Genomic DNA, 49,332 nt, shown 5'->3' with positions numbered 1-49,332 from the left:
ACCTAATCCGAGATGATAATGTTTTGGTTTATGCGCATTGATGCAAACAATAAGATCCCTTAGACTTTCCCGATTGCTTAACTGTCCAAATATCATACACATGAACTGATGCCAACAAGTAAAATGTCTGACACCTTTGTTACCATTAAACATCTTGATACAACGATCAAAAACACGACTGGGTAAAAGCAACACTGCCTGCGCAAAGACATATTGTCCAGAATTCATAAGCCTCTGATTTTCATAAAACTAGAAAATCAGTAGTTTCAAATCGTCACCGCCCTAAAAATGCTTGAAACACACGACTACCAAGACTTTCAAAGAACTTCAATTAAATTATACCGGACACTAGTGATAAGTTATAGGCTATAAGTTTTGAGTAAAGATGCACGCTGATGCCATTGTTCGTGTGTACACGAACAATGGCATCAGCAAATAAGAATCCATCATTCACTATTCACCATTGACGATTGACGAAAAAACCCCGCCGGTTGGCGGGGTTTTGCTTTTTTATTAAAACATTCACTTATTACAGGTTGAAACCATAGCTCACATAGTACAGACCGCCTACGTATGGGCTTCCGAAGCCTGTGCGGTAGTAGCTGTTGAGGATGTTGGTACCACCGATGCGGATCGTGCTCTTGCTCTTAGGCACACGATAAGATACCTGTGCATCCACCCATGTGAAAGAAGGCAGTGTACCGGTAACGAAAGTACCTTCATAGTAGTTGTTGCCCTGATACTTCGCCACGATGTTAAAGCCTACTCCTTTGTACACATCCTCGCTGCGCAGACCGATGTTGAAGCGGTAGTCAGGAGCATTGAAGTAAGAAACGAATCCGGCAGGCACATCGTTCAGCTCGTCCTGGAACACGTTACCATAAATAAAGTAGTTCTTGGCAAATTTATACTCTGCACTGATGCCCCAGCCGATCGCTTTTACTACCGCTGTTGCATTTTGTACATAAGAAATATTGGTAGTAGTGAAAGGGCTGTAGAGTTCCTGCTGGTTGCCTGATTTGGTCTGGCCAACTGCTACGGTAGACAGGAAGTCCTGGTAACGGCTGTAATAAACATAAGCGTCGATCAGCAGGCGGCCGCCGAGCACACCGCGGTAACCGAGTTCGTAAGAGTTTACAGACTCAGGCTTCACATTTTTGTATTCAGCAGCTACGAGCAGGCTGGTGTTGTTGGGGTTACCGCTGTTACGGTAAGCCAGGATGCTGGCTGCCGTATAACCAGGCAGTGTAGAGTTCAATTTATAGAAGCTCTGGAATTCAGGCAGACAGCCGATCAGCGTGCCGGACCCTGTTACCAGGCTGATGTATTGGTTCTGGTTGGTTGGGAAACGGTAAGCAGTCTGGTAAGACAGGCGGATGTTGTTGTCCTTCGCTACGCGGAATACACCGGTAACGCGCGGAGTGAAACGGCCGTCGAAGTTGGTTTGCTTATCGTAACGTCCACTGGCAGTAATGGTCAGGAAGTTGTCGAAGAATGCTTTCTTCAGTTGCAGGTAACCACCGATTTCGTTGATCTTCAGCACACCGGCTGTGTCGGCGAAGATGGTACCCTGAGAGTTCATGACATATTGTTTCCACTGTGCACCGGCAATTACTTCGAGCTTGTCGCTGAAGTTGAGGGCGTCTGAAACGTTCAGCTGGCCTTCACCCGCATACAGATCGGAGCGGTCGAGGAACTTGGCACCGTTTCTCTTGATAGGTGTAGACTTCACTTTGCTGGCAGCGGCGTTGAACTCAGGTGTGCCTGGCAGCAGACGGCCCTGATCGGCAAAAGCGCGGGCATTCATGTGCGCCTGCATGTCGCTGATAGCGGCACCACCCTGGCGGCGGCTTTCAGAATAAGCAGCTACATACTGCTGGAACCATGTTGAGTTAGCTTTCCAGCTATCATTGATGAAAGCACCGAGGGCGCTGGCGTTATAAGAATCACCTGCATTTTCCTGGGTTGTGTAACCACGGACCATCCAGGATTTGCCTTTGATTTCCAGTTTATGCTGCGCGATCTTCAGGTTGCGCAGGGAATAACGGTCAGCACCTGTATAAACAGTAGTACCGGTACCGAAATAAGTGCTCAGTGAAGCTTCGATACCCGGAGTGATCTTATAATGCAGGCTTGCATTCAATTTCACATTAATTGCGTTGTAGTCAACCAGGTCACGTTCGTTGTAACCGGTACGTGATACGTTGTAGTTACCAAAATAACCGTTGCGGTTACCGTTGTAAAAAGGCATCAGGTTGTTGATGTTGCCCTGGATCGCCGGGTTGTTGATAGCAGCCAGTACCGGTGCGGGGAAACCTGCGAAAGTATAGAAGCCGGCTTGTTGTGCAGCGGTAGGATAAGCGGGGTTACCGATAGCACCGTAGTAGCTATTCAGCAGTGAAACCACGTCAATCTGGTTGCCGGTAGCACCCAGGATACCTGCGCGGATCTGGCTTTGTACCAGTTGTGCGAAGGAAGACATGTTAGCGCTTACTTCATCACCATATATATTAACGCCGTTGAAGTTGGGGTCGTTCTCGCGGCTGCCACCGGTTACTTTGCTGAGTACACCGATCTGTTGTTTGTTGCGATAGTCGTTCGCTTCCCAGTCTTGTGCGTTTACGAGTGATGCAGAGATCTTGAAGGCAAATTTATCGTTGAACGCTTTTGCCCAACGCAGTTGCCAGTCGTAGTACGGAGCGGCGGCGCGCTGACGTCCGTCAACGTGGTTGATACCTTGTTTGATATTGAAGCTGAGGCCCTGGTATTTAAAAGGGTTTTTGCTGTTGATGAGCAGGGTACCGTTGATACCGCCGGAACCATACAGGGCGGAAGACGCACCTGCCAGCAGTTCCACGTTGTCAACATCCAGGTCGTTGGGGCCGATCACGTTTCCTACGGAAAAGTTCAGACCGGGCGCCTGGTTGTCCATACCATCTATAAGCTGGTTGAGACGGTTGTTACCGCTGCTTACGAAACCGCGGGTGGTAACCGTACGGAAAGTAAGACTTGCCGTATGCATATCCACACCTTTAAGGTTGGTAATAGCTTCGTAGAAGTTGGGGGCTGCGGCATTGCGGATAGTAGCGGCGCTCATGCGCTCTACCGTAACCGGAGACTCCAAAATACGTTGGGGAGCACGGTTGGCGGAAACAACTACTTCCTGGCCGAGTTGACTGTTAGGTTTGAAACTGATATCCAGCGGGGTTGACGCGTTGCTCACGTCCACGGTCAGCGAATCGTAACCGATAGACGTAAATACGAGCGTAACGGGAAACTGGCCGATGCTCAGGCTGAACTCACCATTGGAATTGGTGTAAGTACCAACGCTGGTTCCTTTCACCACTACCGACACGGCCGGTACAACTTCCTGGTTGGCACTGTTCTTAACTTTACCGGAGATGATGGTTTGGGAAATAGCAGTAAGCGAGAGCAGACTCGCAACCGTTGCTAGCAAAAAGCGCAAGCTTTTTCTCATAAGTGGCAATTTTGGTTTGTAATCAGCCGGAAAAATAAGCATTGTCTTTTTGATCTAAAAATTTAATTTTTCTATAACAAGAACAAAATGTTGAAATTCTGAAAGCCCGGTCGTTGGGCGTTTTTCGGGATCGTCTTACTTTCGTTCATGGCTAATTTCAACTTCCCCCAACAGACAGGATTTTATCAGGGTAAAGTGCGTGACGTTTACAGCATCGGCGAGCAATGGCTGGTGATGGTGGCTTCCGACCGGATTTCCGCTTTTGACGTCATTCTCCCCCGCCCCATTCCCTTCAAAGGACAGGTATTAAACCAGATTGCGGCTTATATGCTGGAAGCCACGGCGGATATCTGCCCCAATTGGCTGACCACCGTTCCGGCTCCCAACGTGTCCATTGGCCGCCGCTGCGAGCCTATCCGCCTCGAAATGGTGGTACGCGGCAACCTCACCGGCCACGCCTGGCGCACTTATTCCGCCGGTCAACGCGTGCTTTGCGGCGCTGCCATGCCCGATGGATTGAAAGAAAATGATTATTTCCCCGAACCCATCATTACGCCTTCCACCAAAGCCGTGGAAGGACACGACGAAGACATTTCTCCGCAGGAGGCCATTTATACAGGCCTGGTAACGCAGGAAGAATGGGAAACCATCAGCCGTTACGCACTGGCATTATTCGAGCGCGGAAAACAACTCGCCGCCAAACAGGGACTGATCCTGGTCGATACCAAATACGAATTCGGAAAAATCGGCGATACCATTTATTTAATGGATGAAATCCATACGCCCGACAGCTCGCGGTATTTCTATGCCGACGGATTTGAAGAACGCCAGGAAAAAGGCGAACGCCAGAAACAACTCAGTAAGGAATTTGTCCGCGAATGGCTTATTGCCAATAATTTCATGGGCAAAGAAGGACAAACCGTTCCGGAAATGAGCGACGAATGGGTGAATACCATCTCGGGACGTTATATTGAATTATATGAAAAGCTGACCGGCCGCAGCTTTGAACCAACCAAACTTACGGATGAAGAAACGTTTGAGCGGACGGTGAAGGCGTTGGGTGCAATAGGTCAATAGGTGAATGGTGAATCGTCAATAAATTCCATGACTACTGAAACTTCGCCCGATACTTCGCCCGATCCTTCGGGCAAGTTCAGTACGACGCTTATTACGTATAACCTATGATCTCCTCATCATGAAAATACCGTATTTGATCATAGCAGTTCTCATTCTTCCTCTTTTATATAAAAGAATGCAGATGCTGTATATCGCCGTCAAAGAGAAAAATAAAGATCAGGTAAAAGTGAATCTTGTTTTTCTTTTTTTGATGCTGGTGGTGAGTGCGGGAATTGTGGTGATTTCTTATAGGCAGTGAACTGTCAATTGTCAATGGTGAATAGTCAATAAGCATCCCGCGGCTGCAGCCATGTATTCCCCCCTGAGATTCTCGAAGTGAGCAATCCATGGCTGTTACCTACACTTATTACTTACTACTTACTACTTACTACTTACTACTTACTACTTACTACTTACTACTTACTACTTACTACTTACTACTTACTACTTACTACCTACAACTTTACAAACGTCCTGTCGATCTTCCTGCCATCGGAAGTAATAATCCGCAAGAAATAAGTACCACTTCTCAGGCGGCGCAGATCAATCGTATGTTGCAGCATAGCCTGATTTTTATTCACTATGCGCTCATGGACCTTTCTCATTTCCGCATCATAAATAAGCACCCTGACATTTCCGTTTACCTGGTCGCCGTAGCGGAGAGTGAGATCGTTAGCGGCGGGGTTCGGATAAACGAGGAGGTTTAATATCGCTTCTACTACATTTATTTTCACAGTAGCCGAAGCGGTAGCCCCTTCATTATCGGTAACAGTTAACTCAAATATATATTCTCCAGGCAGCAGACCTTCCACGTTTGTACGCGCGGCGGCTGGCGCTGTAATGCGTGCGACCGTTGGCCCGGATACCTGGCGCCAGCGATGGATCACGATCTGTCCGTCAGGATCTGAAGAGGCACTTCCATCCAGGGAAGCAGCGCTTGACGGAAGGCTAAGCGTAAAGTCTGCACCGGCAATTGCGCGCGGCGGTTGATTGACACGCGGCGCCGGTAAGACTGTTACCATTACCTCGTCACTGGCATTAGCACCAGAGTTATCTGTTACAGTAAGACGGAAAATATAGGTTCCCTGCGTCAAACGATTAATGCGTGTAACAGCAGCCGACGGTGTTTCAATCGTGGCATCGGTTGGCCCGCTGACCCTGGTCCAGGTAAATGTGGTAATCGTTCCATCGGGATCATAGGAAGCAGCACCATCAAGCTGTACCTGGTTTACGGGAAGGCTGATCGTTATATCATTCCCGGCCCGGGCTATGGGTAATTGATTCGCCGGTCTGTTCACAATCACCTGCACCTCGTCGCTGGCGGTGGCTCCGGCATCATCGGTAACGGTAAGGCGGAACGAATAGGTTCCCTGGATAAGATTATTTACCGCAGTAACGGCTGCGTTGGGATTGACGATCACGGGAGCTGCCGGTCCGCTGATCAATGTCCACTGCCAGCGAATGATACTTCCATCCGGATCATAAGAAACACGGCCATCGAGCGTAGTGGCATTGGTCGGCAATGTCATTACAATGCTGTTACCCGCCTCGGCTACGGGCGGCTGATTGGGTGGCAACACTGTAATCCTTACATCGTCTGTATGTGCGGCACCATTATCATCTGTCACTGTAAGCCTGAATACATACACACCCTGCACAAGGCCGCTCAATGAAGTAAGCGCTGCTGCAGGATCATTCAATATAAAATTAGCTGGTCCGCTTATGTAAGCCCAGCGATAACTCACGATGCGTCCGTCCGCATCGGCCGAATTACGTCCGTCGAGTTGAGTATAGTTGACAGGCAAACGCAATACCTGTTGATCACCCGCATTTGCTACCGGTGGCTGATTCACCGCAGGATTTACCGTCACCTGTACGGTGGCATCCGCCGTGGCACCGCTGTTATCTGTTACTTGTAAACGGAAACGATAAATTCCCTGTGTGAGGCCTGTCACGTTAGTGGTAACAGCATTTGCCGTAGCAATCGTTCCTGCATTCGGGCCGCTGATCTTCGACCAGGCATACGTGGTGATGGTTCCGTCGGGATCATTGGCTGATCCGCTTAATACTACAGTATTTATCGGTAAGGTGATCGTCTGATCCGTACCGGCACTCACCACCGGCGGTTGATTAGGCGCGGCGTTCACCGTCACCTGCACTATGGCATCGGCCGTTGCGCCGCTGTTATCTGTTACTTGCAAACGGAAACGATACACACCTTGCGTGAGACCTGTCACGTTAGTGGTAACAGCATTCGCATTCGCGATCGTTCCGGCATTCGGGCCGCTGATCTTCGACCAGGCATATGTGGTGATGGTTCCGTCGGGATCATTAGCTGATCCGCTTAATACCACATTATTTATTGGTAAAGTGATCGTCTGATCCGGACCGGCACTCACCACCGGCGGTTGATTAGGCGCAGCATTCACCGTCACCTGCACTGTGGCATCGGCCGTTGCGCCGCTGTTATCTGTTACTTGCAAACGGAAACGATACACACCTTGCGTGAGACCTGTCACGTTAGTGGTAACTGCATTCGCATTCGCGATCGTTCCTGCATTCGGGCCGCTGATCTTCGACCAAGCATACGTGGTGATGGTTCCGTCGGGATCATTAGCTGATCCGCTTAATACCACAGTATTTATTGGCAAGGTGATCGTTTGATCCGAACCTGCACTTACTACCGGCGGTTGATTAGGCGCGGCGTTCACCGTTACCTGCACGGTATCGGCTGCCGTTGCGCCGCTGTTATCGGTTACCTGCAAACGGAAACGATACACACCTTGTGTGAGACCCGTTACGTTAGTGGTAACAGTATTTGCCGTAGCAATCGTTCCGGTATTCGGGCCGCTGATCTTTGACCAGGCATACGTGGTGATGGTTCCGTCGGGATCATTGGCTGACCCGCTTAATACCACATTATTTATTGGTAAGGTGATCGTTTGATCCGCACCGGCACTTACTACGGGCGGTTGATTAGGCGCGGCGTTCACCGTCACCTGTACAGTATCGGCTGCCGTTGCGCCACTGTTATCTGTTACCTGCAAACGGAAACCATACACACCTTGTGTGAGACCTGTTACGTTAGTGGTAACAGTATTTGCCGTAGCAATCGTTCCGGTATTCGGGCCGCTGATCTTTGACCAGGCATACGTGGTGATGGTTCCGTCGGGATCGTTTGAACCCGTTCCGTTTAAGGCAATGCTGTTTGTGGGTAATGTGATGGTTTGATCGGCACCGGCGTTGGCAACGGGCGGACGGTTAACCGGTGCTGTGCCGCTTCCGGGTGCTACGTCGTTATAGGTTGCATTTTCGTTACCGATCCTGACTTCATCAAAAAACAAAATGCGTTGTGTAGTGGTGGAAGTTTGTATTCCCCAACCGTATTTATTAATGCCAAGTTTGAATGAATTGGTGATGGCGGCTGTCTTTACGTTTTCTTTATTGACAACCAGCGTACCGTTGCGCCAGACCTGCAACAAACCGGTGGTAGCCGTTGACCAACGAATCCGTATCACAAAGTCTACCCATTGATTGGAAAGCACGGGACCGATATCATTGTATACGTTTCCGGAGGAAGTACCGGTATTGTTGGTAACGATTGTAAAACGTCCGCCGCTCGTCCACAAAGAAAGCGCGGATGAACCGGAGCTGTTGTCGGGATGCCATTGAAAAACGTGTTCACCCGCCGGATCGTTTGCCCAGTCTTTGAGATACATGGAAAAGCCATACCAACGGTCGACGTTAAGCGGATCGCTGCTGCGGGTAATTTCGGAGCGGATGGAACTGCTTGTTTGGGGATCACTGCTACGTACTTCCAGCCGTAAAGCGGAAGACCCGGCTTTGAGTTGTTCGGCTGACTGCTGCACGGAGTAATTGCAGCAATGTTGGTTGTTGGTCCAACCTGCGAGGTAATTGCTGCCTTCAAAACCCGACTCCAGCAGAAGGTTTTGTCGCTGTGCTGTTACCGATATGCCTGCCAGTAGCAGACATATAAGTATGAAGCCTCGCAATGGTCTTGCATCAGGAATTTGGATAAGCATTAGCTTAAGGTGTTTTTACATACTTTATTGGATAAATCTATCCAGTCAGCTAGCTGTCTGGACGATACGGATTAGGATAAAATTCTATTAAGATTTTTACAAATACTATACCAGCTACCGGTATTCTATCCACACTTAATTAACATTTTTTATTGAAAATCCGGGCAGCACCGGCGTATAACTCCGATGGCCTTTGCCGGAAGTATGGCTGAAAATTAATTTGTTAGCATGCGTTATTCCGTAGTTATACGCATGGCAGGGGTCTCAGAAAGGCGCAGCTTCTCCGTTGGAGAGGACGTATTTGTTCTTTTTCCCATAAAAAAAGCTACCCTTCCGGATAGCTTTAAAATACGATTGATTAAGTGTAATTACTGTTTCGACTCCTGAGCCAAACCGGCTTTGTTGATCTTCTTGGCTTCTTTTGTGCCTTTGCCATAGTAACCGCAATAGTAGTCAATGGCATCCTGGGCATCGTAATAGCTCAGCCAGTATTCCTGAACGCGTGCGGTCATCAGTGTGCGGTTGGAATAGTTGTAAAAGTCGCGGGTGCCGATGCCGCTGAAGTTACCATATACAACAGCACCTTCATAAGGCAGATAACCATCTGCGCTGCGCAGGACTGAATAACCGTTATAGGTTTCTACAACATAATAAGAACAATCGCCCGAACTATAAACAACGATACCCCGTTCTTGCGAAAGCCAATAGCCTTCATCGAAAACATAATCGTTGCGTTTATAACAACTGGTCAGGATCACTGTGGCAGCGATCAGCAGGGCCGAAAGGGTAAAAATCTTCTTCATTTTATAAGCTTTTGAGGTTTAGTAATTTTTCTGAAACCGGTTCTCTTTTCTTACATATAAGACTGTACCATAAATGAAAAAGTTACGTGGCACGTTGTTAAAATCCATTGGCGAAAAGGCTGTTTTTGGTGAACGAATTGTGAAGAGTGAATGGTTTGCGTGAATCGTCAATCGTGAATCGTGAATCGTCAATCGTCAATCGTCAATCGTGAATAAGTCAATAAGTGAATAGGTGAATCCTTCCCCCGATGCTTTTGTAGTTCGCTCGGACGCGAACCACGGTAATGGGTAAATTTGGCTATTAACCTTATGCCCTATACCTTACGCCTTACGCCTTACGCCTTACACCTTATACCTTACGCCCTATAGCTTAAACCTTTACTTTTGTCAAATGAAATACATCCTCCTCTTCCTTTTATTCCCTAGCATGATGCAGGCACAAAACAACTACATGCTTGTGGGCACCTACACCGACAATAGTCCCAGCAAAGGCATTTACGTTTACCGGTTCAATGCGGCAACAGGAATTGCGGAAGAAGTGAGTCATGTTGCTTCTCCTAATCCATCGTATCTGGCTGTATCTCCGGACGAGCGTTTTGTATATGCGATTTATGAAAATGCTGCCGGTGGAAATGGCGGAGAGATCGCTTCTTTTTCCTTTAATAAAAAGGACGGCACCCTGCAATTACTCAACAAGCTGCCGACAAAAGGTGATCATCCCTGCTATGTAGAAACCGATCGCACAGGTCGCTGGGTGTTTGCCGGCAACTATACCAGCGGAAGTCTTTCCATGTTTCCTGTTAAAACAGATGGAAGCCTCGACAGCGCAACCGTACATATTACCCATGAAGGAAGCGGACCCGATAAAAAACGCCAGGCATCTCCGCATGTGCATTGCACCAAAATTTCCCCGGACAATAAATTTTTATATGTTGCCGATCTCGGGGTAGACAAAATATATGCGTACGCTTTTGATGCTACGAAAGGTAGTTTGCAACCAGCCGCGCAACCTTATGTAAGTGTTATGCCCGGCGAGGGTCCACGGCATATCACCTTTGATAGCAAAGGGCGCTTTGCTTATCTCCTTACGGAAATGACCAGCAAGATCCATACATATAGTTATCAAAACGGGAAACTCACGGCGGTGCAAACCACACAAAGTTTACCTCAGGAAGGTAATGGCGGCAGCGCTGCTATTCATCTGTCACCCGATGGGAAATTTCTTTATGCTTCGCATCGCATTAAATATGTAGGGCTGGTGATCTGCCGGGTAGGCAAGGATGGAAAACTGACCAAGGCAGGTTATATGCCGAGTGGCGGCGAAGCTCCCCGCGATTTCACCATCGATCCGTCGGGCAACTTTCTGCTGGCCGGCAACCAGGGAAGCAACAATATTGCTGTCTTTCGCCGCAATGCCTCAACAGGATTACTCACCGATACCGGCAAGCGCATTGAGGTTGGCAAGCCTGTTTGCTTTAAATGGATCAGCGGGAAGTAGTAAGTAATAAGTTATAAGTATTAAGTCAACAGCCATTGACGATTGACTTATTCACTTATTGACCATTGACGATTCACCATTCACGATTGACGATTGACGATTCACCATTCACTATTCACCCCGAAGATCGGGTCGCCGGCGCCTTGATTTATTGAACACATTCCGGCCCTTCTCGATGCCCTTCCTCAATTCTTTCTGCTGTTCCTCCGGTAAATGGATCATATCCTGGCATTCCTTTGAGCAGCAATTTTCATAGTTGGCCTTGCACACTTCACATTGGATAAACAACAAATGGCAGGCATCATTTACACAATTGGTGTGCGTATCCGCCGGCTTACCGCATTGATGGCATTTTGCAATGATTTCGTCGGTGATGCGCTCTCCGAGCCGCTGATCGAAGACAAAGTTTTTTCCATGAAATTTATTCGGCAGGTTCTGCTCGCGGACCTGGTTACTGTAGTTGATGATACCTCCCTCCAGGTGAAAAACATTTTTAAATCCGCGGTGGAGCATATAGGCTGACGCTTTCTCGCACCGGATGCCACCCGTGCAATACATGATGATATTTTTGTCCTTATGTTCCTCCATCATTTCCACCGCCATCGGCAGTTGCTCGCGAAATGTATCACTCGGAATTTCTATCGCTTTTTCAAAATGTCCCACTTCAAATTCATAGTGATTCCGCATGTCGATCACGATGGTCCCGGGCTGTGAAGTCAGTTCGTTGAATTGATCAGCGTTTACGTAACGGCCCTTTTTCTCCATACTGAATTCCGGATCATCGATGCCATCCGCTACGATCTTTTCGCGGACTTTGATATCAAGTACGTAGAAGGATTTACCATCGTCATTAACGGCAATATTCAACCGCAATCCGTTCAAGGGTTCGAACGAATAAAGGTATTCGCGCAGTTTCTCCAGATTTTTCGTTGGAGCGCTGATCTGCGCATTGATGCCTTCGGCGGCCACATAGATACGCCCCATTACACCGATCTCACTCAACTCACGGTAGATCGTGTTGCGGAAATCTTCCGGGTCAGGAATAGGGAAATAACAATAAAATGAAATGGTGGTGCGCGGAGTCGGGTCCTGGAGCATACGCTCCTTCAACTCCTTGCGGGAGACGCGGTTGTGAAGTGCCATTGTTTGAAATTTGAATACACCGGAGTGTACAATTAATACAATTGGTCAGTTGCAGGCTGAACCAAATTTCAGCACAAAGATAGCATTTCTGTTATTTTTCAGCCGACTTGTCAGTTACGTGCAAAACGCCCACCGAGCAATCCACCGAACCCAACTCGTACACCAAACTTGGTTCCCAGCCCCGGCTGATAGGCATTCACGAAGTCGACACGGAAGAGTTTCAGGATATTTTCCAATCCTGCGAAGGCCTCCACATAGTAACTGTTGTTGTTTACATAAAACGCATTGCTGCCTACCACCAGGTTCCATTTCAGCCTGTTAATCAGCGGAATTTTATTCGTCAGCAAACCGTTGAAATGATGTTCAACATGTGCGAGCGCGTAAAACGGCTCGGCATTGCTGTAACGATAATAAGGAGCCAGTTGGAAACTGTTCAGGTATTTCAAGTTGTAGAATGTCTGGTTGCCGTTGAAGTGTTGCAGATCCGGTATATCAACGCGGCGGCTGTTAAAGAATCCGCCCACACTTACGCGGTACTGCAACTCCCCTTTCAGTTTAAAGTTCATCTTATCTGTCACCGACACTTTCCATTTATCGAAATCCGCATCACTGTTGAAGATGTTGGGAATGCCTTTGTTATACTCCAATTCAAATGTCGGCATTTTAGAACCGAGTGGCATTTTGTAGGTGGGGTATTGAATATAACGCTGGCCCGGTTGCCAGCTCACGGAAATGCCTGCCACAAATGCCTGGTTGCGATCGAAAGGTATACCTGCGAGATCTTTCGGATGATTGGGCAGGAATGTACCTTCACGGCGGAAGAATGAAAAATCAGTTGTGTTTTCCACGGGTAAACGGTCTTCATACAATACCTGCGCACGGAAACGAAGACCATTGTCCAGTTGCTTGTAGAAGCTTACCTGCCCAAACCAGTTTTCATACAACTTCATAAAGTTGCGTTTGAAAAACAGTGTATATACTTCATTGGTCAGTGCATCGATGGGATTGTCGCGGTTGAACTGGCTAACGCGTTTACCTCCGCTAAAGCTGAGCGACTGGCGGTTGAACTGTCCGCCTTTACGGTCCACGATGGTAAGACCACCCCACATATTCAGGTGGGTGTTGCTGAACCCGTAGCGTGTTTGCCAATCTACATTATAAGTGTAACGGCCCTTCTTAGGGATGATACCAAACTGTTGTTCCACATTCACCGAAACCCCTTCGACGGTATTGTATTCGAGTTCGCGAAGCAGCGCGTTCAGGTGATAACGGACCGAAACTTTTTTCCCGAATTTCGTCCGGCCAAATCCGCCTGAAGACCAGAGAAAATCTTTGATCTTGACTTTGCCCTGGTTGCGTTGCAGGGAATCCAGCACGCGGCGGGAGCTCATTGAATCTCTCGTGGCTTTGGCTACGCTGTCCTTGAACAAATAATCTTTTACTTCTTCGGGTTCCAGGGCCACGGGGCGTGCAGCATTCCAGTAATTGGTGTCACGCTTATTAGACGCCGTATCGTAGCGCATCAATATTTTACCAAAGTATTTTTTACCGAATGCAGGATTGATGTTGTAATCGGAATAAACGTTTACAAAGTTGCCGGCTACATCGATACCCAGCCGTTTAATGGCCACATAGGTGACCTGGTTCTTGGTTTTCCACACGTCATCTTCCACCAGCGCATGCAACTGGCTTACGCGGAGTGTATCGATCAACTCGAGCTGATAATCTTTGGTGGTCAGCAGGTCGAGGCTATGGATACGCCATTCATCTTCCACGATCTGGATGGTACCGGAGAACAGCGGCTCATTTTTGCGGCGGGGTGTAACGCGGATCGTGTTCACGGTTTTTCCATCTTCGATGAAAAAGCCTTCGTATTTGTAACGGTAGTAATTCAGGGCCCCGTCGGCAATCGGGGAAATGAAGCCGCGCGGATTGACATTGTTATCGAATACGTTAACGTTGTTCTGATAAAAGTTGATGAAAAACGGAAAGCTTAAACCGAATCCGTTACCTCCACTCTCGCGGGTGGAAACCACTTCCATTTTCACTTTATCAGGCTTAACGTATGATACGTTGGTAATGGATTCGGAAAGGTAAAGAATGCCACGGCCGGCAGAATCGAGCCCGTCGTTGGGCGCACGCTCGATCTTTTGTCCGAATACTTTTTTGGGCAGGCCGCGGGAACGCAGCAAACCTTTGATATAAACCTGTACAGTAAAGGAATCGACCTGGTTATTGTAAAAAGAGCGTTTTTTGATCGCCTGCCGGATGATCTCATATGCAGGGTCTTCCCCTTTTTTGATGATCACTTCGTCGAGCGTAAGCCCCTGAATGGTCAATATAAAATCGACGGTTTGCGGCGCATCTGTAACAGTGATTACTTTTTCTGTGCGGGTATATCCGACGAACTGGCACACGAGCGTGTGCTGTCCGGGAGCGAGCTCCATTGAATATTTTCCCGAACTGTTGGCATTGGCCCCCCGACTGGAACCTTTTAAGGAAACAGAAGCGTACGGAAGCGGATTACCTTTTTCATCAGTGATAGTACCGGTAATAGTACCCGCATAAATGACGTTGGCCATGAATACGGAAAGCAGCAGGAATAAAAATCTGGTCATAGTGTAACTACGAAAATACAGGCCGTTTTGTTACAGGCAAGCTACACATGAATATTCCCAAAACCTTAACAACTTTATGAGCGGGAAGATGGCTTGATGGCGACCATAAAACTTCCGCTCAACGCAGCCAATCCGCCAACCAATCCACCCACTAATCCGGTAACGATCACGAGCATGAACGGGCTGCCGACGCCCATCAGTTTGGCAATACGTGTAGCCAGGATATGTTGATTCTGTACATCGATCCAGTAAGAAAGCCCCGCCCATAATAGAAATACGGCGAGAAAACCGGCAAGAAAAGCCATTCCGGGACGCTGACGCACCAGTACTGCAGTGATAAACGCTGCAGGTGCAATGATCCACCAATCAAAGTAAAGGCCACCTGTAAACGCAAGTGCGGCTGTCAGTAAAAAGGCGATTAAAAATTTCATATAAACAAATGCATAATGTTGGTAAAAGATAATGGTGTTAAACTTCCGGTTCAAATTGCATGGTCCACTTCACACGTTTGTCAAGTGCGTCTGATTTCTTCATAAGCCACAGTGAAAAGTATTGACCGGTAGCCCAGGTGTCAATAAAGTTATCATAGAAACGGCTACCCGGATTTCCGCTTTGTCCGCCGGGATATACACCCCATGCCTCTGTAAGCGGCCCCATCTGCACGATCATGCGCCAGCTCGGACCGTGACTGTGGGTGATGGCATTGATGATATTTCCATATCCGCCCACATGCAATCCCTGTCTGCCCAGCACAATCATTTTCTTGCTTTGTTTCAGCAGGTGATAGATTGTCGGATTTTTGAAAGCAGCCCATTCCAGCTTACCGTCTTTCTCTTTTTCCGCGAGATTGGCGGCGGCGCGGTTGAGCGCGCCTGTTACCAATTCAGCCAGTGTTTCGGTTTCCGGCGTACGACGATCGTCGATAAAAGCCATGGAGGTCGAATCACGTTTCAGCAATTCCATTGTTGTTTCTTCATCAGGGAAGGGCAGTTCAGGTTTTACCTGCGAAAGATCATCCCACCAGATAGCTCTGTTAAGGCTGTCGAACCAGGTCTGGTAGATCGTTTGTCCTTTTGAATCCGGTCCGGCGAACAAGTCCCAGTTCTCTACAAGCTCCAGGTATTTGGAAGCGGATCCTTTCAGTTGATCGCGCTGCACATATTTCAGTAGTACCGGCCGCATGTCTTCTGCCATTACGTTGAAATAATTATTCTGCAGCTTCATCATGTCCTGCGGTGTGATGCCCGACATCGATGAAAGGTATTTTTCAATAGCTACGCCGCGGGGGGTTATGTATGATCCGGGTATGAAATAAGGATAAGTGGAATCCGCCGGACGCTGGTTGGCGCTTTCAAGAAAACCCCTGGCCGGATTTTTTGCGTGCGGATTTTCTTCCTGGGGAATAAAGCCCTGCCAGTTAAAGGTGCTGTCCTGGCCGGCCATGATATACATGCCCTGATCTTTCCAGCGCGCAGGAAATTTACCCTGCTGCCAAAGTGCGATATCACCACTCTTCGAAGCGAATACAAAGTTTTGTCCGGGACACACCATGTATTTCAACGCGTTTGTATAATCGTCGTAGTTGCGCGCTCTGTTGAGCAGGTAGAATGCCCATCCGTCATTGCTCGGATCATGTGCCACCCAGCGAACGGCAAGGTTGCGTTTGCCGGAAAGGCTGTCGTTGAACGAATCATCGTACATCACGGGACCGTAATGCGTGTAGGCCACCGTATCATAGATATCGCTTTGTCCGCGCACACCTATTTTTTCAACGCGCAGACTGGCATCTTTCCATTCACCGTTGTACCAGTATTGTTTGCGGCTGGCGTCTTTGAATTTTATTTCATAATAATCTTTTACATCTCGCTGCGAGTTGGTCACACCCCAGGAAATACTGTCGTTGAAACCAATGATCACGAAGGGACTTCCGGGCAATGATGCACCATATACATTGCTGGTAGGTGTGCTCAGTTGCATCTCGTACCAGATAGAGGGCAATGATAGTTCAAGATGCGGGTCGTTGGCAAGAATGGGCGCGCCGCTTTGGGTTTTGGTACCATCTACTACCCAGTTGTTGCTGCCATTGGCAGGATCGGCCGCCGCCGGATCATGATGGGCTACAGCCCCCGCAGGATAGGCAGAATCTGCCGCAGCGGGACGTACCGGAATAATACCCGGCTTTTCAAACGGCGTTCCTTTGGGCACGATGGGCAGTAATGAATCGGGCACCTGCGGATACAGTGCAGCGAATTGTTCGGGTGTAAATACCGAGCGTGCATTGGTATAAGCGAAATCCCTCTCCGTTTGCGAGGCCAGCATTTTGGCCATCATTTTCAACAGCAACGCCGTGCGGAGATTGGTCCATTCTTCGGGTTGAATGTTGAGCAATTTATATTCGAGCGGCAGCTGACTGCTCCTGAGTGAGTGGATATAAGCGTTTACTCCACGGGTGTAAGCAGAAAAAACGGCGAGGGATGCCGGATCTTTTTCCATTTCCTGCAAAGCATTCTCCGCAGCATATTTCATTCCCAGGCGGCGCTGTGCGCGATCGTAATCAATGGCACCGGCACCTGCAAATTCAGACACACGCCCCTCCGCCGCACGGGTTTGCAGATCCATTTGAAAAAGACGGAAACGTGCATGCAGATAACCCTGTATGAAATAAACGTCTTCGTCATTATCAGCAAATACGTGGGGAACAAGCCGGTCATCGAGATACACACTTGATTTTCCCTTCAGACCTTTCAACTTCAATTGTTCAGAAAAATCCTGGTCGGCAGGTTCTGCATTCTGCCAGAAACCATGTTGCGGGCTGAAAAAACTGCCCAGCGGCATCGGCGCGGCATTCCCCAACGGACGGCTGAGTACAATCACCAATGCGGTGGTGACAACCGTGGAAATAACAAATGGAATCAATCGCATAGAAAAAAATTATAGTGTAAGGTAGGCGAATTGTTGCGGAATTTCCAACTTTTGGGCTCACCCGTTTCAGGGTAAAACCTCAAATAGAAAAAGCTGTGATACTTCTTCTTTATCAAAATTATCATCGGCAATGAGCAGCAGGCTGGCATGCCCGTTTGGCAACCGCGGACCGAAGGTCATCCCTTCGACATTATCAATATAACGGCCCATGGTTTCCATATCAAATAATAAATGTTTACGGATCAACTGCACGTCCGTCTTTCCCTGCAAAGAAGGAATAGTGCTTACATCCGTTGCGCCGTTGGCATCAGCCAGGTAAATACGGATCACCGTCCCTTCTATACCGACGGAAAATGCTCTTTCCATTACCAGGAAACGATCATTTCCCAATGGCAGAATGTCGGGGATACCGTTGATGCGATAAGCGTTTTCGGGTTTGGGTTTGTTCGGAACCGGATCTACGCGGTAAGCAAACTGCGCCGTTGGCTGCCGGGTAGCCACATCGAATTTTATAAAACGTACGATCGCCGAAGTGTCGTTGATATTGGCGCGCGGGCCGTCTTCATATAAGGGTTCTTCCACACTCACCCAGAGTGTGCGTTGGTTATCGGCAAAGCCCAGCCCTTCGAATGTTCCGTTCTGACGCGGACCGGCCGGCGTAGCCTGCATACGCATATTGGCCGGCAGGCGGAAGCTGTCCACAAAACGTCCGTCGCGGCGGCTCAGCCATACCCAAGGATCGATCAGTGATTTTTTATCGCCTTTTATTTCGCGTTCGCCTTCCGAGCTCCATACCAGCAGGTCTTTTGTACCGAGGTAACGCATGGCCTCCGGATCGGCTTCTTTTAACCGGAAGGTATCGCCAGCAGGTTTGCGCAGCGAAGTAACGGCCGTGAAAATACAAGTATCGATCTTATAGCCATTGAGCCGGATATCGGCCGTATAAAAACGGGAAGCATTGTAATACGAACGGTCATCGCAGATCATGTAATAGTTATTGCGGACCGCATCGTAGTCAATACCCGACAGCCCTCCTACCCTTGTACCATCGAAAACAGCCGCATGAGGAATGATATATTCATCATGGAAACGGATGCTTCCGACGGAAGCGGGCTGTGTGGTGGCCACACGGGCGCTGCGGCAGGCGGCAAAAACCGCTACCACACATATCAGCAGGAAATGTTTTGCTCTCATTGCAACAAAACTACATTGTCTCCGGATTTTGTACATGTTATTTTTTGACGGGTCGTCTTGGTAGCCCGGCATGAAAAAATTAGTTTTACCGACTATCTGCGTGAAAAGTATATTTCAATATATAAGGACTTACGCTGCGGCCACCAACAAGGTATTGCTGTTACTGGTAACCTTGTTTACCGCAGTATTGGTGTATGGCAATTACCATTACCATATAGACCGCCAGATCAGCTCGATGGACACGGTGCTGCTTCGTTTTGCTGCGCGATATGTAATATCGCTGGCGGCATTTGCCGTGCCCTATTTGCTGACCTATGTATTTGCGAGAAAGGATTTGTTTACGGACCCATTGTTTATCTTGTTGTTGTTCATCGCTCCGGCCATTTTTGCGCTGAAGATGGAATTATCCTTCAACTTCATTCTTGCGGATGAAGCGATTGCCAATCGTTACTGGAATCGTGTAGTGTACTGGCCTTTGTTATTATTGATTACAACCATCCTGATCGCCTGCTGCTGGTGGCTGGCGGGACCGAAAGACAGCTTCTATGGTGTAACGACGCGCAATCTGCATATCGGACCTTATCTCATTATGCTGGCGATCATGTTACCGCTGATTGCGGCGGCATCGACGCAGCCTGATTTCCTGGCCGCTTATCCAAAGCTCCGTGCCGTAGCCGGATCAACGACCGATCTGTTGCCTGCATGGAAAAAAGTTTTGTTTGAGCTCTCGTATGGCAGTGATTTTTTTACCATAGAATTATTCTTCCGCGGTTTCCTGGTGCTGGCATTCGTGCGCTTTGCAGGCAAGGACGCTATCCTGCCAATGGCTTGTTTTTATTGCACCATTCATTTTGGCAAACCGCTGGCAGAATGCATCAGTTCATTCTTTGGAGGGTTATTGCTGGGAATTGTGGTGTATCATACGCGTTCCATTTTCGGCGGATTGGTGGTGCATCTGGGCATTGCGTGGATGATGGAGATCGGCGGGTATTTGGGAAGTCAGCAATGAGTCAATCACTGAATAAGTGAATGGGTCTTTGCCTTAATTACTTTGCGGGAAAAATAACCTCTGTTTCACGCAAAGATGAGTAAGGAGCAAAGTCGCAAAGAAATACTTAAAACCTATAACGGCTGTATTAACCCTACACCTTCTACCTTACACCTTATACCTTCTTAAAAAAAATCTACAGGCCTGTAAGCCGGATTCTGTATCCGCCAGAGGCGGATGGTTATCATTTATCTGTCCCGGTAATTACTCACCGGGATCAATCTGCCTACCCTCTGTCGTACGATCCGCGGAACGGACCGGTTCGGGCGAGCAGCCCTTAACGACAGTATACGTGGCATTTCAGCATGCAAGGTTTACCCGTACCGCATGTTACCACGCTGTACCGTGAGCTCTTACCTCACATTTTCACCCTCATCCGCCTTGCGGCAGACAGTTATTTTCTGTGGCACTTTCTCTTACAACCCGAAGGTTGCAGCCGGCTGTTCACCGGTACACTGCTCTATGCTGTCCAGACTTTCCTTCCTCCCGCGAGCGGGAAGACGATAACCCGGCCTGTAGACCGCAAATATACAAATAAGGCCGCTACTCCTCTATTTGGCACCGCTCTACACGTTTTCCCTACCTTTAATTCAAATCAATTGCTATTTATATGTTACGCTTAGCCACACTCATGTTAGTATCGGCCTTCCTCATCCAGGGGCACCGCCTTCAGGCACAGAGCAATCCCAAACTGGTCACCTCTGTGGAAGGCATTAACGAGTACGAACTCAACAACGGACTGCGCATCCTGCTCATCCCGGATGCCACGCAAAGCAATATCGCCGTCAACATCGTGTACAAAGTTGGATCGCGGCACGAAGGTTATGGTGAAAAAGGCATGGCCCACCTGCTGGAACACATGCTTTTCAAGCAATGCGAAAAGTTTACCGATATCAAAAAGGCCATCGCCGATAAAGGTGCCTGGGCCAACGGCACCACCTGGTACGACCGCACCAACTACTACGAAATTCTTTCCGCGTCCGACGAAAACCTGCGTTGGGCTATCGACATGGAAGCCGACCGTATGGTTAATTCAAAAATTCTTCCCGAAGAATTGCAAAAGGAATTCAGCGTGGTAAGAAACGAATTCGAGATTGGCGAAAACAATCCCGACCGCGTATTGATCGACCGTACCGTTTCGACCATGTACCTCTGGCATAACTATGGCAATTCCACCATCGGCAGCAAAGAAGACATCGAGCGTGTGAAAGCCGAAAACCTGAAAGTATTTTATAAGAAATTTTATCAGCCCGACAATGCGGTACTCGTTATTGCAGGTAAGTTTGATGAAAAGAAAGCACTGGATTATATCCAGCAATATTTCGGACCTATCCCACGTCCCACACGTACACTCTCCAATACTTATACAGTAGAGCCCGTGCAGGATGGCGAACGCGAAGTAAGCCTTCGCCGTAATGGCGATGTGCAGTACCTCGCGCTGGGCTATCATACGCCGTCTACCGCTGATGCCGACTATGTGGCAAACGATGTGTTGCTGGAAATCCTGACCAATGACCCTGCCGGTATTCTTTACAAGAAAATGGTGGATGGCAAACTGGCCACTAAAGTTTTCGGATACAGCCTCACGCTGCATGATCCCGGTTTCACTTATATCCAATGTGAAATACCAAAGGATCGCAACCTCGACAGTGCTAAGCGCATACTGATCCAGACAATGGATGCTGTCGGTAATATGAATATCACCCAGGCCGACCTTGACAACGCGCGCAACTCCCGCATGAAATTTTTCTCCAACACCAGCAACAATACCATCGACCTCTCGATCGTACTCACCGAACTGATCGGTGCGGGCGACTGGCGTTTGTGGTTCTGGAGCCGCGATCAATTGGAAAAACTCTCCCTGCAACAAGTGAAAGATGCGGCGAAAAAATATTATAAACCTTCCAACCGCACGGTGGCGTATTTTATTCCCGAAGCAAAATCCGATCGCACACGCGTGGCTGAAACGCCGGACATTGCCAAACTGCTGGACGGTTACAAGGGTAAGGAAATGGCGGCTAAAAAAGCTGAATTTGAAAACAGCATTGCCAACATTAAAAAGAATACGGAGTACGGTAAACTCGCCAATGGCGCGCAATACGCCCTTCTGGAAAAGCCGGTGAAAGGCGATAAGATCAATGCGGTGCTGGCATTGCAGATCGGCGATGAAAACAGCCTGACCAATAAAAACGAGATCGCCGCGATCACGGCACGCATGCTGAAATACGGCACCAAGACCCGCACCAAAAAACAAATCAACGAAGAACTGGACCGCCTCAAGACCGAAGTAAGCTTCTACAGTTCGCCCGGTCGCGTGTCCGTTGTATTGAATACGGACAAAGCTAATCTCGCCAATGCGCTTGCCCTGCTCGATGATCTATTGCACAATCCGAGTTTCGATGCAGAAGAATTTGAAAAACTCAAAAAAGAGCTGCGTACTGAATACGAAACCAGCAAAAGTGATCCCAACAATCTCGCATTTACCCGCGTAGCGAAGATGCTGACCAAATATCCAAAAGGCCATCCGCTGTATACCTCCGATTCAGATGAAAACATTGCAGCACTGGACAAGATCACACTCGCCGACGTTAAGAAATTCTATGCAGACTTCTACGGGGCGAACAATGCCGTTACCACTTTTGTGGGTGAGATCGATAAAAATCTTGTGAAAGCATTCATGCAGAAAAGCCTTTCCAAATGGAACAGCAAACTGCCTTATAAAGAAATTGAAAGCAAATACTTTGACATAAAAGGTTCTACTGAAAGCATCACGGTTGAAGACAAAACAAACGCCACCATGGCGGGTGGCATCAACCTGAAACTGTCGGAGAAAAGCGCCGATTATCCTGCGGTATACATGGCGAATGAATTGCTGGGTGGTGGTGCATTCCTGTCATCACGCATTCCGCAGCGTCTTCGTGAAAATGAAGGCATGAGCTATGGAGCGGGCAGCTATCTCGATGCGGGCTATAAATCCGAAGCGTCGATCTGGGGACTGTATGCCATGTACAATCCGCTGTACCGTGATCGTCTTGACTCTGCGTTGCACCAGGAGATCGATAAAGCGATCAGCGGTGGATTTACCAGCGATGAACTCAGCAAATCAGTTGATTCCTGGCTGGAGCAAAATAAAACCTCACTCGGCATGAACAACATGCTGGCTTCCATGATCAACCGCTACCTGCGTCAGGGCCGCGACCTGACTGAAGTAACGGCGATGGAAAACAAAGTGAAGGCGCTCGATGTAAAAACAGTCAATGAAGCGCTCCGCAAATACTTCGATAAATCGAAAATGATCATCATCAACTCTGGTGATTTCCGGAAAAAAGGATTCTAAGGATATAAAAATAAGCCCCGCAATTTGCGGGGCTTATTTTTATATCAATGTGAAAATTTGAAAATGTGGAAATGTGAAAAATTGGCAACCTAAGGCCCGTTGCCATCTCAGAGACTACTTATTACTTACTACTTACTACTTACTACTTATAACGCTATCGCCTTCCACATCGCTTCGGCCACCTTCTGATTACCGATATCATTCAAATGAACACCGTCATTGGTGAGAATGCCTTTCTCAAGGTTCTGCGGATTGTTAGATTGATCGTATTGGGTAAAAATGGAACGCAGGTCTACGAGTTGTAATTTTTCGCGCGCGGCAAAATCCCTGATCCACTGGCTGTATTCATTGAGATCTTTATCCTGCGGGTTAGCATTGTCTTTCTTTTCACCGATCACTGCAGGTGTGCATACGATCACTTTTGCTCCTACGCCCCTGATCTTGCGGACCAACGCTTCATAAAACTTTCCGAACTTATCGAAGTCGGTGCCGGTGCCGCGTTTGTCTTTATGCCATACATCGTTTACACCGATATAGATCAGCACGATGTCTGGTTTTTTGTCGAGTACATCTTCTTCGAGCCGCAGGTATAAATCATACACCTTATTGCCACTCACACCGACGCCTATCCAGTCAAAATCCTGACCGCGACCAGCCTTTTGCGCCAGCGTATCGATACGCGGAATATAACCACCGGGGCGTATGCCGGCCTGCGTAATGGAATCACCAAAGAAGATTACTTTTTTCTTTTTAGCAGGCACCATGAAAGCGAGCATGGGGATGAGGAGAAGAAAGAGATATTTTTTCATATGTGTGATTTAGCGTGAATGGTGAATCGTCAATGGTGAATCGTGAATCGTGAATGGGATCCTTGGTTCGTGTTTTCACGAACCAACAGAAAAGTTTTCTAAATCCTCAGCCGACTTCAAGTGTACGTCAACGGTTGCTTCACTCCACATCCACCTGCTTTTTCACCAACGCTCCTTCCCGTGCTTCGGGCAGGAAGCGGCGTTCGCGAATGAGGTAGCCATTTCCTTTTTCACAAAAATGAACCTTCAGGTTCTCCACACTGATCGGGTTGCCATCGGGAATATCGGCTATATTGGAATGCAATATTTCGTGGCCGTCGATGATGATAACGAGACCGCTGCCGATCGCTTCCATTTTATTGCCTTCCGTAATAAGCATGCCGGTGTCTTCACCCAACCCCACGCCGATGCAACCGGGATTGGCGGCCACGGCCTGCGTCAACCGCACAAAACGGCCGCGTTTTTCAAAATGGGAGTCGATGATGAGGGTGGACACGAATCCAAGGCCTGTAGTGATCTTTACTTCGCCTTTGAGATGTGCACGGGCGGCATTGCCTTCATAGATCATGGTATTGCTCATGGCCATGGCACCGGCGCTCGTACCCGCGATCAGGAAATTTTCTTCCAGGTACCGGCGCTTCATGATATGCAGGAATTCTGTGCCCCCATCGGTAGCACTCAGGCGAAGCTGGTTGCCACCGCTGAACATAACCGCATTGCATTCCTGTATGCGTCTCAGAAAATCGGGATTGGAGGTGTCCTGCCTGTTGCGAATGTGCATCACACCGATATTGGTGCAGCCAATCCGGCCAAAAGCATCCATATAATTCTCGCCTACTTCATAAGGAATAGTGGAGGCCGTGGTGATCACTTCGATCCGGGCATTGACGCCTCCCGCTTCTTCTACTACACGGCGCAGAATACCAAGTTCAAAAAAATTGAGATTGTTCCGTTGTATATGCCCTGATTCGAGGTCCGTGCCTTTGTCTTCCGCACCGCCAACCGCAATCAGTTTGCCTTTGGGATGATTCATGCAAACAAAAATACAAATTTGAAGATTTGAAAATTTGATAATTTGACAATGAGCGCTGAAGATTTCTCCGGCTGTTTAATTTTCATACTTTCAAATCATCAAATTTTCACATTAGTATCCTTTCGCTTTGCGATCAAATACACCACCACTCCGGCTAATGCAATCAGCGAGCCCCAGAGGGCAAAACGGCCGGTATGATAAAAAAGAAAGGCCCAGATAAGCAGCGAGATGATCACCGGCAAGGGATATAACCACATGCGGAAAGGCAATTTTCTGCTGCCTTCGCGCCGGCGCAACAGCACCACGCCTACTGCCTGCGCCATAAATTGTATCACAATCCGCATGGCGAGGATCGCCGTGATCACATCGGACAGTTTCATGTAAAGACTAAACAGAAATCCCAGCCCGGTAAGTACCAGCAACGATATGTAGGGAAATTGTTTACGCGGATGCAGTTTGGCAAATACCGGAAAAAAGTTGCCATCCACCGCCGCCGCATAAGGTACGCGCGAATAACCCAATACCAGCGCAAATAACGACGACATGGCCACGCAAAGAATGAGTACCGTTACCAGTTTCGCCGCACCCGTACCATACACCTGCTCCATAAAAGAACTGACCAGGTATTTATTGTCCGCCGGTACTGCCGACCAGGGAATGACCGACATCACACTGATGTTCATCAGCAGGTAAAGAATGGCAATGCCAAAAATGGAAATGAAAATACTTCGCGGTATATTCTTTTCAGGACGTGCTATTTCTCCCCCGAGATGACAGACATTATAATAACCGAGATAACTGTACACCGTTTTCAACGAACCTTGTGCCACGGCGTACCAGAAGGCAAAGCGGAAAAAAGGATTGCCTTCCTGCGGCCACAACGGTACGCTGTGTTTGCCGTGAGACAGTCCGCTGTAAATGATCCAGCCCATCGTCGCGATCACCACACAACCCAACACCACCGAAATAACACCGATCGTTTCGATCCTGCGGTAGGTAAGCAACAATACAAATAATACCAGTCCGCCCGACACCATTTTCTGCTGCCAGGGTTCCAGCGGTACGAGATAGGTCAGGTATTGTGCAAAACCGATCGAGGCGGAGGCCATTACAAGCGGAGCCTGGATCATGGTTTGCCAGACGAAGAGGAAGCTCATCAGGCGGCCTCCTTTTTCCCCGAAAGCTATGCGATGAAAATTATAGGTGCCGCCGGCCAACGGGTAACGTGCGCCGAGCTCGCTCCAGGTCATGGCATCCACAAAAGAAGTAAGTGCGCCGAAAATCCAGGCCCAGATAAACAACCCGTCGCCGAACTGTGCTACCACAAAAGGCATCACGATAAAAGGGCCAATGCCTACCATATCGATCATATTGATCGCGGTGGCCTGAAGCAGATTGATCTTGCGGTTAGTTTGAAGCGCCAATTGACAGGGTTGATTATGTAATATAACTGTTTGGGTGGAAAAAAGTTGAACCGTTCTTTCGCCAACCGGAGACGGCGACTGAGGTTTTGCTCAAAAAAACCATTAACTTCCGCTAAAATGAACCGCATATGAGAATATTGGAGATCAAAGTAATGAGAGGCCCCAATTACTGGAGCGTGCGCCGCCCCAAACTGATCCAGATGAAGCTGGATCTGGAAGAAATGGAAACGCGTCCCACCAACCAGATACAGGGATTTCGCGAGCGGCTGGAACAACTGCTTCCCAGTCTTTACGAACATCGCTGCAGTGAAGGCGTTCCGGGCGGTTTTTTTTCCCGCGTTGACGAAGGCACCTGGATGGGCCACGTGATCGAACACATTGCTTTGGAAATTCAGACACTGGCCGGCATGGACTGTGGTTTTGGCCGCACACGCGGCACCGGCGAACGGGAAGGCGTATACTATGTAGTGTTTGATTATATGGAAGAAGATGCGGGCGTATATGCGGCAAAAGCCGCCTTCCGCATAGCTGAAGCACTGATCAACGATCAACCTTACGATCTCGAAGAAGACATACAGCGCATGCGCGAGATCCGCGAAGACACACGCCTCGGCCCTTCCACAGGTTGCATCGTGGAAGAAGCAGCCAAGCGCGGTATTCCCTATATCCGCTTGAATAAACAAAGCCTGGTACAACTCGGATACGGCGTACACCAGAAACGCATCCGCGCAACCATTGCCTCCACTACCAGCAACATTGCCGTGGACATCGCCTGCGACAAGGAAGAAACAAAATCATTACTCGAAGCGGCGGAAATTCCCGTACCACGCGGCACTGTTATCCGTACTGAAGAAGGATTGAAAGAAGCCATAGACAAATACGGTTATCCGCTTGTGATCAAACCGATAGACGGCAATCACGGAAAAGGCAACACTACCAATATCACTACCTGGGAACAGGCACTCACCGCATTGGAGGCGGCCAAACAATACAGCCGCAGCGTGATCGTTGAGCGCTTCATCACCGGTGTAGACTTCCGTTGCCTGGTAATCAATTACAAATTTGTCTGCGCTGCACTCCGCACTCCTGCGGCCGTAACCGGCGATGGCGAACACAATATCCAGTGGCTGATCGATGAAACCAACAAAGACCCGCGCCGCGGATACGGACACGAGAAAGTACTCACCCAGATAACCACCGACCAGTTCACGCAGAAAATGCTCGACGACAAAGGTTATACGTTGGAAACAATACCCGCCAAAGGCGAACAGGTATTGCTCAAACCAACGGCCAACCTCTCAACCGGCGGGACATCGACAGATGTAACCGATGAAGTGCATCCTGCAAATATTTTTATGTGCGAACGCATCGCACGTATAATCGGATTAGACATCTGCGGTATCGACATCATGGCATGCGATCTGCGCACACCGGTATCGGAAAATGGCGGCGCGATCCTGGAAGTAAATGCTGCTCCCGGTTTCCGTATGCACATCGAGCCGGCAGAAGGGCTGGCACGCAACGTGGCAGAACCGGTGGTAGATATGTTATTCCCCCGCGGCAGCGCCGGTCGTATTCCGATCATTGCCGTAACGGGTACGAATGGCAAAACAACCACCACACGGTTAACTGCGCATATTGCCAAAAGCGCCAATAAGAAAACAGGGTATACAACATCCGACGGTGTATACATCCAGAACCAACTGATGATGAAAGGTGATTGCACCGGTCCCATCTCTTCTGCGTTTGTATTAAAAGATCCGACGGTTGATTTTGCCGTGCTGGAATGTGCAAGAGGGGGTTTATTAAAAGCCGGTCTTGCATTTCAGCACTGCGATGTGGCAATCGTAACGAATGTGGCGGCAGATCATATGGGCCTTGGCGGTATCAATACGCTCGATCAAATGGCGAAAGTAAAAGCGGTGGTACCCGAAACCGTGTTTCCGCATGGCTATGCCGTATTGAATGCCGACGACGATCTGGTCTATGCGATGCGCGAAGGGCTGAAATGCAACATTGCGCTGTTCAGTATGGACGAAAACAATCCGCGTATCAAACGTCATTGCCAGAAAGGCGGACTGGCTGCAGTGTTTGAAAATGGATACATCAGTATCATGAAGGGCACCTGGAAGATCCGCGTGATGCCCGTGAAAGACGTACCGCTGACCTACGAAGGAAAAGCAACACATAATATTGCCAACTGTCTTCCTGCGGTACTGGCCACTTACCTGTTCCGCGATATTACGATCGAAGACATCCGGTCTGCGTTGAGTTCATTCATTCCTTCATCGCTGCAGACTCCGGGGCGGCTGAACTTCTTCCAGTTCCGCCAGTTTACCATGCTGGCCGATTTTGCCCACAATCCGCACGGGCTTCGTTTGCTTTGCGACTTTGTAGCCAAGCTCGAATATCCCTATCGCGTGGGCGTGATCAGCGGCACCGGCGACCGTCGCGATGAGGACATCCGCGAATTAGGAGAAATATCAGCGCAGTATTTTGATGAGATCATTATCCGTTGCGATAAAAACTTACGGGGCCGCACAGCGGATGAGATCATTGGTTTATTGAAAGAAGGAGTCGACAAAGTAAACCCTGAATTGCCGACGCGTGTAATAGCAAATGAGAATGAAGCACTGGAATATATTTATGCCAACCCTCATCCCGGCGCCTTGTACACCATTATGTGCGATGTGGTGGCAGGTGCATTGGATAAAATCCGTGAACTGAAGGAACGGGAGGAAAATGAGCCGGCGCGGGAGTTGAGTAGTAAGTAATAAGTAATAAGTTAAACAGCCGCCGTGGTTCGGTCCCTTCGGGAACCTCATAGGCCGAACCACGGCTTTTTAAGGAAACTACTGAAAGACGCAAAGTCTTTAACTTTGCGATTTTTACCGACGAAAAAAGCCGCTATTAAGCGGCTTTTAACTTCCTGTTGACCCATAAGGATTCGAACCTTAAATGACTGAACCAAAATCAGTAGTGTTACCATTACACCATGGGTCAATCCGGTACCCGGTTTTGCAATCGGGGATGCAAAAATAGGGATTGTGCTTTTTTCGACCAAAGTTTTTTCAAAAAAAAATCTCTGTCACTTTGTAAACAAGGCGATAAAAGGCAGAGGACATAAAGCGTAGGACCTGAGGTCTTTAGTCGTTCCGCCGTGGTTCGTGTGTACACGAACCACGGCGGCCGTCTACCTTAACACTTATTACTTACTGCTTATCACTTTCCATCCCCCAGATGTGGTATTGCCCAAACCCGTCCACTCACCTACTTTTGTTCCAACCATAAACCTGAAACCTCACATGAAACACATCTTACTCGCGCTGCTGACGGCTGTGGCCTGTTCTGCCCTCCACGCGCAAAAATGTTCCGGTTATTATTATCTCAACGCCGGCGAAGTGGAAATGACCAACTATGATGGGCGCGGAAAAGAAAGCGGCAAGGTCGTGTACAAGATCAGCGACGTAAAAACCAGCGGCGGCACCACCAGTGCCAGTTTCGAAACCATCGTTACGGATAAACGCGGGCGCCAGCATTCGCAGGGAAAAGGCGTTTATAAATGCAACGGCAGCACTTTATTCGTTGACGCACGCATTGCCATGAGCGATCAGAATGAGGCTTACAAAGACATGGACGTTAAAATGACGGAAGCTTTCATTGAATACCCCGCACAGTTCAGCGAAGGGCTGCTGCTAAAAGACGCCAATTTCAAAATGAGCATTTTTGATAAAAAAGGTGATCTTTTCTCCACCGTCACTTACGACATGACCAACCGAAAGGTCAAAGGCCAGGAAACCATCACCACTGCCGCCGGCGCCTGGGAATGCTGGAAAATCGGTTACGACTGTAAAATCCGTTCTGAAGTGGCGGGTATCGGCATTCCTGTTACTTTCCGTGTTACCGAATGGTTTGCATCCGGCGTGGGCGTGATCAAATCAGAATCATCAAAAGGTGCGAAAACCGTGGGATCGTCGTTGATTACAGCGATCAGGAAGTAATTGAATGTTGAATTGTCAATCGCCTTTGCGCCTTAATTTCTTTGCAGCTTTGCGTGAAAAGCAAGGCCGGATTCACGCAGAGACGCGTAAGAAGCAAAGGCGCAAAAAATTACTATCACCTAATGCCCATTGCCTAACACCTTCTCCAGGCTCTCCTTCCAATCAGGGATCATCAATCCAAATACCCGGCTGATCTTTGTTTTATCCAGGACCGAATACGCAGGACGCTTTGCCGGTGTGGGAAATTGTTGGGTGGTAATAGGCTCAATGCGGCAGTTGAGACCTGATATACGTTGTATTTCTCTGGCAAAACCAAACCAGGTTGTTTCGCCTGCATTGCTGTAGTGATAAATGCCGGGATGCCATTTACCGGCGGTAAGGATGCCAAGCATAACCTGCGCGAGGTCCATGGCAGAGGTGGGCGTACCGCGCTGATCGTCCACCACGGAGATCTTATCCTTCTCCTTCATCAACCGCAGCATGGTATTCAGAAAATTGCGTCCCTCGCGCGCGTAAACCCAGGATGTGCGGATGATAACAGCATCCGGGTTTTCCGACAGGAGGTATTGCTCTCCTTTCAGTTTGGATACTCCATAAGCATTGACCGGGGATACGCGATCGCCTTCGCGATAGGGAGTGGTGCCGTTTCCATCAAATACATAATCCGTGGAAATATGTATCAGTTTACAATTATTATCACGTGCGTAAACGCCCAGTGCTCTTACCGCTGCCACATTTACCTGGTAAAGCTTTTCCCGCTCACCCGCTTCTTCAGCTTTGTCTACGGCCGTATACGCCGCACAGTTGATGATGGCGTCAGGTTTAAATGCCTGAAGGAAAGATTGCATTTTTTCCGGCTGATCAAGCGGCATTTCTTCGCGATCACTTCCGTGCAGCGATAGTTGCGGATATCTGGCAGCAAGCGCCAGTATACACTTCCCCAACTGACCTCCTGCTCCTGTTACCAGCACTCTTTGCATGATTCAACTTAGTTTTCAAAAACGAAGTTAGTAACTGCGTCTGCAAACAACGGAAGGGACGCATCGCGACCCGACACTTTCTGTATTTCTTCCGGTACGCCCCAATCGATTCCCAGTGCGGGATCATTATATAAAATACCCGCTTCGCTTTCTTTATTGTAGAATTGATTGCATTTGTACAATATTTCCGCCGTTTCGCTGAGCACGGAAAATCCATGCGCAAACCCGGCGGGCACGTACAATTGCTTTTTATTGTCGGCTGATAGTTCTATGGAAAAATGACGGCCGAATGTCCTGGATTTTTTCCGCACATCCACCACTACATCCAGTATGCGGCCGTGCAACACACGCACCAGTTTCGCCTGTGCATAAGGATTTAGCTGGTAATGCAACCCGCGGACAACACCATAGGATGATTGCGATTGATTGTCCTGTACAAACCGGCAATCGGCCATTTCTTCCGCAAACACCTTTTCATTGAATGCTTCGAAAAAGTAGCCACGGTCATCATGAAACACCTTGGGTGTAAAAACTAACAGTCCCGGAAAATCAGTGATCTGAAACGACATAGTATATTTATAAACTCCAATATTTGCGGCTGTTGATTTTGCCGCGATAAATTCCTTTCAAGTCTGCGATCAGTGCATGTGCACGCGTGATGCCGGTGAAATAGGCGTCATCCAGTAAACGATAATCGTCATGCGGCACTGTTACGATCACCGCATCATAGTCATCGCCCGTTTCAGTCGAAAGACTGAAGCCATATTCATGCTGCAATTCTTCCGAATCCGCATACGGGTCTTCCACATCCACATTAATGGAGAATGCCTGCAATCCGCGTACCACATCGGCTACTTTTGAATTGCGTACATCGCTTACATTTTCCTTAAACGTAGCTCCTTTTACGAGTACACGTGCCGAACGTACATCGCCGGTATGCTTTATAATATGTTGCACCACTTTCTCGGCCACGTATTTAGCCATGTTATCATTGATGGTACGTCCTGCAAGAATCACCTGCGACTTATAACCGATCTCGTTGGCTTTGTGTGTGAGATAATACGGATCCACACCAATGCAGTGGCCACCTACAAGCCCCGGCTGAAACTTCAGAAAGTTCCATTTGGTGCCAGCAGCTTCCAGCACTTCATACGTGTTGATGTTCATTTTATCAAAAATGATAGACAGTTCGTTCATCAGCGCGATATTGAGATCGCGTTGCGTGTTTTCAATAATCTTGGCAGCTTCAGCTACCTTGATCGTCGATGCTCTGTGAACCCCCGCCGTTACCACCAGTTCATATACTTTCGCGATCGTATCCAGCGATTCGGCATCACAACCGGAAACGACTTTTACGATCGATGCAAGGGTGTGATGTTTATCGCCCGGGTTGATACGCTCGGGTGAATACCCTATTTTAAAGTCTTCCTTATGCTTAAGGCCGGATAATTTTTCAATGATCGGAAGGCAGTCTTCCTCAGTGCAACCAGGATATACGGTTGATTCAAATACGACATAGTCTCCTTTTTTGATCACCTTGCCGATGGTTTCAGATGCACGTTGTACCGGCACCAGATCGGGCACGTTGTGTTCGTCTACAGGTGTTGGAACAGCTACGATATAGAATGTTGCTTCTTTCAGCACCTCCAGCGAATCGGTGAAGGTAATATCGCAACCTTCAAATGCTTCTTTGGGTAATTCATTACTCGGATCAATCCCCTGCTTCATCATCTCTACACGTTTGGGATTGATATCAAAGCCTATCACAGACAGTTTGCGTGCAAATTCCAGCGCAATGGGCAGTCCAACATACCCAAGGCCGATCACAGCCAGTTTGTTTTGTTTATTGATCAGGTCGATATAACTCATCTTGTTTAGTTGAAAACTTTAGGCTGAAGATACAGTGCTTCAGCGGGTAGACTTTTAAAATAATTATAGGTGATCCGGACGCCTTCTTTTCTGTCAATCTTTGGTTCCCACCCGAGCAGTTGTTTTGCTTTGTTGATATCCGGCTGGCGTTGCTTCGGATCGTCGACAGGCAGCGGTTTGAATACGATTTCGGATCTCTCACCGGATAGTTGTCGTATCTCTTTGGCAAAATCGAGCAGCGATATTTCATCGGGGTTGCCGATATTCACGGGCATGGCATAATCGGAATGCAGCAACCGGTAAATCCCTTCCACCAGGTCATCTACAAAACAGAAACTACGTGTTTGCGAGCCATCGCCGAATACGGTGATGTTTTCGCCACGCAGCACCTGACCGACAAACGCAGGCATTACACGTCCGTCATTCAGCCGCATCCGCGGACCATAGGTATTGAAGATTCGCGCGATGCGCGTTGCCACACCATGAAAATTATGATACGCCATAGTGATCGACTCCATGTATCTTTTGGCTTCGTCATACACACCTCTTGGGCCTACGGGATTTACATTTCCCCAGTATTCTTCGGTTTGCGGATGCACAAGCGGATCGCCATATACTTCACTGCTTGACGCCACCAGCATACGTGCTTTTTTAGCTTTGGCCAATCCCAGGCAGTTCATGGTCCCCATCGCTCCAACCTTGAGGGTCTGGATCGGAATTTTTACATAATCGATAGGGCTTGCCGGCGAAGCGAAATGCAGGATATAATCCAGTTCGCCGGAGATATGAATAAACTTGGATACGTCGTGGTGATGAAACTCGAAATGCTCCAATTGAAAAAGATGCTCAATATTCTGCAGGTTGCCGGTGATGAGGTTGTCGATGCCAATAACATGACACCCTTCACGGATGAAACGGTCACAAAGATGTGATCCGAGAAATCCGGCAGCTCCTGTAATAAGCACCCTTTTCTTTTGTGCCATAGCTTTATTTTACAGCGGGCCGTCCGATACTGAAATAAGAGAATCCTTTCTCGGCGAGTTTTTTTACATCAAAAAGATTTCGTCCGTCAAAAATCACTGGTTGTTTGAGCGCCGCCTTGATGCGGTCGAAGTCCGGCGTGCGGAATTCATTCCATTCCGTTGCGATCAACAAACCATCGGCTTGTTCCAACGCTTCATACGGGCTGGCCGCATACTGCACCTTATCTCCCAGCAGACGTTTTACATTGATCATGGCTTCGGGATCGTATACTGTTACCGATGCACCTTCCGCCTGCAACGCTTCGATCATGCTCAGTGCCGGTGCTTCGCGGATATCGTCGGTATTGGGTTTAAAAGCAAGTCCCCACAGTGCAAAGGTTTTTCCTTTCAGATCACCTTTATAATATTCCCTGATTGCCGGCATGAGGTGCAGCTTCTGCGCTTTGTTTACATCCATTACCGCATTCAGGATGCGGAAATCATACGACAGATCACGGGAGGATTTTACCAGCGCCTGTACATCTTTCGGGAAACAGCTTCCGCCGTATCCGATACCTGGAAACAGGAAGCGCTTACCAATGCGATCATCGGCTCCCATACCAATACGTACCATGTCCACGTCGGCATCCATCTTTTCGCACAACCGCGCGATCTCATTCATGAAAGAGATCTTGGTGGCGAGAAAGGAATTAGCGGCATATTTTGTCAACTCGGCCGAACGTTCATCCATAAAAATAACCGGGTTGCCCTGGCGAACGAACGGCGCATATATTTCTCCCATTACCTTGCGGGCTCTTTCGGATGTAGTGCCTATTACCACGCGATCGGGCTTCATGAAGTCATCGACGGCCACACCTTCCCGCAGGAATTCGGGGTTGCTTACCACATCGAATTCTCCTTTATAGTGCTTCGCAATTTCTTCACGCACGAGATCGGCCGTACCTACTGGTACGGTACTTTTATCAACGATCACTTTGTATTCGGTCAGCAACTGGCCAAGTTGCCTGGCCACGCCTATTATATAACGCAGATCGGCTGACCCGTCTTCATCCGGAGGTGTTGGTAAAGCCAGGAAGATGATTTCAGCACCCTGAATACCTTCTTCCAGTGCTGTGGTAAAACGAAGTCTGCCTTCGCGCACGTTGCGGAGGAATAATTTTTCGAGACCGGGTTCGTATATCGTGATCTGTCCGGCAGACAGCTTTTGTACTTTTTCCTGATCGATATCGATACAGGTTACGTCATTGCCTGCTTCTGAAAAGCAGGTACCTGACACAAGCCCTACATAGCCGGTACCGACTACAGCAATTTTCATGAATTAGTTATTTAAAAATTTAAGGACATGTGAAGTGATATAGTCCAGTTGCTCGCCATCCATTTCCGTATGAACGGGCAAAGAGATCACGCGCTCGGTGAGCCAGTCCGTCACCGGCAATTCCGTTGCCGCCACATCAAAATGTTCGAACATTTTCTGGCGGTGTCCGGGCACAGGGTAATAGATCATCGAAGGAATATTGGCGGCGGCCAGGTGTTGCTGCAGCGCATCGCGGCTTGGGCCGTCAAGTACCATGGTGTATTGATGAAATACATGCGTGGACCACGGTGCCCTGTACGGGGTGATCACACCGGGTATGCCGGCGAATGAGTTATCGTAACGGTCAGCCACCGCCTTGCGGGCCTGGTTATAATCGGTCAGGTTGCGCAGTTTGATGTTCAGGATTGCTGCCTGGATCGAATCCAGCCGGCTGTTACAACCGACGATATCGTGATAATACCGGCGGCTTTGACCGTGATTGGCTACAGAACGCAGTTTAACGGCCAGGTCATCGTCGTTGGTAAAAATGGCACCGCCGTCGCCGAAAGCACCGAGATTTTTGGAAGGATAAAATGAAGTAGCCGCCACATGACCGATGCTGCCGGCTTTCTTTACAGTGCCATCACTGAATGTATATTCCGCACCAATTGCCTGCGCATTGTCTTCAATCACAAACAGGTTGTGCCTGCGCGCAATCGCCATGATCTGTTCCATCGGCGCCACCTGACCATACAGGTGAACCGGTACAATAGCTTTGGTGCGTGGCGTAATAGCTTTTTCCAACTGCAAAGGATCCATGCAATAGGTCTGCTTGTCTACCTCTACAAAAACCGGCTTAAGTTGCAAAAGCGCAATAACCTCCGTAGTAGCGATGAACGTAAAAGAGGGAGTGATTACTTCGTCACCGGGTTGAAGCCCGAGTGCCATCATGGCAATCTGGAGGGCATCGGTGCCGTTGGCACAGGGAATGGTATGTTTAACACCAAGAAATGAAGAAAGGTTATCCGCAAACTCCTGTACGTCTTTACCGTTGATAAAGGCGCTGCTGTCCATCACCCGCAATACTGCCTCGTCTACTTCCTGTTTGATTTTATGATACTGGGATTTTGTATCAACCATCTGAATGGGGCGCATAATAGGTTGCTCCATGTTTTAGCCGGTCCGCGCTGCAATACACTCTCCTCCCGGCGCATAAAGTGGCGCAAAAATAGTAAAATAAATACAGGTAAAGGCGGGCCGGTACCGTTCATTAAGGCTTCTTATTCAGGAAATTTGACAACAAAAGCCGCCGGACCATTACTTTTGTCAAACGCTATAAATCAACCGGCTTGGGTATTATTTTTTATCAGTTGTTCCTCTGGCTGTTCGCTGCGGGGGTGAGAGTGGCCTCTCTTTTCAATACAAAGGCCCGTCTTTGGGTCCGCGGACGGAAAGACCTCCTGCAAAAAATCCGCGAATCCTGCGCCGGCTATTCCGGCCCCGGGACCATCTGGATGCACTGCGCCTCGCTGGGCGAATTTGAACAGGGCCGTCCCGTGCTGGAGCAATTACGCATCGCACATCCGGGCTACCGGCTGGTGCTCACCTTTTTCTCTCCCTCCGGGTATGAAGTCCGGAAGAATTACACAGGTGCCGACCATGTTTTTTATCTCCCGGCCGACAGTCCGGCTCATGCCCGTGCGCTGCTGGATAGCATCAATCCTTCGCTGGTCATTTTTGTAAAATATGAGTTCTGGTATTATTACCTGGGCCAGATCGCGAAGCGCAGGATTCCGCTACTGCTGATCTCGGCCATTTTCCGGCCGGGTCAACCATTTTTCAACTGGTGGGGCGGCCTGCACCGGCGTATGCTGCAATGTTTTACGCACCTGTTTGTACAAGATGCCGCGTCTGCAGAGCTGCTGAAAAATATTGTTCCCGCAGACCGGATCAGTGTGGCGGGAGATACACGGTTCGACCGGGTGGCGGCCATTGCGGCAGATGCCGCTCCGGTACCGGTCGTCGCGGCTTTCTGTGGCGAAAGTCCTGTACTGGTGGCTGGCAGTACCTGGCCTGAAGACGAGCAACATCTGCAAACAGCGCTGCAGCAACATCCACAGCTAAAATACGTAATCGCGCCGCACGAGATCGGCGCGGCACATATCGAACAGGTACTGCAGCTCTTTCCCGGGGCCGTGCGTTATTCCGTTGCGGAAAAAGAAGGTGTTCCTGCCAATGCGCGCGTAATGATCATCGATAATATAGGTATGTTGTCGCGTCTTTATCAATATGGTCGTTATGCTTATATCGGCGGTGGATTTGGTAAAGGCATCCATAATATCCTGGAAGCGGCTGTATACGGCATCCCTGTTTTCTACGGGCCCGCCTTTGAAAAGTTCCGTGAAGCACGCGAATTGCGGGATACGGGCGCGGGCATTCCTTTAGCCAACGGAACAGCCTTGAGTGAGCAACTCGATATACTGGAGAGCAATACTGCGCTGTATGCACAACTCTGTCACAAAGCAGGCACCTATGTAAGGGAAAATAAAGGAGCAACAGGCATGATCCTGTCTTTCATTCAGGCAAAACGTCTTTTAACCAACTGATCGAATACAGCTACTACCTCGCTGTCGATATCCCATCCCAGTTTTACTTTCAGTTCCCGCGAGATCCAGTACTCGGCTTCGGGATAAATATTGAAGTTATTGATGGTTTTGATGCTGCGTTCGTACATCACTTCATCGCCGCGGAACAATTCATTAATGAACCGGAAGCGGTCGTTGATGCCGATGGCTTTGCGCAGGTCTTTGATGGGTGAACCTTGCAAACGTTGTTGCAGTTCATCGCCGCTTTGTCTCAGGCGGTCGTTGAGGGATCCGTCGTTGGCGGCTGTTGCAGCCGGACGCTCGGGTTGTGCCGGTGTTTGTACCTGTTGGGAAAGTGTAGGAATTTCGGTCAGCGGATCGAAGCCGGGCGGTTTAGGGGCGGTAGTGCTTTTGGGCGCAGGTGCCACAGGAGGTTGTTCCGGCTCGGGTTCTTCTTCAGCAGTATTATCTTCTTCTAAGGTGAAATAGATTTTTTCTTCAGGTTCGGGCTGTGGCACAGGTTCCGGCTCAGGTTGCCATTCGGGCTGAGGCGGAGGTTTGAGCTGATGTACCGGTTGAGGAGCAGGGGTTGGTTGAGGTTTGGGCTCAGGGGCGGCTTCTACCGGAACGGCCGCCGGCTTGGGCGGTGCTGCGGGCTGTTCCTGTATCACCGGCTGTTGTTGTACTGCCGGTTGCTCCTGCGGACGCGGAGCATATTTATCATAATTCGAAGGAAAAACAGTTGAGTTAGGTACGACTACGGATACTTTCGAAGTACCCAGATTTTTATTGTTGCCGATGAGTTGTATCAACTCCTGTTGAAGAAGTTGAACAGTCACCAATAACTGCCGTGGGTCTGCCTGACGATCTGCTTGTTCTTTTAATTTATTAACCAGGTTCTCTATTCGCTCCATTATGCTACTTTTGGCAAGTTTTAAAAGTTGCTTAAAATTACAAACACTTTGCCAATATAAAGGCGAAGCAGATGGAAATTAAAAATCTTAACAATGTTTATTGAGCCCAATATCAGGGGTGAGCGAAGAGGGTGGATCGAGGTAATTTGCGGATCTATGTTCAGTGGTAAAACCGAAGAGCTGATCCGTCGTCTCAAACGTGTGCATATTGCCAACCTTAAAGTAGAGATCTTCAAACCCGCTATTGACACGCGTTACGACGAAACGAACATTGTTTCTCACGACACGAATGCGATAATGTCCACGCCGATCGATAATTCGCAGAAGATATTGTTGATGGCGCAGGATGTGGATGTAATAGGCATAGATGAAGCACAATTTTTTGATGAAGAATTGCCGAATGTTTGCGACGAGCTGGCTTATCGCGGCATCCGTGTGATCGTGGCAGGTCTGGATATGGATTATCTGGGTAAGCCCTTCGGGCAAATGCCGTTCATTATGGCAAAAGCTGATTATGTGACCAAGTTGCATGCGATCTGCGTGAAGTGCGGGCATATTGCCAACTATTCGTACCGCAAAATTCCCAATGAAGACCAGGTGATGCTGGGTGCGACGGATGTGTATGAGCCGAGATGCAGGAACTGCTATAATGAGAGTGAATCGTGAATGGTGAATAGTCAATGGTGAATCGTGAATCGTCAATCGTGAATCGTCAATCGTGAATCGTCAATCGTGAATCGTGAATCGTGAATGCCTTGGTTCGTGTTTACACGAACCAAGGTTGTTGGACGACCGTACATTTTCTGTCTTACAGGCTCTGTTCTACTTAAAACTTATAACTTAATACTTACAACTCATAACTTCCCTCCGCCATATATGGACCCTTTTCCGCAAGGACCTCCTGCTCGAAGTGCGGCAGCAATATAGCTTCTATGGTATACTATTGTATATCGGCGCTACCATTTTCGTGCTGTTCCTGGCTATCCAGGAGCCGGAAGGCAAAGTGTGGAACGGGTTATTCTGGACCATCCAGTTATTTGTTTGTATCAATGCGGTGGCCAAAAGCTTTTTGCAGGAAAGCCGGCAGCGGATGCTTTATTTCTATTCCATTGCCTCACCGGCTGACTTTGTATTGGCCAAACTGTTGTTCAATGCCCTGCTGATGCTGGCCATGAGCCTCACGGCCCTGCTGCTGTTCCGGCTTTTTCTCGGCAACCCGATCGAACGGGTATGGGCATTTACCGGACTGGTATTGCTGGGCGGGCTGAGCCTGAGCCTGGTATTCACTTTCCTGGCAGCCATAGCGGCCAAGGCCCAGCAAAATGCCGCAATCATGGCTATCCTCGGTTTCCCCCTCATCGTGCCCCAATTGCTGGTGCTCATGAAGTTGTCCAACGCCGCTTTCAATCCTATCTTAACCATGCATACCTCCCACGTGCTGCTGCTGCTGGCGCTGGATGCCATGATCATATTACTGGCCGTTATCCTCTTTCCGTTTCTCTGGAAAGACTGAACCGTCTGTTAAAGCCGGAACTTTTCTTTCTTAAAACGGAAAATTTGCGGTGTATTAGCGGTCCCCACCTTAATTTTGCACCACTTTCATAATTACCACCTAATTCAGAATATGGCAACTGCAAAAAATAAAAAGAACCGGTACTGGTGGAAAGTACTTTGTGTGGTGCTGCTGGTGTATGCCGTTGCAGGTGGATTGCTGGTGAAGATCCCCGACCTGCCGGCACTGGAAGAAACAAGCCGCAATCTTTTTTATCACGTAGCCATGTGGATGGCCATGATGACGCTCTTCACCGTTTCGGTGGTGAACTCCATCCGCTATCTGCGTACGTTCAACCTTAAATATGATATCTACGCCAAGCAATATGCCAACGTGGGTATCCTTTTCGGCCTGCTGGGTTATGGCACCGGAGCTATCTGGATGAGCTATACCTGGGCCGATCCCAACAACCCTACTTTCGATTCATTTGAATCAGTAGCGCGTGAACCCAAACTGATCGGTGCCGCCACTGCCCTGCTCATCTATGCTGCTTATCTCGTATTGCGTGACTCGATCACGGATATGGATAAAAGAGCACGTACCGCCGCCGTATACAACATCTTTGCCTTCGCCATGCTGTTTCCCACTATCTGGATCGTGCCGCGGCTGCTTCCCAGCCTCCACCCCGGACAAGACGGAAACCCGGCGATGAATTTCAAAGATGTAAGTTCGGATATGAGAAAAGTGCAATTGCCCGCTTATATCGGCTGGACGCTGCTCGGCGTATGGATCACTACGCTGAAGATCCGCTACAATTTGCTGAAAGAAAAAAACATGCTGTCATGAAAAGTCTTCGTTATCTCCTGCTGTTCGTATCAATGATTATTACTATGGCAGTGCAGGCCCAGAATGGCCCGAATGAAAGCCTGATGCGCAGCAGTGGCCGGATCTACGTTGTCATTGCCGTACTCCTGACCATACTCGCCGGACTGATCCTATATATCATAGGAATCGACAGACGTTTGTCGCGTCTCGAAAAAGAGAACGCAACGGAAAAAGCTTAAACAAATTATAACGACCGGTTGTAATTACTTCCATTAATTTTGCTCATTGCTTGCATTAGAAAAATAAATTTAAAACCATGTCAGAGCACTACAGTTTTTTTGGGGCCGTAGAAAAAAGTTTCGATAAGGCCGCAAAATTCACCAAATGGGATCCGGGTATTCTTGAACAAATCAAAGCCTGTAACGCAGTATACCGTATGCGTTTCCCGATCAAAAAAGACAACGGTAGCATCGAGGTAATTGAAGCTTACCGCGTTCAACACTCGCATCATAAAACGCCCTGTAAAGGTGGTATCCGTTTCGCTGCCGAGGTTAACCAGGACGAAGTAATGGCCCTGGCTGCCCTCATGACCTACAAATGTGCGATCGTAAACGTACCTTTTGGTGGTGGCAAAGGCGGTATCAAGATCGATCCCCGCAAGTACTCTGCCTACGAACTCGAAAAGATCACCCGTCGTTATACATCTGAACTGATCAAGAAAAAATTCATCGGACCCGGCACCGACGTCCCCGCTCCCGACTACGGAACAGGCGAACGCGAAATGGGCTGGATCCTCGATACCTATACTGCCATGAACCCCGGAGAGATCGATGCTGCCGGTTGCGTAACCGGTAAGCCCGTATCGCAAGGTGGTGTGCGCGGCCGCCGCGAAGCTACCGGCCTTGGTGTGTTCTTCGGCCTGCGTGAAGTTTGTAACATCCCCGATGTGATGGAAAAACTCGCACTGCCCGTTGGCGTGGAAGGCAAGCGCGTAGTAGTACAGGGCCTGGGTAACGTAGGTTATCATAGCGCCAAATTCTTCCAGAATGCCGGCGCGAAAGTGATCGGCCTGGCTGAATTCGAAGGATCTATTTACAACGAAGAAGGACTTGATATCGATGCTGTGTTCACACACCGCAAGACCACCGGTTCTATCCTGAATTTCCCCGGTGCCAAAAACCTCGAGACCAATACCGCTGCACTGGAACTGGATTGCGACATCCTGATCCCTGCCGCACTGGAGAACGTGATCAATGGCGAAAATGCTCCACGCGTTAAAGCCAAGATCATCGGCGAAGCTGCTAACGGCCCGCTGACTCCTGAAGCGGATGAAATCTTCGCGAAAAAAGGAATACTGGTTGTACCCGACATGTACCTCAATGCAGGCGGTGTAACCGTATCTTATTTTGAATGGCTGAAAAACCTGAGCCACGTTCGTTATGGCCGTATGGAAAAGCGTTTCAATGAAAACATGAACACGCATATCCTGAACCAGATCGAAAGTCTCACCGGTAAAAAAGTATCTGATAAAGAGAAGGGCTATATTCAGCACGGTGCAGATGAAGTTGACCTTGTATACAGCGGTCTGGAAGAAACCATGATCACTGCTACACATGAGATCATGAATGAATGGAAAGCCAATCCCGCTATTCCGGACATGCGCACAGCAGCCTATGTAGTTGCCGTAAACAAGGTAGCGACCAGCTATGCAGAGCTCGGCATCTTCCCTTAATTCAAAAGGAATCCATAAAAAAAAGCGTACGAATCGTACGCTTTTTTTTATGCAATAAGTCAATAAGTGAATAGGTGAATATATTTACGGCAGTTGGCTCCTGTATACGAACCACGGTGTGGATGCGCAAATATTCGCCACTCACCTATTCACTATTGACGATTGACGATTGACGATTGACGCGCCTTCGAGAACCTCAGGCAGCGCAAATATTCGCCACTCACCATTCACCATTCACTATTGACGATTGACGATTGACGATTTACGCGCCTTCGAGAACCTCAGGCTGCGCAAATATTCGCCACTCACCTATTCACTGCTTGCCTTATTCACCATTCACTATTCACTATTCACGATTGACGATTGACGATTGACGATTCACTTATTCACCACCTTCTCCGGCACCACATCCCTCAAATCCTTGAAACGAAACAAGGTTTCCTGTAAACGATTACGGGGAATGCCGATATCCATCGAACAGAATAATTGCATTTCCTGGCGAAGGACTGTGCAATCGAACTGTTTCACCACCATCATCACTTCATTCATCTGGGTATAATCAAATTGCAGGCGGTAAATTTCCAGTACGGGTTTTTGTACCAAAGGTGTTACCTGCAAAGCCAATGTAGCTGCGGTTTTATACGCATTGATCAATCCGGGTACACCCAACAGTGTGCCGCCGAAATAACGCACCACCACGATCAATACATTCGTCACCTGCTTGCTGTCGAGCTGCCCGAGTATCGGGCGGCCTGCACTTCCGGAAGGTTCACCATCATCACTTACGCGATGGGTATTGCCATCCAGACCAATGCGGTAAGCAAAGCAATGATGCGACGCTTTGCCGTGTTCCTTTTTTACTTCCGCAAGACGCGCTTTGAACTCCTCGATACTGTTGATCGGAAAAGCATAAGCAACGAAGCGGCTTCCACGGTCTTTGAATTCGGCAACAGAAGGTTTTTCGATCGTAAAATAATAATCAGGCGTCATGCTGTGTTGGTGGTGGTCTGCGGACGATAGATGCGTATCACATCATCATCCATGGTTATTTCTTCCGCAAGGCTGCACGCAGGCAGTTCCGGTGCGGATATATCTCCGGCAATCAGCCGCTTATTTTCTATTATCCTTATTTCATCCCAGCAGCCGGCTTCGATAAAAGTAGTGAGCGTTTGCAATCCGCCTTCGATCAATATGCTTTGCACCAGCGCCTGGTGCAAGGTATTCAATACGCGCTCCGCGAAATTTTCCCCGGCTGCCAATTGCAAATAACCTGGTTCTCCTTCGGACGAGCGGATATCATTCAGCACGATCGTGCGCACCGAACCATCAAATAACTGCAAACCGGCATCGAGTCTCAATTGCCGGTCCAGCACTACCCTGATGGGTGATGGTCCGGGCCAAAGCCTCGTAGTCAGAGCGGGGTTATCCACTGCGGCGGTTTGCGTGCCAACAAGAATGGATGCTTCTTCGGATCGCCATTTGTGCACGAGACGGTTACTCATTTCGCCGCTTATCAGTAATCGTCCTGCTGTTGCACCTATTTTTTTATTGGCCGTCTGCGCCCATTTGAGGATCACGTAAGGCCGTTGTCGACTGTGGTAAGTAAAGAAACGGCGGTTCAATTCCCGGCATTCTTTTTCCAATATACCCAGCGTAACCTCAATGCCGGCCGCTTTCAATTTGTCAATGCCTTTACCATTTACTTCCTCAAATGAATCACGGCAGCCGATAACCACCTTCGGGATATTGTAACGGATGATCAGGTCTGCGCAGGGAGGTGTTTTACCAAAATGCGCGCAGGGTTCCAGGCTTACATACATTACGGATGCGGAGATCAGCGATTCATCCCCGGGTTTTACCGAAGCAATGCAATTGACTTCGGCATGGCCCTGCCCATAGCGTTGATGATATCCCTCCCCGATAATCCGGTTGTTGTGTACGAGCACGGCTCCTACCATCGGGTTGGGCGCCACTTTTCCGGCACCCAACGCCGCCAGTTGCAGGCAGCGGTACATCCAATGCTCATCGGTATGTTCGGGGAACTTGTTCACGAGCAGCAAAAGTAAATGAATTAAGTTTGTCCCATGACGTTACAGGACGCAGGTGCATGGATTATACAACGTTTGACCCCTGTTTTTGGCGAAGACGAGGCGCGGGCGATCAGCCGGTGGCTGCTTGAATATTTTTCTTCCGACCGGAAAATGCCGGCATCGCTGTACCGCAACCGCGATCTGCCGCAAGAAGCAGAGGCCCTTCTGCCCGGTTACCTGGCGCGGCTGGAACAGCACGAACCGTTGCAATATGTACTGGGCGAAGCCTGGTTCTGCGGTCTGCGCTTTACCGCCGACAAACGCGCGCTCATTCCCCGGCCGGAAACGGAAGAATTGGTGGAATGGATCATCAGTGAACAAAAATTCCCACTCAGCAACCGCAGCGTGCTGGACATCGGCACAGGTACAGGATGTATTCCTATTACATTGAAGCGGAGACTGCAACCTTTTACCGTCACAGGTATCGATGTAAGTAAAGACGCATTGGATCTCGCCCGGCAAAATGCGCAGCAATTGGGTGTGGAAGTAAACTTTCAGCAGATCGATATATTGGACGAAAGCCAGTGGTCTTTATTACTGCCGGTTGATATTGTTGTCAGCAATCCGCCTTATATACCAGCTGCAGAAATAAAGAATATGAATGCAGAAGTGACGGGGTTTGAACCGCACCTGGCCTTGTTTGTGCCGGATACTGATCCTTTATTGTTTTACCGGAAAATAGCACAGTTGGGTCTACGCCTTTTAAAGCCGCAGGGAGAAATCTATCTCGAATTGCATCACGACGGTGCAGCCGGGACAACAAAACTTTTCCGCGAAGCGGGATACAAAACCCTTATCCGCCCGGATATGCAGGGAAAAGAGCGAATGCTGAAAGCCTGGAAATAATCCTGTTTATTTTACGATCGCTACCACATTGGCCGTGTCGCGCTTGGCGATACGCATAATGCGGTACACTTCCCCGTAATAGGCGGCGGTATCGGCATTGATCACCACAGTAGGTGTGTCGATCGTCAGTTTCTGCCGGCGGATTTCTTCGAGGAGGAATGAGTCGATCAGGCTCGGATCTACCTGCTTCTGACCAATGAAGAATTGCTGATCCTTGTTGATGGAAACAACGATGTTCTGTTTCGCTTTGGTGTCTTTCGAACCTTTGGGCACATTCACCTTTACCACATTGGGGTTGGCCATGGTGGTGGTGATGAGGAAGAACATCAGCAGGATAAACAGGATGTCATTGAGCGAGTCCGTGAACACCTCCGATTCTTCCCTATGTTTTTTTCTAAACTTCATAAGAAATATAGTTTATCGGGTGGGTTCCTGGAGCACGTCAAGAAAATCGGAACTGGCCAGTTCCATTTTATTAGCTGTTTTATCGATCTGTGTATTGAGGAAGTTGTAAGCGAGGTAGGCAAGCAGACCGATCACCAGACCAGTGATAGACGTGATCAGCTTGGTATAGATACCCTGGGAGATTACTTCGATCTGTACTTCTTTGGCATCGTGAATATTGGAGAAAAGCTGCATCAGACCAATCAGAGTACCTACGAAACCGAAGATGGGTGCGGCTTTGGAAACTACTGACAATACACCGAGGTTTTTCTCGAGTTTGTACATTTCCAGTTGTCCTACGTTATCCATGCTGCGTTCGATAGCATCAATGGGTTTGCCGATGCGCTGGATACCTTTATCGATGATGCGGGCAACCGGGTTGTTGGTGTTGCGTGCAAAGCTGCGGGCCGCTGCAATATTGCCATTTACGATATGATCCCGGATGATGTTCATGAAGTTCTGATCGATGCGGGAAGCATGTTTGATGGCAATATAACGTTCGATAAAAACGTAAATAGCGAAAAGGAGCATCAGCCCCAGCGGCACCATGATCCAGCCGCCCATGAATACCAGTTCAAAAATACTGATCGCTCCATCTTTGTTTTTGTCCGCGTCCACCGCGTTATTGGCTAACTGCTGAACGGAGTCTATGATCTGTAAGAGGTCAAACATGCGATTTTTCTTTAAGTGCGTAAATGTAACGAACGGCCGGGATTCATTTTTTCAATTGTTATCAACAACTGTCAATAAAGTCCTGGGTAGGAACGGAAAAAAGGCCGTTCCGTTGTACGGCGCGGCCTTTTTTAACAAGTTTTTTGTGGTTGTGACGTCAATGGTGAATGGTGAATGGTCAATGGCTTTCACCTTTTACCTTCCGCCTTCCATCTTATACCTTCTATTTCACGTCACTCGTACCGGCATGCTTCACCATCAGCGCCTGGATCTGTTTCATGGTATTTTCCATGCCATCGGCACTGCCATCGAGGAAGATCACGTTGCCTTTGCCATACTCGGCGAAGTTTTTGATCGCTTCCGTCCACATACTGAAAAGGATCACGTTGGTATCGAGATTGGCCTGTTTCATTTGTTCGGCTGCTTCGCTCATACCGGCTGCTACTTCCTTGCGGAACAGGGCCACACCCTGACCACGCAGACGGGCCGCTTCTTTTTCCGCTTCCGCAGATATTTTGATTGAATTACCGTCGGCTTCAGCCTGTTTGGTTTTGGTGATCAGTAAGGCCTGGCCTTCGTTTTCAGCGGCGGCTTTCAGGTTGTTACTGGCTACCACTTTACTCATCGAATCCAGGATCAGTTTGTCAAAAGTAATATCATTGATTTGCAGATCCTGCAGGTGGTACCCCCAGTCTTCGAGTGTCTGGTCCACTTCTATTTTTACATACTGAACGATCTCGCGGCGAAGCCCCAGCACTTCCGCCTGCTTCTTGGTAGCCACGAAAGAACGCACGTTACCTTCAATGGTTTTGATCAGCGCCTGCATCAGATCGCGGTCGGACACGAATTTAAAAGCCACTTTCTTGATCGTGTCTTCATCCGCATTCTGCACGGAATACAACAACATCGCTTTGAAATAAACATTTGCCTGATCCTGCGTCACGCCCTGGAATTCGAGTTCCACGGAACGGTTCTGGATCGATACACGTTTCGCTACTATTTCCAGAATGGGAATTTTGAAGTTAAGTCCGGGACGAACGATGCGACGATAACGGCCGAACATCGTGATGACACCGATGTATCCCTGGTTCACCGTAAAAAGACCGCTGAAAACGATCAGGACAAGGACAATAACGAACCAGTAAGAGGTCAGAAAATTAACAATATCCATATAGCATTGGTTTAAGTGCGCTAAAGATACGCATTGCAAAGTTGCCGGCCTATCTGTATATGTAAGCGGGGAAGTTATTCGCGCAAATAGAGATAAATTTCTACTCTCCTGTTCTTCTGACGGCCTTCCGGTGTGGCATTATCGGCAACAGGTTGTGTATCGGCAAATCCATAGGTGAAAAAAGGACCTGCATTTTTCATCCTGCTTTTCAGGTAGTTTGCTGCAGCATTGGCGCGATCCAGCGACAAGCGCCGGTTCACTTCGGCAGTACCCGTGTTATCGGTATGGCCATACACCACTACTGAATCGACCTCTTTTCCCTCTGCCGAAGCCGCCAGCTGATCAAGCAGGGGAAAACTCTGCGATTGTAAATCAGCCTTGCCCGTAGCGAAAAGAATATCGGGTAATAACAGTGTGTCAACGCGCACAAAGGCCGTGCTCACCAACGTGGGTGGCGGTGGCGGACGGCGTTTGCCTTCTTTGATCTTTTTTTCAAGCAGGTGATGACGCTCATCTTCATCATAAATTTCTTCCCTTGCCTGCTGCCAGCCGCGACATAACTGCTCGGCCGGGTCCAATGGCACTAAGGAAATGTCATCGAAATAAATCAGGTAGCGATCTTCCAGGGGATGCGTTCTGTCGCCGTTATAATCTTCCTGCGCATAATAAGCAAAGGAAAAATAGACCTCGGTCCCATTGGCCGTATAATCCAGTTGGAAGGGATACCATTGCTCGCTGTAATAATTCTTCTCAGCCACAACGGCAGCCAGCAGCCCCGAGGGCTGAAAAGTTTGCTGTGGTTTCTTGTCAAAAAGCGGATCAGTAGCAGAAAAGCGAAACCCTACATTGTCCAGGATGGGATGTGGAGAACCCGCCCAGAAACTCAGCCGGTACTTGCTGCCGGCTCGAAGCCCGCAGAGCAAACGGGTGCGGAGAAAAGTACGTTCACCTTGTTTGCCAAACTTCCC

Annotated in this window: 39 protein-coding genes, 1 tRNA gene and 1 other RNA gene (1 of these 41 cut by a window edge); 14 read left to right on the top strand and 27 right to left on the bottom strand. The window is 48.7% G+C overall.

The window, feature by feature from the left end; genetic code table 11:
• Together H608_RS24075 and H608_RS0110040 are read right to left on the bottom strand one after the other, a co-directional pair.
• A partial coding sequence (locus tag H608_RS24075; protein WP_028787572.1) for a DUF4372 domain-containing protein occupies positions 1–228 on the bottom strand: 228 nt, incomplete at its 3' end.
• Between the two features lie 301 nt (positions 229–529).
• Positions 530–3,478: a TonB-dependent receptor gene (locus H608_RS0110040; RefSeq protein ID WP_028787571.1), complete on the bottom strand. Its 2,949-nt coding sequence runs from the start codon at positions 3,476–3,478 to the stop codon at positions 530–532.
• 147 nt (positions 3,479–3,625) lie between these two features.
• Between H608_RS0110040 and H608_RS0110035 the strand changes: the two genes are divergently transcribed.
• Together H608_RS0110035 and H608_RS24360 are read left to right on the top strand one after the other, a co-directional pair.
• Entirely contained in the window at positions 3,626–4,555 is a 930-nt protein-coding gene (locus H608_RS0110035) for a phosphoribosylaminoimidazolesuccinocarboxamide synthase (RefSeq protein WP_028787570.1), read from the top strand.
• Between the two features lie 133 nt (positions 4,556–4,688).
• Complete coding sequence (locus H608_RS24360; RefSeq protein ID WP_155990112.1) at positions 4,689–4,853, top strand: hypothetical protein; 165 nt, start codon at positions 4,689–4,691, stop codon at positions 4,851–4,853.
• Between the two features lie 196 nt (positions 4,854–5,049).
• Here H608_RS24360 and H608_RS0110025 read toward each other — a convergent pair whose 3' ends face one another.
• Together H608_RS0110025 and H608_RS0110020 are read right to left on the bottom strand one after the other, a co-directional pair.
• Positions 5,050–8,637, bottom strand: a complete 3,588-nt coding sequence (locus H608_RS0110025; protein WP_028787569.1) for a PKD domain-containing protein — start codon at positions 8,635–8,637, stop codon at positions 5,050–5,052.
• A 368-nt stretch (positions 8,638–9,005) separates the two neighbouring features.
• Complete coding sequence (locus H608_RS0110020; RefSeq protein WP_028787568.1) at positions 9,006–9,440, bottom strand: hypothetical protein; 435 nt, start codon at positions 9,438–9,440, stop codon at positions 9,006–9,008.
• Positions 9,441–9,831: 391 nt separating this feature from the next.
• On the opposite strand from H608_RS0110020, the gene H608_RS0110010 reads away from it, so the two are divergent.
• Positions 9,832–10,938 carry a lactonase family protein gene (locus H608_RS0110010; protein ID WP_028787567.1) on the top strand — a complete coding sequence of 369 codons (1,107 nt, stop codon included), beginning with the start codon at positions 9,832–9,834 and terminating at the stop codon, positions 10,936–10,938.
• A gap of 111 nt (positions 10,939–11,049) precedes the next feature.
• On the opposite strand, the gene trhO is transcribed toward H608_RS0110010, so the two are convergent.
• From trhO to H608_RS0109985, 5 genes are all read right to left on the bottom strand, one after another.
• Positions 11,050–12,081, bottom strand: a complete 1,032-nt coding sequence (gene trhO / locus H608_RS0110005) for an oxygen-dependent tRNA uridine(34) hydroxylase TrhO (protein ID WP_028787566.1) — start codon at positions 12,079–12,081, stop codon at positions 11,050–11,052.
• A 110-nt stretch (positions 12,082–12,191) separates the two neighbouring features.
• On the bottom strand, positions 12,192–14,699 hold the full coding sequence (locus H608_RS0110000) for a DUF5686 and carboxypeptidase regulatory-like domain-containing protein (RefSeq protein ID WP_028787565.1): 2,508 nt from the start codon (positions 14,697–14,699) through the stop codon (positions 12,192–12,194).
• 74 nt (positions 14,700–14,773) lie between these two features.
• Positions 14,774–15,130, bottom strand: coding sequence for a hypothetical protein (locus tag H608_RS0109995; RefSeq protein WP_028787564.1), 357 nt, complete (start codon positions 15,128–15,130; stop codon positions 14,774–14,776).
• Between the two features lie 37 nt (positions 15,131–15,167).
• The gene (locus H608_RS0109990) at positions 15,168–17,621 is read right to left on the bottom strand and encodes a penicillin acylase family protein (protein WP_028787563.1); all 2,454 of its coding nucleotides are present in this window, start codon (positions 17,619–17,621) and stop codon (positions 15,168–15,170) included.
• A gap of 66 nt (positions 17,622–17,687) precedes the next feature.
• The gene (locus H608_RS0109985) at positions 17,688–18,815 is read right to left on the bottom strand and encodes an esterase-like activity of phytase family protein (RefSeq protein WP_028787562.1); all 1,128 of its coding nucleotides are present in this window, start codon (positions 18,813–18,815) and stop codon (positions 17,688–17,690) included.
• A 100-nt stretch (positions 18,816–18,915) separates the two neighbouring features.
• Here H608_RS0109985 and H608_RS0109980 point away from each other — a divergent pair, with 100 nt between their 5' ends.
• Positions 18,916–19,824 (top strand): CPBP family intramembrane glutamic endopeptidase, encoded by a 909-nt coding sequence (locus tag H608_RS0109980; protein WP_028787561.1) that lies wholly within the window; start codon positions 18,916–18,918, stop codon positions 19,822–19,824.
• A 170-nt stretch (positions 19,825–19,994) separates the two neighbouring features.
• Here the strand turns inward: H608_RS0109980 and rnpB are convergent.
• Positions 19,995–20,383: RNase P RNA component class A (gene rnpB / locus H608_RS23575), an RNA gene on the bottom strand.
• A gap of 90 nt (positions 20,384–20,473) precedes the next feature.
• Between rnpB and H608_RS0109970 the strand changes: the two genes are divergently transcribed.
• Complete coding sequence (locus tag H608_RS0109970) at positions 20,474–23,200, top strand: M16 family metallopeptidase (protein WP_028787559.1); 2,727 nt, start codon at positions 20,474–20,476, stop codon at positions 23,198–23,200.
• A 146-nt stretch (positions 23,201–23,346) separates the two neighbouring features.
• On the opposite strand, the gene H608_RS0109965 is transcribed toward H608_RS0109970, so the two are convergent.
• The 3 genes from H608_RS0109965 to H608_RS0109950 all read right to left on the bottom strand — a co-directional run bounded on the left by H608_RS0109965 (position 23,347) and on the right by H608_RS0109950 (position 26,466).
• Complete coding sequence (locus H608_RS0109965; RefSeq protein ID WP_028787558.1) at positions 23,347–24,009, bottom strand: SGNH/GDSL hydrolase family protein; 663 nt, start codon at positions 24,007–24,009, stop codon at positions 23,347–23,349.
• Positions 24,010–24,148: 139 nt separating this feature from the next.
• Positions 24,149–25,042 carry a cyanophycinase gene (locus tag H608_RS21890; RefSeq protein ID WP_038008061.1) on the bottom strand — a complete coding sequence of 298 codons (894 nt, stop codon included), beginning with the start codon at positions 25,040–25,042 and terminating at the stop codon, positions 24,149–24,151.
• Between the two features lie 98 nt (positions 25,043–25,140).
• Positions 25,141–26,466, bottom strand: coding sequence for an APC family permease (locus H608_RS0109950; protein ID WP_245565748.1), 1,326 nt, complete (start codon positions 26,464–26,466; stop codon positions 25,141–25,143).
• A gap of 128 nt (positions 26,467–26,594) precedes the next feature.
• On the opposite strand from H608_RS0109950, the gene cphA reads away from it, so the two are divergent.
• On the top strand, positions 26,595–29,240 hold the full coding sequence (cphA, locus tag H608_RS0109945) for a cyanophycin synthetase (RefSeq protein ID WP_038008060.1): 2,646 nt from the start codon (positions 26,595–26,597) through the stop codon (positions 29,238–29,240).
• Positions 29,241–29,398: 158 nt separating this feature from the next.
• Here cphA and H608_RS0109940 read toward each other — a convergent pair.
• Positions 29,399–29,469 (bottom strand) — tRNA-Gln (locus H608_RS0109940).
• 302 nt (positions 29,470–29,771) lie between these two features.
• Here H608_RS0109940 and H608_RS0109935 point away from each other — a divergent pair.
• The gene (locus tag H608_RS0109935) at positions 29,772–30,467 is read left to right on the top strand and encodes a TapB family protein (protein WP_028787555.1); all 696 of its coding nucleotides are present in this window, start codon (positions 29,772–29,774) and stop codon (positions 30,465–30,467) included.
• Between the two features lie 119 nt (positions 30,468–30,586).
• On the opposite strand, the gene rfbD is transcribed toward H608_RS0109935, so the two are convergent.
• From rfbD to H608_RS0109905, 6 genes are read right to left on the bottom strand one after another with little or no spacing between them, the layout of a single operon-like run.
• Positions 30,587–31,447 (bottom strand): dTDP-4-dehydrorhamnose reductase, encoded by an 861-nt coding sequence (gene rfbD, locus H608_RS0109930; protein WP_038008059.1) that lies wholly within the window; start codon positions 31,445–31,447, stop codon positions 30,587–30,589.
• 8 nt (positions 31,448–31,455) lie between these two features.
• Positions 31,456–32,016 (bottom strand): dTDP-4-dehydrorhamnose 3,5-epimerase, encoded by a 561-nt coding sequence (gene rfbC, locus H608_RS0109925; protein ID WP_028787553.1) that lies wholly within the window; start codon positions 32,014–32,016, stop codon positions 31,456–31,458.
• A 7-nt stretch (positions 32,017–32,023) separates the two neighbouring features.
• Positions 32,024–33,316, bottom strand: a complete 1,293-nt coding sequence (locus tag H608_RS0109920; RefSeq protein WP_028787552.1) for a nucleotide sugar dehydrogenase — start codon at positions 33,314–33,316, stop codon at positions 32,024–32,026.
• A 5-nt stretch (positions 33,317–33,321) separates the two neighbouring features.
• A complete protein-coding gene (locus H608_RS0109915; RefSeq protein WP_028787551.1) occupies positions 33,322–34,299 on the bottom strand; it encodes a UDP-glucuronic acid decarboxylase family protein in 978 nt (325 codons plus the stop codon).
• Between the two features lie 4 nt (positions 34,300–34,303).
• Positions 34,304–35,614, bottom strand: coding sequence for a UDP-glucose dehydrogenase family protein (locus tag H608_RS0109910; RefSeq protein WP_028787550.1), 1,311 nt, complete (start codon positions 35,612–35,614; stop codon positions 34,304–34,306).
• A gap of 3 nt (positions 35,615–35,617) precedes the next feature.
• Positions 35,618–36,763 carry a DegT/DnrJ/EryC1/StrS family aminotransferase gene (locus H608_RS0109905; RefSeq protein ID WP_342664849.1) on the bottom strand — a complete coding sequence of 382 codons (1,146 nt, stop codon included), beginning with the start codon at positions 36,761–36,763 and terminating at the stop codon, positions 35,618–35,620.
• A gap of 179 nt (positions 36,764–36,942) precedes the next feature.
• Here H608_RS0109905 and H608_RS0109900 point away from each other — a divergent pair, with 179 nt between their 5' ends.
• Complete coding sequence (locus tag H608_RS0109900; RefSeq protein ID WP_028787548.1) at positions 36,943–38,199, top strand: 3-deoxy-D-manno-octulosonic acid transferase; 1,257 nt, start codon at positions 36,943–36,945, stop codon at positions 38,197–38,199.
• Here H608_RS0109900 and H608_RS0109895 read toward each other — a convergent pair.
• The gene (locus H608_RS0109895; protein WP_028787547.1) at positions 38,172–39,092 is read right to left on the bottom strand and encodes a hypothetical protein; all 921 of its coding nucleotides are present in this window, start codon (positions 39,090–39,092) and stop codon (positions 38,172–38,174) included. The two genes, H608_RS0109900 and H608_RS0109895, sit on opposite strands and share 28 nt — an antisense overlap.
• Before the next feature lie 93 nt (positions 39,093–39,185).
• On the opposite strand from H608_RS0109895, the gene H608_RS0109890 reads away from it, so the two are divergent.
• From H608_RS0109890 to H608_RS0109870, 5 genes are all read left to right on the top strand, one after another.
• Positions 39,186–39,758, top strand: coding sequence for a thymidine kinase (locus H608_RS0109890; RefSeq protein WP_028787546.1), 573 nt, complete (start codon positions 39,186–39,188; stop codon positions 39,756–39,758).
• Between the two features lie 190 nt (positions 39,759–39,948).
• A complete protein-coding gene (locus H608_RS0109885; protein ID WP_028787545.1) occupies positions 39,949–40,605 on the top strand; it encodes a heme exporter protein CcmB in 657 nt (218 codons plus the stop codon).
• Positions 40,606–40,680: 75 nt separating this feature from the next.
• Positions 40,681–41,430, top strand: a complete 750-nt coding sequence (gene ccsA, locus H608_RS0109880; protein ID WP_342664848.1) for a cytochrome c biogenesis protein CcsA — start codon at positions 40,681–40,683, stop codon at positions 41,428–41,430.
• Positions 41,427–41,648, top strand: coding sequence for a CcmD family protein (locus H608_RS0109875; protein ID WP_028787543.1), 222 nt, complete (start codon positions 41,427–41,429; stop codon positions 41,646–41,648). The genes ccsA and H608_RS0109875 overlap by 4 nt, the downstream gene beginning before the upstream one ends.
• 77 nt (positions 41,649–41,725) lie before the next feature.
• Positions 41,726–43,141, top strand: a complete 1,416-nt coding sequence (locus H608_RS0109870; protein ID WP_028787542.1) for a Glu/Leu/Phe/Val family dehydrogenase — start codon at positions 41,726–41,728, stop codon at positions 43,139–43,141.
• Positions 43,142–43,519: 378 nt separating this feature from the next.
• Here H608_RS0109870 and H608_RS21885 read toward each other — a convergent pair whose 3' ends face one another.
• Together H608_RS21885 and ribD are read right to left on the bottom strand one after the other, a co-directional pair.
• A complete protein-coding gene (locus tag H608_RS21885; protein ID WP_038008055.1) occupies positions 43,520–44,131 on the bottom strand; it encodes an IMPACT family protein in 612 nt (203 codons plus the stop codon).
• Positions 44,128–45,192, bottom strand: a complete 1,065-nt coding sequence (gene ribD, locus H608_RS0109860) for a bifunctional diaminohydroxyphosphoribosylaminopyrimidine deaminase/5-amino-6-(5-phosphoribosylamino)uracil reductase RibD (RefSeq protein ID WP_245565746.1) — start codon at positions 45,190–45,192, stop codon at positions 44,128–44,130. The genes H608_RS21885 and ribD overlap by 4 nt, the downstream gene beginning before the upstream one ends.
• Positions 45,193–45,225: 33 nt before the next feature.
• Here ribD and prmC point away from each other — a divergent pair, with 33 nt between their 5' ends.
• The gene (gene prmC / locus H608_RS0109855; RefSeq protein ID WP_028787540.1) at positions 45,226–46,077 is read left to right on the top strand and encodes a peptide chain release factor N(5)-glutamine methyltransferase; all 852 of its coding nucleotides are present in this window, start codon (positions 45,226–45,228) and stop codon (positions 46,075–46,077) included.
• Between the two features lie 6 nt (positions 46,078–46,083).
• Here the strand turns inward: prmC and H608_RS0109850 are convergent, their stop codons facing one another.
• From H608_RS0109850 to H608_RS23570, 4 genes are all read right to left on the bottom strand, one after another.
• Positions 46,084–46,482, bottom strand: a complete 399-nt coding sequence (locus H608_RS0109850; RefSeq protein WP_028787539.1) for an ExbD/TolR family protein — start codon at positions 46,480–46,482, stop codon at positions 46,084–46,086.
• A 12-nt stretch (positions 46,483–46,494) separates the two neighbouring features.
• Positions 46,495–47,193, bottom strand: a complete 699-nt coding sequence (locus H608_RS0109845; protein ID WP_028787538.1) for a MotA/TolQ/ExbB proton channel family protein — start codon at positions 47,191–47,193, stop codon at positions 46,495–46,497.
• Between the two features lie 223 nt (positions 47,194–47,416).
• Positions 47,417–48,364 (bottom strand): SPFH domain-containing protein, encoded by a 948-nt coding sequence (locus tag H608_RS0109840; RefSeq protein WP_028787537.1) that lies wholly within the window; start codon positions 48,362–48,364, stop codon positions 47,417–47,419.
• Positions 48,365–48,438: 74 nt separating this feature from the next.
• Positions 48,439–49,332, bottom strand: partial view of an OmpA family protein gene (locus tag H608_RS23570; protein WP_051268188.1) — the 3' portion only. Its footprint extends 222 nt past the window's final position; only the last 894 of its 1,116 coding nucleotides appear in the window; the start codon falls outside the window, past its right edge; its stop codon occupies positions 48,439–48,441.

Source organism: Terrimonas ferruginea DSM 30193 (genome assembly GCF_000425585.1).
Taxonomy (GTDB): Bacteria; Bacteroidota; Bacteroidia; order Chitinophagales; family Chitinophagaceae; genus Terrimonas; species Terrimonas ferruginea.
Note: the sequence above shows the minus strand (reverse complement) of the source record. Positions and strands in the feature narration are given on the sequence as shown.

Bases quoted from the DNA above. Each gene is read 5' to 3' on its own strand.
- H608_RS0109870 (WP_028787542.1), top strand. From the start codon at position 41,726: ATGTCAGAGCACTACAGTTTTTTTGGGGCCGTAGAAAAAAGTTTCGAT.
- H608_RS0109890 (WP_028787546.1), top strand. From the start codon at position 39,186: ATGTTTATTGAGCCCAATATCAGGGGTGAGCGAAGAGGGTGGATCGAG.
- H608_RS0110000 (WP_028787565.1), bottom strand. From the start codon at position 14,699: ATGACCAGATTTTTATTCCTGCTGCTTTCCGTATTCATGGCCAACGTC.
- H608_RS0110020 (WP_028787568.1), bottom strand. From the start codon at position 9,440: ATGAAGAAGATTTTTACCCTTTCGGCCCTGCTGATCGCTGCCACAGTG.
- prmC (WP_028787540.1), top strand. From the start codon at position 45,226: ATGACGTTACAGGACGCAGGTGCATGGATTATACAACGTTTGACCCCT.
- H608_RS0109990 (WP_028787563.1), bottom strand. From the start codon at position 17,621: ATGCGATTGATTCCATTTGTTATTTCCACGGTTGTCACCACCGCATTG.
- H608_RS0109915 (WP_028787551.1), bottom strand. From the start codon at position 34,299: ATGGCACAAAAGAAAAGGGTGCTTATTACAGGAGCTGCCGGATTTCTC.
- H608_RS0109965 (WP_028787558.1), bottom strand. From the start codon at position 24,009: ATGAAAAAATATCTCTTTCTTCTCCTCATCCCCATGCTCGCTTTCATG.
- cphA (WP_038008060.1), top strand. From the start codon at position 26,595: ATGAGAATATTGGAGATCAAAGTAATGAGAGGCCCCAATTACTGGAGC.
- H608_RS0109875 (WP_028787543.1), top strand. From the start codon at position 41,427: ATGAAAAGTCTTCGTTATCTCCTGCTGTTCGTATCAATGATTATTACT.
- H608_RS0110025 (WP_028787569.1), bottom strand. From the start codon at position 8,637: ATGCTTATCCAAATTCCTGATGCAAGACCATTGCGAGGCTTCATACTT.
- H608_RS0109910 (WP_028787550.1), bottom strand. From the start codon at position 35,614: ATGAAAATTGCTGTAGTCGGTACCGGCTATGTAGGGCTTGTGTCAGGT.
- H608_RS0109850 (WP_028787539.1), bottom strand. From the start codon at position 46,482: ATGAAGTTTAGAAAAAAACATAGGGAAGAATCGGAGGTGTTCACGGAC.
- H608_RS0109995 (WP_028787564.1), bottom strand. From the start codon at position 15,130: ATGAAATTTTTAATCGCCTTTTTACTGACAGCCGCACTTGCGTTTACA.
- H608_RS0110040 (WP_028787571.1), bottom strand. From the start codon at position 3,478: ATGAGAAAAAGCTTGCGCTTTTTGCTAGCAACGGTTGCGAGTCTGCTC.
- H608_RS21890 (WP_038008061.1), bottom strand. From the start codon at position 25,042: ATGAATCATCCCAAAGGCAAACTGATTGCGGTTGGCGGTGCGGAAGAC.
- H608_RS0109840 (WP_028787537.1), bottom strand. From the start codon at position 48,364: ATGGATATTGTTAATTTTCTGACCTCTTACTGGTTCGTTATTGTCCTT.
- H608_RS0109895 (WP_028787547.1), bottom strand. From the start codon at position 39,092: ATGGAGCGAATAGAGAACCTGGTTAATAAATTAAAAGAACAAGCAGAT.
- H608_RS0109920 (WP_028787552.1), bottom strand. From the start codon at position 33,316: ATGAGTTATATCGACCTGATCAATAAACAAAACAAACTGGCTGTGATC.
- rfbD (WP_038008059.1), bottom strand. From the start codon at position 31,447: ATGCAAAGAGTGCTGGTAACAGGAGCAGGAGGTCAGTTGGGGAAGTGT.
- H608_RS21885 (WP_038008055.1), bottom strand. From the start codon at position 44,131: ATGACGCCTGATTATTATTTTACGATCGAAAAACCTTCTGTTGCCGAA.
- H608_RS0110035 (WP_028787570.1), top strand. From the start codon at position 3,626: ATGGCTAATTTCAACTTCCCCCAACAGACAGGATTTTATCAGGGTAAA.
- rfbC (WP_028787553.1), bottom strand. From the start codon at position 32,016: ATGTCGTTTCAGATCACTGATTTTCCGGGACTGTTAGTTTTTACACCC.
- H608_RS0109845 (WP_028787538.1), bottom strand. From the start codon at position 47,193: ATGTTTGACCTCTTACAGATCATAGACTCCGTTCAGCAGTTAGCCAAT.
- H608_RS0109905 (WP_342664849.1), bottom strand. From the start codon at position 36,763: ATGGAGCAACCTATTATGCGCCCCATTCAGATGGTTGATACAAAATCC.
- H608_RS0109935 (WP_028787555.1), top strand. From the start codon at position 29,772: ATGAAACACATCTTACTCGCGCTGCTGACGGCTGTGGCCTGTTCTGCC.
- H608_RS0109970 (WP_028787559.1), top strand. From the start codon at position 20,474: ATGTTACGCTTAGCCACACTCATGTTAGTATCGGCCTTCCTCATCCAG.
- H608_RS0109985 (WP_028787562.1), bottom strand. From the start codon at position 18,815: ATGAGAGCAAAACATTTCCTGCTGATATGTGTGGTAGCGGTTTTTGCC.
- trhO (WP_028787566.1), bottom strand. From the start codon at position 12,081: ATGGCACTTCACAACCGCGTCTCCCGCAAGGAGTTGAAGGAGCGTATG.
- H608_RS0110010 (WP_028787567.1), top strand. From the start codon at position 9,832: ATGAAATACATCCTCCTCTTCCTTTTATTCCCTAGCATGATGCAGGCA.